The 55,807-nt window shown below is 68.6% G+C and carries 55 protein-coding genes, 2 tRNA genes and 1 other RNA gene (2 of these 58 cut by a window edge); 30 read left to right on the top strand and 28 right to left on the bottom strand.

Going from position 1 to position 55,807, the window contains the following annotated elements:
- The 3 genes from leuA to Ate02nite_RS49225 form a co-directional block, all read left to right on the top strand.
- Positions 1–1,438, top strand: partial view of a 2-isopropylmalate synthase gene (gene leuA / locus Ate02nite_RS39530; RefSeq protein WP_203813017.1) — the 3' portion only. The gene continues 287 nt to the left of window position 1, outside the view; only the last 1,438 of its 1,725 coding nucleotides appear in the window; its start codon lies off the left edge, out of view; the stop codon is at positions 1,436–1,438.
- Positions 1,439–1,536: 98 nt separating this feature from the next.
- Entirely contained in the window at positions 1,537–2,214 is a 678-nt protein-coding gene (locus Ate02nite_RS39525; protein WP_239148041.1) for an HNH endonuclease family protein, read from the top strand.
- The gene (locus Ate02nite_RS49225) at positions 2,214–2,732 is read left to right on the top strand and encodes a hypothetical protein (RefSeq protein ID WP_239148040.1); all 519 of its coding nucleotides are present in this window, start codon (positions 2,214–2,216) and stop codon (positions 2,730–2,732) included. The genes Ate02nite_RS39525 and Ate02nite_RS49225 overlap by 1 nt, the downstream gene beginning before the upstream one ends.
- A gap of 74 nt (positions 2,733–2,806) precedes the next feature.
- On the opposite strand, the gene Ate02nite_RS39515 is transcribed toward Ate02nite_RS49225, so the two are convergent.
- From Ate02nite_RS39515 to ffs, 9 genes are all read right to left on the bottom strand, one after another.
- On the bottom strand, positions 2,807–3,844 hold the full coding sequence (locus Ate02nite_RS39515) for an ABC transporter ATP-binding protein (RefSeq protein WP_203813016.1): 1,038 nt from the start codon (positions 3,842–3,844) through the stop codon (positions 2,807–2,809).
- 10 nt (positions 3,845–3,854) lie between these two features.
- Positions 3,855–4,907: an ABC transporter ATP-binding protein gene (locus Ate02nite_RS39510; protein ID WP_203813015.1), complete on the bottom strand. Its 1,053-nt coding sequence runs from the start codon at positions 4,905–4,907 to the stop codon at positions 3,855–3,857.
- Between the two features lie 10 nt (positions 4,908–4,917).
- Complete coding sequence (locus Ate02nite_RS39505; RefSeq protein ID WP_203813014.1) at positions 4,918–5,919, bottom strand: ABC transporter permease; 1,002 nt, start codon at positions 5,917–5,919, stop codon at positions 4,918–4,920.
- Between the two features lie 113 nt (positions 5,920–6,032).
- Positions 6,033–7,808 (bottom strand): ABC transporter substrate-binding protein, encoded by a 1,776-nt coding sequence (locus Ate02nite_RS39500; RefSeq protein ID WP_239148039.1) that lies wholly within the window; start codon positions 7,806–7,808, stop codon positions 6,033–6,035.
- 88 nt (positions 7,809–7,896) lie between these two features.
- Positions 7,897–8,901, bottom strand: coding sequence for an ABC transporter permease (locus Ate02nite_RS39495; protein WP_203813013.1), 1,005 nt, complete (start codon positions 8,899–8,901; stop codon positions 7,897–7,899).
- Positions 8,902–9,300: 399 nt separating this feature from the next.
- A complete protein-coding gene (recR, locus tag Ate02nite_RS39490; RefSeq protein ID WP_203813012.1) occupies positions 9,301–9,894 on the bottom strand; it encodes a recombination mediator RecR in 594 nt (197 codons plus the stop codon).
- 4 nt (positions 9,895–9,898) lie between these two features.
- Positions 9,899–10,210: a YbaB/EbfC family nucleoid-associated protein gene (locus Ate02nite_RS39485; protein ID WP_239148056.1), complete on the bottom strand. Its 312-nt coding sequence runs from the start codon at positions 10,208–10,210 to the stop codon at positions 9,899–9,901.
- Positions 10,211–10,489: 279 nt separating this feature from the next.
- Positions 10,490–14,227 carry a DNA polymerase III subunit gamma and tau gene (locus tag Ate02nite_RS39475; RefSeq protein ID WP_239148038.1) on the bottom strand — a complete coding sequence of 1,246 codons (3,738 nt, stop codon included), beginning with the start codon at positions 14,225–14,227 and terminating at the stop codon, positions 10,490–10,492.
- Positions 14,228–14,296: 69 nt separating this feature from the next.
- An RNA gene (gene ffs, locus Ate02nite_RS39470) (signal recognition particle sRNA small type) lies at positions 14,297–14,393 on the bottom strand.
- A gap of 81 nt (positions 14,394–14,474) precedes the next feature.
- Between ffs and Ate02nite_RS39465 the strand changes: the two genes are divergently transcribed.
- Together Ate02nite_RS39465 and Ate02nite_RS39460 are read left to right on the top strand one after the other, a co-directional pair.
- Positions 14,475–14,562 (top strand) — tRNA-Ser (locus tag Ate02nite_RS39465).
- A 147-nt stretch (positions 14,563–14,709) separates the two neighbouring features.
- Positions 14,710–14,925: a hypothetical protein gene (locus tag Ate02nite_RS39460; RefSeq protein ID WP_203813010.1), complete on the top strand. Its 216-nt coding sequence runs from the start codon at positions 14,710–14,712 to the stop codon at positions 14,923–14,925.
- A 79-nt stretch (positions 14,926–15,004) separates the two neighbouring features.
- On the opposite strand, the gene Ate02nite_RS39455 is transcribed toward Ate02nite_RS39460, so the two are convergent.
- The 3 genes from Ate02nite_RS39455 to Ate02nite_RS39445 all read right to left on the bottom strand — a co-directional run bounded on the left by Ate02nite_RS39455 (position 15,005) and on the right by Ate02nite_RS39445 (position 16,169).
- The gene (locus Ate02nite_RS39455) at positions 15,005–15,346 is read right to left on the bottom strand and encodes an STAS domain-containing protein (RefSeq protein ID WP_203813009.1); all 342 of its coding nucleotides are present in this window, start codon (positions 15,344–15,346) and stop codon (positions 15,005–15,007) included.
- Positions 15,347–15,513: 167 nt separating this feature from the next.
- Positions 15,514–15,723, bottom strand: a complete 210-nt coding sequence (locus Ate02nite_RS39450; protein ID WP_203813008.1) for a hypothetical protein — start codon at positions 15,721–15,723, stop codon at positions 15,514–15,516.
- A 356-nt stretch (positions 15,724–16,079) separates the two neighbouring features.
- Positions 16,080–16,169: transfer RNA gene (locus Ate02nite_RS39445), tRNA-Ser, on the bottom strand.
- Between the two features lie 119 nt (positions 16,170–16,288).
- Between Ate02nite_RS39445 and deoD the strand changes: the two genes are divergently transcribed.
- The gene (gene deoD / locus Ate02nite_RS39440; protein ID WP_203813007.1) at positions 16,289–17,005 is read left to right on the top strand and encodes a purine-nucleoside phosphorylase; all 717 of its coding nucleotides are present in this window, start codon (positions 16,289–16,291) and stop codon (positions 17,003–17,005) included.
- Positions 17,006–17,101: 96 nt separating this feature from the next.
- Here the strand turns inward: deoD and Ate02nite_RS39435 are convergent, their stop codons facing one another.
- From Ate02nite_RS39435 to Ate02nite_RS39420, 4 genes are all read right to left on the bottom strand, one after another.
- Positions 17,102–17,554: a nucleoside deaminase gene (locus Ate02nite_RS39435; protein WP_438871319.1), complete on the bottom strand. Its 453-nt coding sequence runs from the start codon at positions 17,552–17,554 to the stop codon at positions 17,102–17,104.
- Positions 17,551–18,084, bottom strand: coding sequence for a tRNA adenosine deaminase-associated protein (locus Ate02nite_RS39430; protein WP_203813006.1), 534 nt, complete (start codon positions 18,082–18,084; stop codon positions 17,551–17,553). Before Ate02nite_RS39430 ends, Ate02nite_RS39435 begins: the two co-directional genes overlap by 4 nt.
- A 92-nt stretch (positions 18,085–18,176) precedes the next feature.
- Positions 18,177–18,341 carry a hypothetical protein gene (locus Ate02nite_RS39425; RefSeq protein WP_203813005.1) on the bottom strand — a complete coding sequence of 55 codons (165 nt, stop codon included), beginning with the start codon at positions 18,339–18,341 and terminating at the stop codon, positions 18,177–18,179.
- A 103-nt stretch (positions 18,342–18,444) separates the two neighbouring features.
- Positions 18,445–18,756 carry a hypothetical protein gene (locus Ate02nite_RS39420; RefSeq protein ID WP_203813110.1) on the bottom strand — a complete coding sequence of 104 codons (312 nt, stop codon included), beginning with the start codon at positions 18,754–18,756 and terminating at the stop codon, positions 18,445–18,447.
- Positions 18,757–18,939: 183 nt separating this feature from the next.
- On the opposite strand from Ate02nite_RS39420, the gene Ate02nite_RS39415 reads away from it, so the two are divergent.
- Positions 18,940–19,677 carry a M23 family metallopeptidase gene (locus Ate02nite_RS39415; protein WP_203813004.1) on the top strand — a complete coding sequence of 246 codons (738 nt, stop codon included), beginning with the start codon at positions 18,940–18,942 and terminating at the stop codon, positions 19,675–19,677.
- Between the two features lie 69 nt (positions 19,678–19,746).
- Here the strand turns inward: Ate02nite_RS39415 and Ate02nite_RS39410 are convergent, their stop codons facing one another.
- The gene (locus Ate02nite_RS39410) at positions 19,747–20,883 is read right to left on the bottom strand and encodes an outer membrane protein assembly factor BamB family protein (RefSeq protein WP_239148037.1); all 1,137 of its coding nucleotides are present in this window, start codon (positions 20,881–20,883) and stop codon (positions 19,747–19,749) included.
- 121 nt (positions 20,884–21,004) lie between these two features.
- Between Ate02nite_RS39410 and Ate02nite_RS39405 the strand changes: the two genes are divergently transcribed.
- Together Ate02nite_RS39405 and Ate02nite_RS39400 are read left to right on the top strand one after the other, a co-directional pair.
- Complete coding sequence (locus tag Ate02nite_RS39405; RefSeq protein WP_203813003.1) at positions 21,005–21,952, top strand: prephenate dehydrogenase; 948 nt, start codon at positions 21,005–21,007, stop codon at positions 21,950–21,952.
- A gap of 34 nt (positions 21,953–21,986) precedes the next feature.
- The gene (locus tag Ate02nite_RS39400) at positions 21,987–22,556 is read left to right on the top strand and encodes a DinB family protein (protein WP_203813002.1); all 570 of its coding nucleotides are present in this window, start codon (positions 21,987–21,989) and stop codon (positions 22,554–22,556) included.
- On the opposite strand, the gene mtnA is transcribed toward Ate02nite_RS39400, so the two are convergent.
- Positions 22,553–23,515, bottom strand: coding sequence for an S-methyl-5-thioribose-1-phosphate isomerase (mtnA, locus tag Ate02nite_RS39395; RefSeq protein ID WP_203813001.1), 963 nt, complete (start codon positions 23,513–23,515; stop codon positions 22,553–22,555). The two genes, Ate02nite_RS39400 and mtnA, sit on opposite strands and share 4 nt — an antisense overlap.
- A gap of 30 nt (positions 23,516–23,545) precedes the next feature.
- On the opposite strand from mtnA, the gene Ate02nite_RS39390 reads away from it, so the two are divergent.
- From Ate02nite_RS39390 to Ate02nite_RS39345, 10 genes are all read left to right on the top strand, one after another.
- Positions 23,546–24,604, top strand: coding sequence for a PHP domain-containing protein (locus Ate02nite_RS39390; RefSeq protein ID WP_203813000.1), 1,059 nt, complete (start codon positions 23,546–23,548; stop codon positions 24,602–24,604).
- Positions 24,605–24,630: 26 nt separating this feature from the next.
- Complete coding sequence (locus Ate02nite_RS39385; protein ID WP_203812999.1) at positions 24,631–26,301, top strand: DUF885 domain-containing protein; 1,671 nt, start codon at positions 24,631–24,633, stop codon at positions 26,299–26,301.
- A 517-nt stretch (positions 26,302–26,818) separates the two neighbouring features.
- Entirely contained in the window at positions 26,819–27,898 is a 1,080-nt protein-coding gene (locus Ate02nite_RS39380; RefSeq protein WP_203812998.1) for a hypothetical protein, read from the top strand.
- Complete coding sequence (locus Ate02nite_RS39375; RefSeq protein WP_203812997.1) at positions 27,885–30,740, top strand: sensor histidine kinase; 2,856 nt, start codon at positions 27,885–27,887, stop codon at positions 30,738–30,740. The genes Ate02nite_RS39380 and Ate02nite_RS39375 overlap by 14 nt, the downstream gene beginning before the upstream one ends.
- On the top strand, positions 30,737–31,204 hold the full coding sequence (locus Ate02nite_RS39370; protein WP_203812996.1) for a roadblock/LC7 domain-containing protein: 468 nt from the start codon (positions 30,737–30,739) through the stop codon (positions 31,202–31,204). Before Ate02nite_RS39375 ends, Ate02nite_RS39370 begins: the two co-directional genes overlap by 4 nt.
- The gene (locus Ate02nite_RS39365) at positions 31,201–31,659 is read left to right on the top strand and encodes a DUF742 domain-containing protein (protein ID WP_203812995.1); all 459 of its coding nucleotides are present in this window, start codon (positions 31,201–31,203) and stop codon (positions 31,657–31,659) included. The genes Ate02nite_RS39370 and Ate02nite_RS39365 overlap by 4 nt, the downstream gene beginning before the upstream one ends.
- The gene (locus tag Ate02nite_RS39360) at positions 31,637–32,263 is read left to right on the top strand and encodes a GTP-binding protein (RefSeq protein WP_239148036.1); all 627 of its coding nucleotides are present in this window, start codon (positions 31,637–31,639) and stop codon (positions 32,261–32,263) included. Before Ate02nite_RS39365 ends, Ate02nite_RS39360 begins: the two co-directional genes overlap by 23 nt.
- Before the next feature lie 92 nt (positions 32,264–32,355).
- On the top strand, positions 32,356–33,138 hold the full coding sequence (locus Ate02nite_RS39355; RefSeq protein WP_203812994.1) for a hypothetical protein: 783 nt from the start codon (positions 32,356–32,358) through the stop codon (positions 33,136–33,138).
- Positions 33,139–33,343: 205 nt separating this feature from the next.
- Positions 33,344–34,372, top strand: coding sequence for a UDP-N-acetylglucosamine 2-epimerase (locus Ate02nite_RS39350; RefSeq protein ID WP_203812993.1), 1,029 nt, complete (start codon positions 33,344–33,346; stop codon positions 34,370–34,372).
- Positions 34,360–34,710, top strand: coding sequence for a hypothetical protein (locus Ate02nite_RS39345; RefSeq protein WP_203812992.1), 351 nt, complete (start codon positions 34,360–34,362; stop codon positions 34,708–34,710). The genes Ate02nite_RS39350 and Ate02nite_RS39345 overlap by 13 nt, the downstream gene beginning before the upstream one ends.
- 8 nt (positions 34,711–34,718) lie before the next feature.
- Here Ate02nite_RS39345 and Ate02nite_RS39340 read toward each other — a convergent pair whose 3' ends face one another.
- A complete protein-coding gene (locus Ate02nite_RS39340) occupies positions 34,719–35,462 on the bottom strand; it encodes a dienelactone hydrolase family protein (RefSeq protein WP_203812991.1) in 744 nt (247 codons plus the stop codon).
- A gap of 81 nt (positions 35,463–35,543) precedes the next feature.
- Between Ate02nite_RS39340 and Ate02nite_RS39335 the strand changes: the two genes are divergently transcribed.
- A complete protein-coding gene (locus Ate02nite_RS39335) occupies positions 35,544–36,101 on the top strand; it encodes a TetR/AcrR family transcriptional regulator (RefSeq protein WP_203812990.1) in 558 nt (185 codons plus the stop codon).
- 95 nt (positions 36,102–36,196) lie between these two features.
- Positions 36,197–37,642, top strand: a complete 1,446-nt coding sequence (locus Ate02nite_RS39330) for a cellulose binding domain-containing protein (protein WP_203812989.1) — start codon at positions 36,197–36,199, stop codon at positions 37,640–37,642.
- Between the two features lie 69 nt (positions 37,643–37,711).
- On the opposite strand, the gene Ate02nite_RS39325 is transcribed toward Ate02nite_RS39330, so the two are convergent.
- Positions 37,712–38,311 carry a TetR/AcrR family transcriptional regulator gene (locus Ate02nite_RS39325; RefSeq protein WP_203812988.1) on the bottom strand — a complete coding sequence of 200 codons (600 nt, stop codon included), beginning with the start codon at positions 38,309–38,311 and terminating at the stop codon, positions 37,712–37,714.
- 110 nt (positions 38,312–38,421) lie between these two features.
- Here Ate02nite_RS39325 and Ate02nite_RS39320 point away from each other — a divergent pair, with 110 nt between their 5' ends.
- The 3 genes from Ate02nite_RS39320 (at position 38,422) to Ate02nite_RS39310 (ending at position 42,643) form a co-directional block, all read left to right on the top strand.
- Positions 38,422–39,984 (top strand): MDR family MFS transporter, encoded by a 1,563-nt coding sequence (locus Ate02nite_RS39320; protein ID WP_239148035.1) that lies wholly within the window; start codon positions 38,422–38,424, stop codon positions 39,982–39,984.
- A 130-nt stretch (positions 39,985–40,114) separates the two neighbouring features.
- Positions 40,115–41,689: a tetratricopeptide repeat-containing diguanylate cyclase gene (locus Ate02nite_RS39315; RefSeq protein WP_203812987.1), complete on the top strand. Its 1,575-nt coding sequence runs from the start codon at positions 40,115–40,117 to the stop codon at positions 41,687–41,689.
- A 144-nt stretch (positions 41,690–41,833) separates the two neighbouring features.
- Positions 41,834–42,643 carry an SAM-dependent methyltransferase gene (locus tag Ate02nite_RS39310; protein WP_203812986.1) on the top strand — a complete coding sequence of 270 codons (810 nt, stop codon included), beginning with the start codon at positions 41,834–41,836 and terminating at the stop codon, positions 42,641–42,643.
- A 557-nt stretch (positions 42,644–43,200) separates the two neighbouring features.
- Here Ate02nite_RS39310 and Ate02nite_RS39305 read toward each other — a convergent pair.
- Complete coding sequence (locus Ate02nite_RS39305) at positions 43,201–43,455, bottom strand: hypothetical protein (RefSeq protein WP_203812985.1); 255 nt, start codon at positions 43,453–43,455, stop codon at positions 43,201–43,203.
- 263 nt (positions 43,456–43,718) lie between these two features.
- Here Ate02nite_RS39305 and Ate02nite_RS39300 point away from each other — a divergent pair, with 263 nt between their 5' ends.
- Entirely contained in the window at positions 43,719–43,952 is a 234-nt protein-coding gene (locus Ate02nite_RS39300; RefSeq protein ID WP_203812984.1) for a DUF397 domain-containing protein, read from the top strand.
- 68 nt (positions 43,953–44,020) lie between these two features.
- Here the strand turns inward: Ate02nite_RS39300 and Ate02nite_RS39295 are convergent, their stop codons facing one another.
- Positions 44,021–44,926 carry a Sco1979 family transcriptional regulator gene (locus Ate02nite_RS39295; RefSeq protein WP_203812983.1) on the bottom strand — a complete coding sequence of 302 codons (906 nt, stop codon included), beginning with the start codon at positions 44,924–44,926 and terminating at the stop codon, positions 44,021–44,023.
- A 305-nt stretch (positions 44,927–45,231) separates the two neighbouring features.
- Here Ate02nite_RS39295 and Ate02nite_RS39290 point away from each other — a divergent pair, with 305 nt between their 5' ends.
- Positions 45,232–45,498: a hypothetical protein gene (locus Ate02nite_RS39290; protein WP_239148034.1), complete on the top strand. Its 267-nt coding sequence runs from the start codon at positions 45,232–45,234 to the stop codon at positions 45,496–45,498.
- Positions 45,495–45,683, top strand: coding sequence for a hypothetical protein (locus Ate02nite_RS39285; RefSeq protein ID WP_203812982.1), 189 nt, complete (start codon positions 45,495–45,497; stop codon positions 45,681–45,683). The genes Ate02nite_RS39290 and Ate02nite_RS39285 overlap by 4 nt, the downstream gene beginning before the upstream one ends.
- Positions 45,684–45,868: 185 nt before the next feature.
- On the opposite strand, the gene Ate02nite_RS39280 is transcribed toward Ate02nite_RS39285, so the two are convergent.
- Together Ate02nite_RS39280 and Ate02nite_RS39275 are read right to left on the bottom strand one after the other, a co-directional pair.
- Positions 45,869–48,097, bottom strand: a complete 2,229-nt coding sequence (locus tag Ate02nite_RS39280; RefSeq protein WP_239148033.1) for an LLM class flavin-dependent oxidoreductase — start codon at positions 48,095–48,097, stop codon at positions 45,869–45,871.
- Between the two features lie 68 nt (positions 48,098–48,165).
- Positions 48,166–48,897: a potassium channel family protein gene (locus tag Ate02nite_RS39275; protein ID WP_203812981.1), complete on the bottom strand. Its 732-nt coding sequence runs from the start codon at positions 48,895–48,897 to the stop codon at positions 48,166–48,168.
- Positions 48,898–48,983: 86 nt separating this feature from the next.
- On the opposite strand from Ate02nite_RS39275, the gene Ate02nite_RS39270 reads away from it, so the two are divergent.
- Complete coding sequence (locus tag Ate02nite_RS39270; RefSeq protein WP_203812980.1) at positions 48,984–49,283, top strand: DUF3040 domain-containing protein; 300 nt, start codon at positions 48,984–48,986, stop codon at positions 49,281–49,283.
- Here the strand turns inward: Ate02nite_RS39270 and Ate02nite_RS39265 are convergent.
- Positions 49,280–50,119, bottom strand: coding sequence for a phosphoribosylaminoimidazolesuccinocarboxamide synthase (locus Ate02nite_RS39265; protein WP_203812979.1), 840 nt, complete (start codon positions 50,117–50,119; stop codon positions 49,280–49,282). The two genes, Ate02nite_RS39270 and Ate02nite_RS39265, sit on opposite strands and share 4 nt — an antisense overlap.
- 112 nt (positions 50,120–50,231) lie before the next feature.
- Here Ate02nite_RS39265 and Ate02nite_RS39260 point away from each other — a divergent pair, with 112 nt between their 5' ends.
- Together Ate02nite_RS39260 and Ate02nite_RS39255 are read left to right on the top strand one after the other, a co-directional pair.
- Positions 50,232–53,342, top strand: a complete 3,111-nt coding sequence (locus Ate02nite_RS39260) for a DUF3427 domain-containing protein (RefSeq protein ID WP_203812978.1) — start codon at positions 50,232–50,234, stop codon at positions 53,340–53,342.
- A 50-nt stretch (positions 53,343–53,392) separates the two neighbouring features.
- The gene (locus tag Ate02nite_RS39255) at positions 53,393–54,340 is read left to right on the top strand and encodes an SRA domain-containing endonuclease (protein WP_203812977.1); all 948 of its coding nucleotides are present in this window, start codon (positions 53,393–53,395) and stop codon (positions 54,338–54,340) included.
- Here Ate02nite_RS39255 and Ate02nite_RS39250 read toward each other — a convergent pair.
- The 3 genes from Ate02nite_RS39250 to Ate02nite_RS39240 all read right to left on the bottom strand — a co-directional run.
- Positions 54,334–54,639: a hypothetical protein gene (locus Ate02nite_RS39250; protein ID WP_203812976.1), complete on the bottom strand. Its 306-nt coding sequence runs from the start codon at positions 54,637–54,639 to the stop codon at positions 54,334–54,336. The genes Ate02nite_RS39255 and Ate02nite_RS39250 overlap by 7 nt on opposite strands.
- 208 nt (positions 54,640–54,847) lie before the next feature.
- The gene (locus tag Ate02nite_RS39245) at positions 54,848–54,991 is read right to left on the bottom strand and encodes a hypothetical protein (RefSeq protein WP_203812975.1); all 144 of its coding nucleotides are present in this window, start codon (positions 54,989–54,991) and stop codon (positions 54,848–54,850) included.
- Positions 54,992–55,162: 171 nt separating this feature from the next.
- A protein-coding gene (locus Ate02nite_RS39240) for a helix-turn-helix domain-containing protein (protein WP_203812974.1) crosses the window boundary here: on the bottom strand, positions 55,163–55,807 show its 3' portion. 492 nt of this gene lie beyond the right edge of the window; only the last 645 of its 1,137 coding nucleotides appear in the window; its start codon lies off the right edge, out of view; it ends in the stop codon at positions 55,163–55,165.

Genomic DNA, 55,807 nt, shown 5'->3' with positions numbered 1-55,807 from the left:
CCGCCAGCTGATCGAGCAGGACCTGATCCCGGACGACGTCACCGTCCAGGTGCTGACCCAGTGCCGGGAACACCTGATCGAGCGCACCTTCGAGTCGCTGCGCGGCGCCAAGCGGGCCATCGTGCACTTCTACAACTCGACCTCGGTGCTGCAGCGGCGGGTCGTGTTCGGCCTGGACAAGGACGGCATCACCGACATCGCCACCAGCGGCGCCCGGTTCTGCCAGAAGTACGCGGAGATCTACACCCCGGACACCGAGATCTTCTACGAGTACTCCCCTGAGTCCTACACGGGCACCGAGCTGGAGTACGCCCTGGAGGTCTGCTCGGCGGTCATCGACGTGATCGACCCGACCCCGGACCGTCCGCTGATCATCAACCTGCCGGCCACCGTCGAGATGGCCACCCCGAACGTCTACGCCGACTCGATCGAGTGGATGCATCGCAACCTGCCCCGCCGCGAGTCGGTGGTGCTGTCGCTGCACCCGCACAACGACCGCGGCACCGGCGTGGCCGCGGCCGAGCTGGGCCTGCTGGCCGGTGCCGACCGCATCGAGGGCTGCCTGTTCGGCAACGGCGAGCGCACCGGCAACGTCGACCTGGTCACCCTGGGTCTGAACATGTTCGCCCAGGGCATCGACCCCCAGATCAACTTCTCAAAGATCGACGAGATCAAGCGTACGGTCGAGTACTGCAACCAGCTGCCGGTGCACGAGCGGCACCCGTACGTGGGTGACCTGGTCTACACGTCGTTCTCCGGTTCGCACCAGGACGCGATCAACAAGGGCTTCGCCTGGCTGAAGTCGGACGCCGACGCGGCCGGGGTCGAGGTCGACGCGTTCACCTGGGGCGTCCCCTACCTGCCGATCGACCCGAAGGACGTGGGCCGCAGTTACGAGGCGGTCATCCGGGTCAACTCGCAGTCCGGCAAGGGCGGCGTGGCGTACATCATGAAAGAAGAGCACAAGCTGGAGCTGCCGCGGCGGCTGCAGATCGAGTTCTCCGGCGTGGTGCAGCACCACACCGACGAGGAGGGCGGCGAGGTCTCCCCGCAGCAGATGTGGGACATCTTCGCCGGCGAATACCTGGTCGAGCACCAGATCGCCAGCGCCTTCAAGATCGAGGGCTACAGCACCGCCACGGTCGACGGCAAGGTCGAGATCGACCTCGAGGTCTTCCACCGCGGCGTGCGGCGGCCGCTGGTCGGCGTCGGTAACGGCCCGATCGACGCGTTCGTGCAGGCCGTGACGCCGCTGGGCGTACAGGCCCGGGTGCTGGACTACCAGGAGCACGCGATGACCGCCGGCGAGAACGCCCAGGCCGCGGCGTACGTCGAGGTTGAGGTCGGCGACCGGACAGTGTGGGGCGTCGGCATCGACGCGAACATCGTGAGCGCCTCGATCAAGGCCGTGACCAGCGCGATCAACCGCGCACGCTGAGGACACGCCCGCGCGCCGCCGGTTGGCGGCGCGCGGGATGATCCACTCACGGGTGATCGACCCGGGCAGAACGGGCGTATCACTCCTATTCTGAAGCGGTGCCCCCTCACACTCCTCGATGGACCCTGTTCGTTGCCGCCGCCGCCCTGACCCTCGCCACCACCGCGTGCGACCAGGTCAAGATCGACGTCGGCCCCTTCCCGACCGATACCGCGACCACGTCCGCCCCCGATTCCGGGTCGAGCGGCGGTGGCGGCAACGCCGAAGCCCAGCTCGACAAGCTGAAGGTCGCCGTGGCCGGCAAGATGACGGGCTACAGCCGGGAGAAGTTCCCGCACTGGAGCAGCACCGGAAGCAACTGCGACACCCGCGACTCGGTGCTCAAGCGGGACGGCACCAAGGTGAAGTTCTCCGGCTGCAACGTGGTGGCCGGCACCTGGAAGAGCGTCTACGACGGCAAGACGATCACGTCGCCGACCCAGGTGGACATCGACCACGTGGTGCCGCTGGCCAACGCGTGGCGGTCCGGCGCCGCGGCGTGGACCACCGATCAGCGCAAGGCCTTCGCGAACGACCTGGACGATCCGCAGCTGGTGGCGGTGTCGGCATCGTCCAACCGGTCCAAGGGCGACCAGGACCCGTCCACCTGGAAGCCGACTGACACCAGCGCGTGGTGCGAGTATGCGCAAGACTGGATCGCGGTGAAGACCAAGTTCAAGCTCACGGTCACCACCAAGGAGAAGTCCGCCCTCGCTGACATGCTGGAGAAGTGCTGATGAGCGACCCAGCCACACCCACCGCGCCCGCCGCGTCCACCGCGCCGGCCGCACCCACCGCCGAGGCCGCGCCCGCCGCCCCGGCCGGCCCAGCGGCCGAGATCGCGTCGATCAGGCCGGCGGCCCCAGCTGCACCCGCCGCCGGAACCACGCCTGCCGGCCCGGCCGCGGCGGCTGCCGCGGCAGCGGCCTCCGCCGTCGACTCGGCCGCGGCTGCGACTCCGGTCGCGCCGGCTGCGACGGCTCCGGCCGCCGCGACACCGCCCGCGCCGGAGCTCAAGACCAACATCACCGCTGGTCAGGGCGGGGTGATGACCGACGAGGTCGGCGTCGTCACCGGCGATCTGACCCTGCAGACCGAGGTCAGCGGCAACGAGGTGACCGTGCGGGTGCAGTACCAGGAGGCCGACGAGTGGTACGCCGTCACCGGCGCCAAGGCCTCGGTGAAGGACCCGGCCGACGCCGCCGCGATCCACCAGGTCGTGGTCGGCATTTTGAACCGGCCCGAAGAAGGCTGAGTCCGGGGCGCTGCTCCGCCCGTACACACAAAGGAGCCGGCGGCGAAGGACGCCGCCGGCTCTCTTGGGGTTTGTCAGGCCGGGGTTGACGCCGGGCGGCGACCGGCCACGACCTCTTCCTCGACCACCGGGAAGTGGCACGCCGTCAGGTGCGACTGCGGGTCGTCGAGGCGGGTGACCAGCGGCGGTTCCTCCGTCGCGCAGATGTCCTGGGCCTTCCAGCAACGGGTGCGGAAGCGACATCCGGACGGCGGGTTGATCGGGCTGGGCACGTCGCCGGTGAGCAGCACGCGCTCGCGCTGGGCGCGATCGCGCCGGGCCGGGTCCGGCACCGGAACGGCCGACATCAGGGCGACCGTGTACGGGTGGCGCGGGTTCTTGTAGAGGTCGTCGCGTTCGGCGATCTCCACGACCTTGCCGAGGTACATGACCGCGACCCGGTTCGAGATGTGCCGGACCACCGACAGGTCGTGCGCGATGAACACGTAGGTCAGGTCGAACTCGCGCTGCAGGTCATCGAGCAGGTTGACGACCTGCGCCTGGATCGACACGTCGAGGGCCGACACCGGCTCGTCCGCGACGATCATCTTGGGCCGCAGGGCGAGCGCCCGGGCGATGCCGATGCGCTGCCGCTGACCACCGGAGAACTCGTGCGGGTAGCGGTTGTAGTGCTCGGGGTTGAGGCCGACCAGCTCGAGCAGCTCCTGCACGGCCTTCTTGGTGCCCTGCGGGGTGGGCATGTCCTGGATCTGCAGCGGCGCCGAGATGATCGAGCCGACCGTGTGCCGCGGGTTCAGCGACGAGTACGGGTCCTGGAAGATCATCTGGACGTCGCGGCGCAGCGGCCGCATCTGCGAGACGGACTTGTGGCTGATGTCCTGGCCGTCGAAGATGATCTTGCCAGCGGTCGGTTCCAGGATCCGGGTGAACAGCCGGCCGGCCGTCGACTTGCCGCAGCCGGACTCGCCCACCAGGCCCAGCGTCTCGCCGGCCCGCACCTGCAGGTCGATGCCGTCGACCGCACGCACGGCGCCGACCTGCCGCTTCAGCAGGCCCTTCGTGATCGGGAAGTGCTTCTCCAGCCCCGACACCTCGAGCAGGTTCTCGCTCATCGTTCTCTCCTCAGAGGTTCGGCAGCACTTCCTGCTGGAAGATCTTGGTGCGCTCTTCCGCAGGCAGGTGACAGGCGACCAGGTGCTCGCCGCCGGCGCCGGCCTCGCGCAGCACCGGCACGTCGGTGAAGGACCGGTTGCCGTTGCGGCCCGCGTAGGGGCAGCGCGGGTGGAAGGCGCAGCCGTCCGGCAGGTTGATCAGGCTGGGCGGGGTGCCCTTGACCGGGGTCAGGCGGTCGCGGACCTCGCGGTCCAGGCGGGGCATCGAACCAAGCAGACCCCAGGTGTACGGGTGCTGCGGGTTCTGGAACACGTCGAGGGCGGGGCCCTTCTCGATGATCTTTCCGCCGTACATGACCAGCACGTCGTCGGCGAGCTCGGCCACCACACCCAGGTCGTGGGTGATCATGATGACCGCCGAGCCGAACTCTTCCTGCAGGTCGCGGATGAGGTCGAGGATCTGCGCCTGCACGGTCACGTCGAGCGCCGTGGTGGGCTCGTCCGCGATCAGCAGCTGCGGGTCGTTGACCAGCGCCATCGCGATCATGGCGCGCTGCCGCATACCGCCGGAGAACTGGTGGGCGTAGTCGCTGAAGCGCCGCTCCGGCTGCGGGATGCCGACCCGGGCGAGCATGTCGATCGCCTTCTCCCGGGCGGTCTTCTTGTTCAGCCCGGGGTGGTGCACCCGGTAGGCCTCGACGATCTGCGACCCGACCGTGAAGTACGGGTGCATGGCGCTCAGCGGGTCCTGGAAGATCATCGCCATCTTGCCGCCGCGCAGCAGGCGGACCTTCTCGTCGGTGGCGGTGATCAGCTCTTCGTTGTCGAGCCAGATCTCGCCGGTGACCTTGGCGTTGCTGCGGGTGCGGTGCAGGCCGAGAACGCCCAGCGAGGTGACGCTCTTGCCGGAGCCGGACTCGCCCACGATGCCGAGGGTCTGGCCCTTCTCCAGGCTGAACGACGAGCCGGAGACCGCCTGGACGATGCCGTCGTCGGTCTCGAAGCGGATAGTGAGGTCTTTGACCTCGAGATATGGCCGCGGTGCGGCGGAGCCGATGGACATGCTGTCTCCCTCAGCCCAGCCGGACGCGCGGGTCGATGACGCCGTACAGCAGGTCGACGATGAGGTTCATGATGACGATGAAGAACGCGGCGAACAGGGTCACGCCCAGGATGGTCGGCAGGTCGTTCTGCCGGATGCCCTGGAGTGCCCAATAACCCAAGCCGCGCAGGTTGAAGACCGCCTCGGTGAGGATCGCGCCGCCGAGCAGGGCACCCACGTCGAGACCGAAGACGGTGACCAGCGGGGTGAGGCCGGAACGCAGACCGTGCTTACCGATGACGGTGCGCTCACGCAGGCCCTTGGCCCGGGCGGTACGGATGTAGTCCTCGCCGAGGGTCTCGAGCATGTTGGCCCGGGTGAGCCGGGCGTAGGTGGCGGCGAACAGGAACGCCAGCGTCACCCACGGCAGGATCAGGCCGGTGAACCACTTGATCGGGTTGTCGATGAACGGCGTGTATTCCGCGTTCGGCAACCACTTCAAGCCGTACACGAAGATGCTCAGCGCCAGCAGGCCGGTGAAGTAGATCGGCAATGACACGCCGGCCAGCGCCACTGTCATCACCCCTCGGTCCCAGATCGATCCGCGTCTCAGTGCGGAGATCACGCCGAACAGCACGCCCATCAGCACCCAGAGGACCGCGGCCCCGATGGCGAGCGAGATGGTGACCGGGAGGGCGTCGATCAGGATCGGCCACACCTCCTGGTTGGTCTTGAAGGTGTAACCGAGGCAGGGCGCCGAACAGTGCGTGATGTCCGGTCCGTTGGAGTAGTCGCGGCCCGCGACGATCCCCTTCAGGAACTTGCCGTACTGAACGATGATCGGGTCGTTGAGCCCGAGCTTCGTCCGGATGCCCTCGACCGCGACCGGGTCGGCCTGCTTGCCGACGTACAGCAGGGCCGGGTCGCTGCCGGTGGCCTTCGGCACCAGGAAGAAGACGCCGAAAGTCACGAGAGTGACCACGAGAAGTGTCACAACGGCATTGATGAGCCGCCGGATGAGGTATGCCAGCACGACTTTCGGCCGAAGTCCGGGCGGGCACCGAGTTCTCGCGAACCCGGCACCCGCCCGGCGGGGGCGGCCTTCACCTGCCCTTCGATTTACCCGTCGGTACTACAGCGAGCGGATTACTTGCCGTCGCTGACGCCGAGCGACGCGAAGTCCACCATGGCCAGGCCGGAGTGGAAGTACACGTTCGTCAGCCGCGGGTTGTAGTAGTTGAGCGCCTTGTCGAACACGAACGGCAGGAAGTAGTAGCCGTCCATGACCTTGACGTTCGCCGCCTGGTAGTCGGCCGCCGCAGCAGTGGCGTCCTTCTCAGCCAGACCCTTGGTGAACAGGTCGTTGATCGCCGGGTCGTTGATCTCGGGGAAGTTGAAGTTGCCGTTCTCCGCGATGAACGAGCCCATGGCCAGCGGGGCGAGGTATCCATAACCGGTGGGGAAGTCAGCACCCCAGCCGGCGATGATGATGCCGTAACCCTTCTTGTGCACGTTGTTCGGCGAGCCGGCAACGGTGGCGATCTGCGAGCCGTCGTACTGCTCGATCGCCGCGTTGATGCCCACGGTCTTCAGCGCCGCCTGCAGGGCGGTCGCGGTCGCGATCTCGGCCGGCTTGTTGTTCCGGACCGCGATCTTGGTGTCGAAGCCGGTCGGCTTGCCACAAGCGGTCAGCGCCGCCTTGGCCTTGTCGACCTGCGGCTTGCCCTGAGCGCGACCGTACGGGTCGTAGCTCTTGTCGGCACCGAGGATGTTCGGGGGCAGCATGTTGGTCGCGATGTCGCCACCGGCCACCGGGCCGCCACGGGCGGTCTGCAGCGTGGTCGGGTCGGACGCGTAGATGACCGCCTTGCGGCACTCGATGTTGTCGAACGGAGCGACCTTGGAAACGATCGCGGCGTACCGGATGAAGCCGTTGTTCGGGTTCGCGGCGTTCGCCTTGAGCTTCTCGTCGGTCAGGATCTGGGTGCGGGCCTGGGTCTGCACACCGGACTGGCTCGCGTCCATGTCGGCGGTGCCGGCGATCAGGCGGGCGTCCATGTCCTCAGCGTTCGTGGTGATCGTGAGGGTGATCTTGTCCGGGAGCGCCTTGCGGTTCGGGTCGGTCGAGGCGTCCCAGTTGGTGTTGCGCACCAGGGTCGCGCCCTTGCCCGGCTGAATGCTCTCGAACTTGTAGGGGCCCGAGGAGGCGGGGGCCAGGCCGTACTTCGCGCCGGTGTCCCGCTTCTGCGGAACCGGAGCGCCGCCCGGCAGGGCCAGCTCGTACGGGAAGTTCGCGTTCGCGGCCTTCAGGTGGAAGACGATGGTCGAGTCGTCCGGCGTCTCGACGGTCTTCAGACCCAGCTTGTTCGGGTCGGTGTCCTTGTACGGGCCCTTGTAGCCCTGGCCCTGGTCCAGCTCCTCGATCAGGTACAGCGGGCCGCCGGGGACGACGTCCTGCGCGAAGATGCGCTCGATGCCGTACTTGACGTCCTTCGAGGTGATCGCGGTGCCATCGTCGAACTTCAGACCACTCTTCAGCTTGAAGGTGTAGGTCTTGCCGTCCGCGCTGACCTCGGGAGCGGCCGAGGCCAGGTCCGGGGTCAGGATAAGGCCGTCAGCGCCGACCTTCGGCGTGTAGGTCATCAGGGTCCGGCTGTAGAGCCGGTTCATGTTGATCGTCCAGGCGTAGTACGAGATCGCCGGGTCGAACGAGTCAGCGTCCTGGGGGCTCCACAGGTTGAGGGTGCCGCCCTTCTTGTCGCTGACGTTGACGACCTTCGTCGACGACGCGTTGAAAGCCGCGCCAGTGTCCGAAGAGCTTGTGTTGCTGTTGTCGTCATCGGAACCGCCACCGCATGCGGCGGTCAGCCCCAATGTGAGTGCGGCCGCTGCGGCCACCATCACCTTCGTCTTGCCTGCCACCAGTACTCCTACCTCCTAGAACGGCGACCTGCGGGAGTCGCCGAGACTCATGCGATGAAACGGTGTTGCTGGGCGGGCCTTCGGATGCTTACCGGGCTTTGGGGTCCAGGGCATCGCGCAGACCGTCGCCGAACAGGTTGAACGACAGCACGGTGATGAAGATCATCGCGCCTGGGATGATCATGAACATCGGGTCGTACCGATAGAACTGGAGCGCGTCCGAGAGCATGCCACCCCAGGACGGGAAGGGCGGCGGGATGCCGACGCCGAGGAAGCTCAGCGCCGCCTCGGTGAGGATGTTGGTCGGGATGATCAAGGTCGTGTAGACCAGGATCGGCGCCGCGAGGTTGGGCAGCATCTCGCGGAACAGGATCCGCGGCGACCGCGCGCCGAGACTCCGCGAGGCTTCCACGAACTCGCGCTCGCGCAGCGACAACGTCTGACCACGAACGATCCGGCCGATGTACGGCCAGCCGAAGAAGCCGATCACGCAGATCAGCACGATCGAGCGCGCCCATCTGGCGTTCAGCCCGAACATCGTCTGCGGCAGCACCGACACCAGCGCGATCGAGAACAGCAGCTGCGGGAAGGCCAGCAGGAAGTCCATGATCCGGCTGATGATCGAGTCGACCCAGCCGCCCACGAAGCCGGCGGTCATGCCGAACAGCACGCCCAGGATCGTCGACAGGAACGCGGACAGGAACGCGACGGTCAGCGTGGTCTGCGCGCCGTAGACGATGCGGCTGAAGATGTCTCGGCCGTTGACCGGTTCCACCCCGAGGAGGTAATCGCCCGAGATGCCACCCAGCTTGCCGAGCGGCAGGCCGAGGGTCGGGTCGATCTTGTCGTTGTGGTACTCGTCGAACGGGTGCCCGAACAGCTTGATCAGCAACGGGGCGAGGATCGCGATCAGGATCAGGACGAGGATGACGATGCCGCCGCCGACCGCGACGCGGTCTTTCTTCAGCCGTCGCCAGGCGATCTGCTTGAGCGACCGACCGGCGATCGCTTTCTCGCTTGGATCTCGCTCCTGAGCCGCGTCGGCGGTGGGCGTCGTCTCGTCATGGAGCGACGTCTCCGGGCCAAGCGACATCTAGCGCCGGTCCTCTCCCGGTGACCGGCGCAAAGCGGGCAGCTCACAGCCCAGCAGCGCGCCACTGAGAGGCGGGCCGTAGGCGATGGCTCCCGCAGCGTCCGGCAACCGATCGGTTGTCTCGTGCCTCGAGTGCCGACCCTCGTCGCAGCGGTCATATGAGCCCGCGCCACGAAGGCACTCGACGGCGGGGGTGCCGCCATCGCAAGGAACATTCACCTAATGCGGTGCCTCGGTCAAGTTCACGGACCGCACACGGTCAGTTCCGTGTCTCCCTCGTGATGTGGCTGTGACCTATGGCACCGACCAAACGGAAACTACCGCGTCAGATGGCTCGGATCTAGCTAATCCGGACTAAATCTCATGCGTGGCGTTACAGGCAGGTTACCGATGGTTGATCTAAATAGCTCTACGTCCCTCGAATGCACGACCCAGAGTGATCTCATCGGCGTACTCGAGGTCGCCGCCCACCGGAAGACCACTTGCCAAACGGGTGACTGAGATCCCCATCGGTTTGATCATCAAACCGAGATAGGTAGCCGTGGCCTCACCCTCAGTATTCGGGTCTGTGGCGAGAATCAACTCCTTGACCTCGCCGGTGCCGACCCGCTGAAGCAGCTCGCGGATGCGTAGGTTGTCCGGTCCGATGCCCTCAAGCGGATTGATCGCCCCGCCGAGAACGTGATAGCGCCCCCGGAACTCACCGGTCCGTTCGACCGCCACCACGTCCTTGGGCTCCTCCACCACGCAGAGCACCTCGTTGGTGCGGCGGGGGTCCCGGCAGACCCGGCACTGCTCCGACTCGGCCACGTTGAAGCAGGTCGTGCAGAAGCGAACCAGCTCCTTCACCTTGCGCAGCGCGGTGGCGAGCCGGTTGACATCGGCCGGGTCGGCCGAGAGGACGTGGAAGGCGATCCGCTGGGCGCTCTTCGGGCCCACGCCCGGGAGACGGCCCAGCTCGTCGATCAGGTCCTGGATAGCGCCTTCGTACACCGGGTCAGAACCCCGGAATGCCCAGGCCGCCACCGAGACCACCGGTGGCCGGGCCCATCTTGGCCTCGGTCAGTTCCCGCTGCGCCTCGGCGGCGTTGCGGATCGCGGCGAGCACCAGGTCTTCGAGCGACTCGATGTCGTCCGGGTCGACGGCCGCGGGGTCGATGCGCACGGACTTGACCTCGCCCAGCCCGGTCATGACCACGCTGACCAGCCCGCCGCCGGCGCTGCCGGTCAGCTCGGCGGCAGCCAGCTCGGCCTGAGCCTGAGCCACCTGCTGCTGCATCTTCTGCGCCTGCTTCATGATCTGCTGCATGTTCGGCTGTCCACCGGGCCGCATTGCCACCGCTCCTCGAACTAGAAGTCACCGGGTTTCCGGCCATGCCGATACCCACCCGGTGCCCAACGCCAATCGCCGCCCAGCGTAGCCGCCCCACCCGCCCCACCGACCACACGCCACCCACCGGCCAGGCGGTAAGCCATCGCCCCAGCTGGCGCCTCAGCCAGTGCCTCAGCCGCCACCCCAGCCAGTGCCTCAGCCGCCGCCTCAGCTGGTGCCTCAGCCGCCGCCCCAGCCGGCGCCTCAGCTGGCGCCTCAGCTCTCGCCGATCTTCTCCGCGCCGAGCAGTTCCTGGAGGAGTCGGAGGGCCTGTTGTTCGCCGCTTTCCCGGGCGGTCTTCTCGTCGATCACTTCGTCCGACGGCTCATCACCCGGATCGAAGCCCTCGAACCCAGCCGGCCCACCCGCCGGCGGCGCACCGTCATAGTCCGGGTCGTAGGGGGCTTCCTCGGTGGGCGAGCCATCGGCCCAGGCACGGTTCCCGCCCGGCGCCGCCGGGGCCCCGGCTGGACGTGCCGCAGCCGCTTGCCGCGCCGCGGCGAGAGCGGCCCGCGCGGCCCCCGCCCCGCCACCGGGCCCGGCGTTACGCCCACCCCGCCCGGCCGGCGGAGTGTCAGCGGCAGCCGGAGGCACGAAGGTCCCGGCCGCCGGTGATGCAACGTTTGAAGCAGCGGTCCCAGCCGCCAGCGCTGCGGCACGCGCCGCAGCGACGCCAGGCCCAGCGGCCGGGGCCCCTGGGGGGACGGCGTTCGGTGTAGAAGTCCCGGCCTCGGGGACGGCGGCGTGCGAAGCGCCGGCCCCGGAGGGCGAGGATGCGGTGCGCGATGCGCCAGCCTCAGAAGCAGGGGATCCAGCGCGCGACGCGCCAGCCTCAGAAGCCGGGGATCCGGCGCGCGGCGCGCCAGCCTCAGAAGCCGGGGATCCGGCCCGCGACGCCCCGGTCTCAGAAGCTGGGGATCCGGCGCCAGCCTCAGAAGCCGGAGACGCGGTACGCGACGCGCCGGCCTCGGAAGCCGGGGACGCGGCGTGCGGCGGGACGGTGCCGGCAGCTGAAGAGACTGCATGGGGCGCGACGGTGGCTTCGGCGGTCGAGGACGCGGCGCGAGGTGCCGGATCGCCGCTGTCGCCGACAGCGGTCGGCCGGTCGATCGCCACCGTGTCGGCCAGGCCCGCAGTCGGCTCGCTCGAGTAACCGTTGGCGCTGGGCGCGGGGTTCGCTGACGCGGCGCCGGACGCATCCGGGCGCGCGGCGGCGACGCTGGGCGAGTCGTCCGCTTCGATGTTGCTGCCCGCGGCGGCACCGGTCGTCGGCGACGGGCGCGAATCAGTGACCGGCGGGGGTCCACCGACCTGCCGGACCTCCGGCCAGTCCTCCTCGTCGTCCACCGCTTCCGGGGCGGCCGGTGCCGTCGGGCCGCCTGGTTTGGCCGGTTCCGGCCACTCGTCGTCGCCGGCCGAGGACGACTCGGCCTCCTGGCGACGGGTCTGCGGCGGCCGGGCCGCCGCGGCCTGCGACTGCTGCGCTCCGGAGGCCGCCCGCGGCGGGGCCGAGACCTGAGCGGCCGGCTCACGCGCGGAGTCGTTGCGGGACGGCGCGCGACCGCCGTTCGTCGGCACCTCACGGCGCTCGGCGACCCGGGCCGCCGGCACCCCACCACCCCCGGTGCCGACCTCGCAGCGGATCTGCCAGCGACCACCGAGGGTCTCGTAGAGCGCGTCGGTGATCAGCGAGAAGAACCGGCTGATCCGGTCGACGAAGTTCTGGTGCTGGAACACCAGCACCACGGTGTCGCCGTCGAGAGCCCGAACCACGGCGCTCGCGGCCATCGGCCCGGCGATCTTGCCATTCGGCTGCCGCTTGATGGCCGTGATGATCTCCGGCCACACCTCGCGCACGGTTTCCACCGTGACCTGACCGGGAAGGTCAGCAACGGCCGCGGCCCCCGGCTCCTCAGGCGCATCCGGCAGAAGACCGGCCGGCTGACCAGACCTAGCCGGCGTCGGTGCGGCCGACGCCACGGGGACGTCTGGCGCCACCGGCGCCGCTGCCGACGGCGCGGGCGCGGCCGGCGCCGCTGCCGGTCCAGGCGCTGCGGCCTGCGCCGCTGCCGGTGCTGCGGCCTGCGCCACTGCCGGTGCTGCGGCCTGCGCCGCTGCCGGTGCAGATGCTGCGGCCTGCGATGGTGCTGCGGCCTGCGCCGGTGCGGCCGAGGCCACCGGTGCCGATTCGACCACTGCTGCCGCTACCGGCTCGGCGGATCGCGTCGGCGAGTCGGACGGACTCGCTACTGGCTCGACCGGATGCGCTGGCGAATCCCCGACCGGCGCAAGCTTCGGCGCGACCGGGGGAACGGCCGCCGCCGACCGGTCCTGCTCGGGAACCGGTTCATAGTCCGGCTCGTCGTCCCAAGGCGGCTCGTCGTCGTAATACTCCGGGCCCGGCGCGGGCACGGACGCCGCCGGCGCGGCGGGCGCGCCCGAAACCGGCGCGGCGGGCGCAGAAGCCACGGCGGCGGGCGCAGAAGCCGGGGCAGCGGGTGACACCGGCCGCGGAGCGACCGCTTCCGGAGCCGGCTGGGCCGCACCAGGCGAAGCCGCCGGCGAAGCCGCCGGCGAAGAAGAAGCAGGCCGCCGATTGGCCGTGGCCGAAGCCGACTTCTTTCCGGCAGCCGCAGCCGCGGCCAGCGCAGCCGCCTTCGCCCCGCCCCCGCCCCCGCCGACGACGGCGGCGGCGGCGGCGGGTGGCGCAGAGGCCGGAGCGGCGGAAGCCACGACCGGTGCGGTGGACGCGGCGGGGGCGGGCTCATCCCGTACGGCTGGAATCTCTCCGCCCAGCGTGAGTCGCCGCTCCATGCGCTCCAGGCGCTGCAGCAGCGAGCCCGTCGAGTCTTCCGCCCCGGGCAGCAGCATGCGTGCCGTGACCAGCTCGAGCAGCAGCCGCGGCGCGGTCGTGCCGCGCATCTCCACCAGGCCGTTGTGCACGATGTCGGCGCAGCGCGACAGCGTCGCCGGGCCGAGCCGGCCGGCCTGCGCGGTCATCGCCTCGAGTTGGTCGGCCGGGCCGTCGATCAAGCCCTTGGTCACCGCGTCGGGCACCTGCTGCAGGATGATCAGGTCGCGGAAGCGTTCGAGCAGGTCGGAGGCGAAGCGGCGCGGGTCGTGGCCGGCCTCGGCGACCCGGTCGATTGTCTGGTAGGCGGCGGCACCGTCGCCGGCGGCCAGGGCGTCGCACATCTCGTCGATCAGGGCGACGTCGGTGACGCCGAGCAGGGCGACCGCGCGGCTGTAGCTGACCCCGTCGGGGCCGGCCCCGGCGATCAGCTGGTCGAGCACCGAGAGGGTGTCTCGCGCCGACCCGCCGCCGGCCCGCACCACGAGCGGGAGCACGGCCGGCTCGACGTGCACGCCCTCGGCCTCGGTGAGCTGCTGCAGGTAGGGCCGCAGAACCGCCGGCGGAATCAGCCGGAAGGGGTAGTGGTGGGTGCGGGAGCGGATGGTGCCGAGCACCTTTTCCGGTTCCGTCGTGGCGAAGATGAACTTCACGTATTCCGGGGGCTCTTCGACGAGCTTGAGCAGCGCGTTGAAGCCGGCCGACGAGACCATGTGCGCCTCGTCGATGACGTAGATCTTGTAGCGGCTGTTGGCGGGCGCGAAGAACGCCTTTTCCCGCAGCTCACGAGCGTCGTCGACACCACCGTGCGAGGCCGCGTCGATCTCGATGACGTCGATCGAGCCGGCACCGTCGTTCATCAGCGAGCGGCAGGACAGGCACACGCCGCACGGTTCTGGCGTGGGGCCCTGTTCGCAGTTGAGCGAGCGGGCCAGGATGCGCGCGCTGGACGTCTTGCCGCAGCCACGTGGCCCGGAGAACAGGTAGGCGTGGTGCAGCCGGCCACTGCGCAGAGCCTGCGACAACGGCTCGGTGACGTGCTCCTGCCCGATGACCTCGGCGAAAGTCCGTGGACGGTACTTGCGGTACAGAGCGAGTGACACTCCTACCCCTCCTCAACGACCGGGCCATTGTCCGTCGGGGGTACGACAAGAACCAACGAGGGGGTGGAAACGAAGGACCCCCCGTGCACCCGTCAGAGCCCGCTTATCCTTGCTGCCTTCCGGCCCTGGGGAGGTTCACGAGATACACGCCGCACGAGGGGCTGCCCGGAAGCCTACCGAACCCGGTTTCGTTCCGTGCGCCGACCCGCACGCAACCCCGGCCCCGGAAGTCTGTATTCTGGCCGACGGAGGATTCGCCTAGTGGCCTAGGGCGCACGCTTGGAAAGCGTGTTGGGGGAAACCCCTCACGAGTTCGAATCTCGTATCCTCCGCCAGCAACAACACGAAGGCCGGACACGTTGCGTCCGGCCTTTTTGCTGCGCCGGCTCAGCCGGCACGCGACATGACCGCCGTATCACCGGATCGGCGACCATCGCCACCAGCGAGTAGCACCCTGAACCCACCGTTGGCAGGATCTATGCATGAAGATTCGCGTCAGCCTGCCTGAGGAGGATGTCAGGTTCCCCGACGAGCAGGGGCCAAGCCGTTCGGCCGTCCTCCACGAGGCTGTCAGCCTTCTGCGCGACCGGCAGCTTGCCAGGCAATACGCGGAGGCGTTCAGCGAGTGGGATGACTCGCCCGATGCGGAGCTCTGGGATGCCACCACCTTCGACGGCCTCCCTCGCACGGCAGGGTGACATCGGGCAGTTGGCGGTCCTAAATTGCCGCGACGCGACGGGCCGGACCCGGCGGGTCCGGCCTTCGTTGCATGGGGTTTCAGAGCTGGGCGGCGGCGATCGCGTCGTCCACCTCGGGGAAGATCGCGAAGTATTTGCTGAGTCCGACGGTTTCCAAGAGCCGTACCAGGAACGGGTTGGCCCCCGCGAAGCTGAGCCAACCGCCACGCGCGGTGATCACCTGTTTACTGGTGATGAAGGCGCTCAGGCCGACCGAGTCGCAGAATTTCAGTTCGGTCAGGTCGACCACGATCCGGGGAACCGGGCGCTCCAGCAGGTCGGCCAGGGTGGTGCGGAGATTCACTGAGGTTTCGGCGTCCAGTTCACCTTTGAGATGCAGCACCGCGACGTCGCAACGGTGGTCGGTGACAGTGGCCTTCATGGGAGAAAAGCTAGATCCACCGAAGTGATTGCCACCGGACAATCGGTCCGATTTGCGCAGAGTGCAGCGGAAACACGAACGGGTCAGACCCCGAGGGGTCCGACCCGTTCAGAAAAATTCGGCTGGCCGATGGTGTCATGCGAGCGGCGCAGCCGGCCCAAGGCGCTCTAGATCTCGCGCCACTGCCAGCGTGGACCACGCCACGCGTCTGCCAGGATCAAGGCGGAGGCCTTGCCCGGACACTGTTGCACCTTCGACTTGCCCTGCGGCCCGCCCATCTGAGCTTCGACTTCCCACAGATCGCCGTCGGTGCGGACGTAGACGTCACGGCGTGCGATCCGGACGTCACCATTCCACCAGTGATGCTCAACTCTCACATGTCAAATCTAGGACAGATTTCAGGCATCGGCGTAGGGCAATCTTGTGAAAACTTCTCGCCAGCCGGTTGGAGCGCATTGTCTGATCCGGTGGTTTTTGGCCCGGTGACTTGCGCAACAGTGAAGGTCGCAGGGCCGTCCACTCTTCGTCACGCCAGGTAATCGGTCCAGCTCGGGACCAAGGCCTCTGGACGCCGAAACGATTGCGTTACGTGCAGGACATCTGATCATGGCGAACACCCGAACGGTGGAGCCCGAACCGGGACGTACGGCGGAATGATCTTGGATCACCGAGCGTGATCCCGAATTGGTCACAAAAGAGCCCGGCGACTCCGTTTAGGAGTCGCCGGGCTCAGTGGCGGTGGTGAAGGGATTTGAACCCTTGGAGGGCTTGCACCCTCACACGCTTTCGAGGCGTGCTCCTTAGGCCGCTCGGACACACCACCGCGAAGTAGGTTACAGGAGTCTCGCGTGGGTCCGCCGCCGGGTTACCCCATTACCGAGGGCGGCTGCTCTGGCCTGGCAGGATCGGGCCCATGACCAACCGAGCAGAGGAGCACGAAGCATGAGCGTGCACATCGGCGGGCAGCCGGGCGACATCGCCGAGCGGGTTCTGCTCCCGGGCGACCCGATGCGGGCGAAGTGGATCGCGGAAAACTTCCTGCAGGACGCCAAGTGCTACACCCAGGTCCGCGGGATGCTCGGCTTCACCGGCACCTATCAGGGCGTTCGGGTGTCCGTGCAGGGTTCCGGCATGGGCATGCCGTCGGCGTCGATCTACACCCACGAACTGATCAACGAGTACGGCGTGAAGTCCGTCATCCGGATCGGCTCCTGCGGCGCGCTGGCGATGGACCTGCAGCTGGGCGACGTGATCGCGGCGATCGGCTCGGCGACCGACTCGAACATGAACCGGTCCCGCTTCGACGGCCTGATCGACTACGCGCCGGTGGCCAACTTCGAGCTGCTGCGCACCGCCGTCGAGGTGGCCGAGCGCCAGGGCACCAGCCTGCGGGTGGGTCCGATCCTGGCGGCCGACGCGTTCTACACCGACCGCCCCGACCTCTACGACTCGCTGGCCGATTACGGCGTGCTCGCGGTCGAGATGGAATCCGCCGCGATCTACACGATCGCCGCCCGCTACCGCGCCAAGGCGCTGACCATCCTCACCGTGAGCGATCACATCAAGACCGGCGAGAAGATGGACTCGGCCCAGCGTGAGCAGGGCTTCGGCGACATGGTGCGGATCGGTCTGGAGACCGCGATCGCCGACGCGGCCTGAGCTTGCTGCCGCGGCGTCACTCTTGGCGACGCCGCGGCACCCTCTATCCGTACGCGTGACACCTTCCACAACCGCAGCGAACCCGAACCGGGAAGCTCATCGGAAGAAGTCGCGCACCAGAGCGGCACACTCCGCCTCGAGCACCCCGGAGTAGACCTCCGGCCGGTGATTGAGCCGGCGGTCCCGCACCACGTCCCACAGCGACCCCACGGCGCCGGTCTTGGGCTCCCACGCCCCGAACACGAGCGTGGACACCCGCGCCAGCACCAGCGCCCCGGCACACATCGTGCAGGGCTCCAGCGTCACCACCAGGGTGCAGCCGTCGAGCCGCCAGCTACCGACAAGCGTGGCCGCCCGCCGCAGCGCAACGATCTCGGCGTGCCCGGTCGGATCCCCGGTCGCCTCCCGCTCGTTGCCGGCGGCGGCCAGTTCCTGCCCCTCGGCGTCGTAGACGACCGCCCCCACCGGCACGTCGTCCGGAAACGACGACGCGACCTCGATCGCCCGCCGCATCCAGGCCTCGTGCCGGGGTTGAGGGGCCAGGCTCACGCCTCGCGCAGCTCTTCCATCTCGTCACCGCACCCGATCTTCTGGCAGAGCTCGGCGGTGACGTCGGACGGCAGCATGCCCTCCTTGCCACACAGGCCGAGCAGCCGGCTCGAGCTGATCCCGAGGTCGCCGAGCAGCTCGGCGTCCCCGACCGGGTCGGCGTCGGGATCGGCCGACGGGCGGTCGTCCTCCTCGTCGTCCTCCTCCTCGTCCTCGTCCGGCGACGAGGTCAGCTCGTCGATCTCCAGGGCCGGTGCCTCGATCTCACCGAGCAGCACCGAGCCGATCCGGGACTCCTCGGCGAACGCCGAATCGGAGCCGAACACCCGCAGGTCTTCGCCCTCATCGAGGCGAAGGATCGCGAGGTACTGGTCGTCGCTCTCGACGAAGAGCAACGCCAGATCGGCGTCCGGCTCGACGTCGCGAAGCGCGTCCACCACTTCGTCGATGTCGGCGAGGCCGGTCAGGTCCAGCTCGGACGCCGTCCACCCGTTCTTGCCACGGCCGATAGCGGCAGCGAAAGTCGACAAGATTTCCCCCCACGCGACTTTTGTCTTCAGCGAGTGACGGTAGCGGGAAGAACACCGGGCGCGGCGCGCCACGCCCCCAAATGGGTATGAAGTCAGTTGGCCAGGCGACGTCGACTGGCGATCAGCTCGCGGAGACGGGCCCCGCGAAGACGCTGCGGCTGGGCGGACTCCCGGGCTTTCGCGTCGGCGAGGGCGGCGAGCAACTCCAGACGGCGACGGCGACGATCGGGGTCGAGCCGTGGCGGTGAGGGGGCCATGAAGCCGAGACTGCCGACCGGCCGGACGTCCGTCAAGGCCAAGTTCGGACCGCGACGATCACGGCACGTCCGGTGGCCGGCAAATGGGGCTAACCGGCGCTGTTCACCAGAGCGGCCAGTCGTACGTGGTGATCCACCGGTTGGCGACGAAAGCCATGGCTATCGATAGTCCGAGACCGCTGGCGAGCGCGACCCCGACGGCGACACCCCGGTCGCCGCGGAGGGTGAGAACGAACGCCACGATCCACGCGGTGATCGCCGCCACAATCGTCCACCACGCGTACGTCGCGAGGTCGTGGGCGAGGCTGCCGAACAGCCCGAGCCACAGCAGGGTCGAGCCGAGCCCGGCCATCACCCCGGCCGCGCCGATCGGGTGCGGCTCCCGGAACACCGGCCGGGACGGGCCGGGGAACAGGCCGGACGGCGGACGACCGAGCGCCGGCGGCGGGAATCCGGGCGGCGGCGGATAGGCCGGCGCCGGCCAGGCTGGGTGCCGCTCGCTCACGGGTTTACCTCCGTCTGCGCTGGTCGGTCACCGCCAGCCTAATCCCGCCCGCACGGGACGGCGGTGCGCGGCGACTTCTGCCACCATGGCCGGATGCGTCTGCCCCGTACCCTCGCCGGACTGACCGCTGCGGTGCTGTGCCTGACCGCCTGCGGCGGGACTCCCGGCGGCACCTCGGCGGCCGCCACACCCCAGTTCGTGACCCCGGCCGCCGAGTCATCGCCGGAGACCCTGGTGGCAACTCTGCCGTCGTCCGCAGCGGCGCCGAGCGCGTCGGCAAAGCCGAGCCCGACCCCCAGCAAAAGCGCCACCACGGCCGTCAAGGTGAAGTACGTCTTCCCGGTCAAGGCGTCGAACGTGGCGTTCCACCCGACCCACTCGAAGTACCCGGCGACCGACATCTTCGCCGACTGCGGCGAGACGGTGGTGGCCACGACCAGCGGCGTCGTGCTCGAGGTGAGCCTCAAGGACCTCTACGTGGAGGGTTCGCCGGACGGGCCGAACAACGGCGGCATGTCGGTGTCGCTGCTCGGCGACGACGGCGTCCGCTACTACGGCTCGCATCTCAGCAAGGTCAACACCAACATCAAGGCGGGCGTACGCGTCACGGCCGGCCAGCAACTCGGCAAGGTCGGCAAGACCGGCAACTCGAGCGGCGTCTGCCACCTGCACTACGGCATCTCGCCGCCGTGCGCCAAGGTCGGCGACTGGAAGGTGCGGCGCGGCGTGGTCTGGCCGGCCACCTTCCTCACCTCGTGGCGCAAGAGCGGGCAGAAGAGCCCGGTCGCCACCGTGAAGAGCTGGAAGAGCGCACACAACTGCAAGGCGTAAACGTCGAAGTGGGCGCGGGGCCGCACCCTCGCCCAAGAGATGCGGCCCCGCGCTGCCGGGAGAAAGGTCTCAGCTGAACTGGGCGAACCTCTTCTGGGTTCGGCCGTCCACGGTGGTGAACGCGCCGCCCATCGCGACGCTGTCCAGTTCGGGGTTGCTGGCCAGGGCGAGGACGCCCTCGACGCCGTTCGCGTCGGCGGTCCAGTCGAGCAGCCGGCCGTCGGCCACCGCGAGCGCGGCCAGCTTGACCCGGTTGTCGGCGCCGTCGACGCAACTGCCCTGGGTGCCGGTGCGGGCGGTGCTGCAGGCCCGGTCGAAGTGGCCACCGGCGTAGACCACGTCGTCGAGCACGGTGATGGCCTGCGCGTTCCCGTCGAACGTCGACGACCACCGCAGTTGCCCGCCCGGGGTGTACGCGCTGACCCGGCCGCCGTGCCCGCCGTGCGCCGAGTAGACGCCGGTCGAGGTGACCGCGAGGGCGTACGTGATGACCGGGGGTTGGGGTTTGAAGCCCGGAATCACGGCGGCTGTCGTCGGGTCGAACGCGACCAGACGGTCGTACCCAGAAAGGCCGTTGACCTTGTGGAATTTTCCGCCGGCATAGATCCGGCCGCCGCCGGCCGCGACGGTCTCGACCTGATCGTCGGCGGTGGGCCGCCATCTCGCGTCGAGCAGACCGGTGGTCAGGTTGAAGGCGGCGAGCTTGCCGCGCGGCTGGCCGTCCACCGCGGTGATCGCACCGCCCAGGTAGAGCCGGTTGCCGGCGGCCGCGGGCGCGTAGGGCCGGCCGCTGATCGCGTGCTTGAAGGTGGCGTGCAGCGCGCCGCTGAACGCGTCGACCCGGGCCAGGCTGTCCCGCGGATGCCCGCTGACCGTGCCGAAGTCCCCGGCGAAGTAGATCGATCCGCCGTTGACCACGAGCGCCTTGACCCGGCCGTCGGCGGCGGGCGCCCAGGACAGCAGGTGGCCGGTGCGGGCGTCGATGGCGGCGAGGTGGCCGCGGGCCACCGACCGGCCCCGGACGATCGCGGCGGTGAAGTCCCCGCCCAGGTAGACGACGTTGCCGCCGTAGGCGACGGTGAGGACGGCTCCGTTGAAGCTGGGCATCGAGTCGGAGGACTGCGCCAGGGCGGGCGCCGGCGCGGCGGCGAGGGCGAGCGCCGCGGCAGCCAGTCCGATCGTGAGTGTTTTCCCCGGGTAAGTCACGTTATTACCGTATTCCCCGGAGAAAGCCGCAGACGGTCGCGAAACGGACAGACCCGCAGGTGAGACGGCCGATGCCCGCCTGTCCGAACGGCTGATCTTGAGCGCGTGGGAGAGTTCCCTGGTGAACGTGGCCGTCATCGGACTGGGACTCATCGGCGGGTCACTGCTGCAGGCGCTGGAAGCGGCCGGGCATGCGGTGACCGGGTACGACGCGGACCCGGCCACGCGCGAGCTCGCGGAGAAGGACGGCCGGAACGTGGCCGGCTCGGTCGCCGAGGCGGCCGCGGGCGCCGAGATAGTCGCCCTCGCCGTACCCCTGCCGGTCCTGCCCGGGGTGATCGCCGAGCTGGCCGGTTACGACGGCCTGATCACCGATGTGACCTCGGTGAAGGGGCCGGTGCGGGCGCTGGGGATCCGGCGGTTCGTCGGCGGGCATCCGATGGCCGGCAAGGAGACGTCCGGCTATGCGGCGGCCGACCCGGCGCTGTTCGACGGGTGCGCCTGGGTGCTCTGCCTCGAGCCCGGCGAGACCGATCTGGACGACTGGCTCACCGCCGCCGCGCTGTTCACCGCACTGGGTGCGCGGGTCGTGCCGGCCACCGCGGCCGAGCACGACCGGGCCGTCGCCGAAATCAGCCACGTGCCGCACCTGCTCGCGGCCGCGCTCGCCCGGCGCCTGGTGGGCAACCCGCTGGCCGCCGCGCTGGGCGCCGGATCGTTCCGGGACGGCACCCGGGTGGCCGGCACCCGGGCCGAGTTGATCGCCGCGATGTGCGGCGGCAACGCGACCGCCACCCGCGAGGTGCTGACCGCCGTCATCGACGATCTGCGGCAGCGGCTCGACGAGCTGTCCGCCGCCGATCCGGTCGAGGCCCTGATCCCGGCCCTGCGCGAGGCCGGGGACGCTCGGCGGGCCTGGCCGCCGAAGCCCGGCGCGGCCGCCGAGGAGCCGGCCGGGGCCGAGGAACTGCTCGCGCTCGGACGGGCCGGCGGCTGGGTCACCGCGGTTTCGGAAAGTCGGGTCACCGTCCGGACAATGCGGCCAGAAAGTGACCGCATTACTCCCTAGGGTCGACGTAACAGCCGAAACCCAAGGAGATGACATGCCCGCTCAGGTCGGTCCGGTCAACACCGAGCAGGAGGGTCTGCTCGGCTACCTCGCCCAGATGCGCTTCGTGATCCGCCTGACGGCGTACGGGCTCAGTGCGGAGCAATTGCGAGCCACGCCCACCGCAAGCCCGCTCAGCGTCGGTGGCCTGATCAAACACGCCGCCTCCACCGAGGAGGGCTGGCTGTCGGTCATCCGGCGCGAGCCGCAGGAAGCGGATTACGCCCGGTACGAGGAGAACTTCAAGCTCGCCGACGGCGAGACGATCGAGGACGTGTTCGCGCGCTATGACCGGGTCGCCGAGCAGACCGAGAAGACGGTCACCGAGCTGGGCGATCTGAACTTCGAGATGCCGACCGACGGCGCGCCGTGGAACCGCCCGGACGTCACCCACTGGAACGTGCGGTGGATCCTGCTGCACCTGATCCAGGAGACCGCCCGGCATGCCGGGCACGCCGACATCATCCGCGAATCCATCGACGGCGCCACGGCGTACCCGTTGATGGCGGCGGCCGAAGGCTGGCCGGCCACCCCGTGGCTCAAGCCCTGGGAAAAGGAGAGCTAGGGGCGGTTGCCCTTGTCGAGGCGGATCACCCGGCGGTCGGTGACGATCGCGGTGACCAGGTCGCGCGGCGTGACGTCGAACGCCGGGTTGACCGCCTCGGACCAGGGCGTCACCTCGGCCGAACCGCGGTCCTCGATCGGCACCACGTCGCCGCTCGGGGTGTCCAGGTCGACCGTCGACTCGGGCGCGACGACCACGAACGGCAGGCCGGCCCGGCGGGCGCCGAGCGCGTGCGAGTACGTGCCGATCTTGTTGATCACGTCGCCGTTCGCACAGATCCGGTCGGCTCCGAGGATCACGGCGTCCACCTCGCCGCGGGCCATCAGGAACGGGCCGGCCGAGTCGACCGCGACCCGGTGCTCGATCCCCCACTGGCCCAACTCCCACGCGGTGAGCCGGGCGCCCTGCAGCAGCGGCCGGGTCTCGCTGGCGATCACCCCGCCGAGCTCGCCCCGGTGGTGCAGCTCGCGCACCACGCCCAGGGCCGTGCCGAGGACCACGGCGGCCAGCCCGCCGGTGTTGCAGTGGGTCAGCAACCGGGGTCGCCGGCCGCAGAGTTCGAGCATCAGGTCGGCGCCGCGCTTGGCCATCGCCTCGGAGGCGGCGATCTCCTCGTCGCGCACCCGGCAGGCCTCGGCCAGCACCGCGGCCGGCCCGGCCGGCAACAGGGCCGCCGCGCGCCGGACCCCGCGGGCCAGGTTGACCGCGGTGGGCCGGGCATGTTCGAGGCGCTCGACCGCCGCGGCCAGCGCCGCCGGGTCGTCGGCATGCACCTGGGCGGCCAGCGCCACCCCGAACGCGCCGGCCACGCCGAGCGCCGGTGCGCCCCGGACCGCCAGCGACTGAATCGCCGTCACCAGGGCCGGCACGGTGTGCAGGCGCAGGATCCGGAGCTCCTTGGGAAGCACTGTCTGATCGATGATCTCGACGGCCCCGTCCACCCAATCGATCGTCTGCACGGCCCGAGCGTAGCCGTCTAACCTGGCCGCATGGCATCTCGTGATCCGGTCGACGACCTTCGCCGCATCGCCTTCCACCTGGAGCGGGCCAACGAGGCGACCTATCGGGTGCGGGCGTTCCGGTCGGCCGCCGCCACCGTCGCCGCGCTGCCGGCCGACGAGCTGGCGGCCCGGGTCGCGGCCGGCACGCTGTCCGAGCTGTCCGGGGTCGGCGACGTCACCGCCCGCTGCATCGCCGAGTCGCTGGCCGGCGAGGAACCGGTCTACCTGCGCCGGGTGGCGTCGACCGCGGGCACCGACCTGACCGCGGCCGCGGCCGCGCTGCGGGACGCACTGCGCGGTGACTGCCACTCGCACACCGACGCCTCCGACGGCGGCTCGCCGATCGAGGAGATGGCCCTCGCCGCGGTCGAGCTGGGCCACGAATACCTGGTGATCACCGACCACTCGCCGACGCTGAAGGTGGCCAACGGGCTGAGCCCGGCCCGGCTGCGCCGCCAGCTCGATCAGGTGGCCCGGCTCAACGACGCGCTGCCCGACGGGTTCCGCATCCTCACCGGCATCGAGGTCGACATTCTCGAGGACGGCTCGCTCGACCAGGAGGACGAGCTGCTGGCCCGGCTCGACGTGGTGGTCGGCTCGGTGCACAGCAAGCTGCGCGACGAGTCACCCCGGATGACCAAGCGGATGCTGGCCGCGATCGCGAACCCGCACCTGGACATCCTCGGCCACATGACCGGCCGCAAGGTCCCGGCCGGCGGCGAGGGCGACAAGGGACACCGGGCCGGCCGCACCCGCCCGCCGAGCACGTTCGACCTGCCGAAGGTGCTCGCCGCGGTGGTCGAGCACGGCAAGGCCATCGAGATCAACTCCCGGCCGGACCGGCTCGACCCGCCGAAGCGGATGCTCACCGTCGCGGTCGAGGCCGGCTGCCTGTTCAGCATCGATACCGACGCGCACGCCCCCGGCCAGCTCGATTGGCTGGGCAACGGCTGCGAGCGGGCCGCGCTGTGCGGGGTGCCGGCCGAGCGGGTGGTGAACACCTGGTCGCTCGATCGACTCCTGGAATGGACTGCGGGACACAATTGAGTTGTCCCGTCCCGTAAGGTCCATTCGTGGGACGAATTGACGACCTCGCTGACCGTTACGTCGAGGACTGGGCCGAGCTCAACCCGACCGGGGCGACCTATGTCGGCATCGCCGGTCATGACGACAAGACCGACGACCTATCTCCAGAGGGCTTCGAGGCCCAGGCCGAGCTGACTCGGCGCACCATCAACGAGCTCGATGTGGTCGAGCCCGAGCACGAGTCCGAGCAGGTGGCCAAGGACGCCATGCTGGAACGGCTCGGTCTCGAGCTGGCCACCTACGACGCCGGGCACTCGAAGAGCGCGATCAGCGTGATCACCAGCGGCCTGCACGGGCTGCGCGGGGTCTTCGACGTGATGGCCACCGAGGGCGACGAGGCGGTCGCCAACATCGCGGCCCGGCTCAACTCGTTCGCCGGCGCCGTCGAGCAGTACAAGACGACGCTGCGCGAAGAGGTCGAGGCCGGCCGGGTCAGCGCCCGCGCGCAGCTGCTGGCGGTCGCCGAGCAGTGCGACGCGTGGACCGACCCGACCCGCGACGACTTCTTCCACGGCCTGGTCCGCCGGCTCGACGCGAGCGGCGCGCTCGCGACCGAGCTGGAGCGGGGGGCCACCGCGGCCACCGCCGCCACCGTCGGCTTCGGCACGTTCCTGCGCGAGGAGCTGGCGCCGCGCGGGCGGGAGAAAGAGGCGGCCGGCCTCGAGCGGTACGAATTGGCGTCGCAATACTTCCTGGGCGCCAAGGTCGACCTGCAGGAGACGTACCTCTGGGGTTTCGACGAGCTGGCCCGCCTCGAGCGGGAGATGGACGTCTGCGCGGTCGCCATCGGCGGCTCGGGCACCTCGGTGCCCGAGGCGGTCGCGACCCTGGACGCCGACCCGGCCCGCAACATCCCGGGTAAGGAAGCGTTCCGCGACTGGATGCAGGCGCTCGCCGACAAGGCGATCTCCGAGCTGAACGGCACCCACTTCGACATCGAGCCGCCGGCTCGCAAGATCGAGTGCTGCCTGACCCCGACCAGCGACGGCGGCATCTACTACACCGGCCCGAGCGAGGACTTCTCCCGTCCCGGCCGGATGTGGTGGGCGGTCCCCGAGGGGATCACCGAGTTCTCCACCTGGCGCGAGGTCACCACGGTCTACCACGAGGGCGTGCCCGGCCATCACCTGCAGGTCAGCCAGACCCTGCTGCGCGCCGACCTGCTCAACCGCTGGCAGCGGCTGCTCTGCTGGTGCTCGGGCCACGGCGAGGGCTGGGCGCTGTACGCCGAGCGCCTGATGGACGATCTCGGCTACCTGGAAGACCCGGGCGACCGGCTCGGCATGCTCGACGGCCAGGCGCTGCGGGCGGCCCGGGTGATCGTCGACATCGGCATGCACCTGGAGCTGGAGATCCCGCGGGACAACCCGTTCGGCTTCCACCCGGGCGAGCGCTGGACCCCGGAGCTGGGCTGGGAGTTCCTGCGGGCGCACACTCGGATGTCCGACGAGGTGCTGCGCTTCGAGTGGAAGCGTTACCTGGGCTGGCCGGGGCAGGCGCCGTCGTACAAGGTGGGCGAGCGGATCTGGTTGCAGGCGCGTGAGGAGACGAAGCAGCGCAAGGGTGCTGATTTCGACCTCAAGACCTTCCACCGGGACGCGCTCAACCTCGGCTCGCTGGGCCTCGACCCGTTGCGTAAGGCACTCGGGCGCCTCTGATCAAAATGATCAAATCGGGCTTTTCTGCGGATCACTCCGGAGAAAAGCCCGATTTGTCGTTCGGCCCGCATTACCTAATGCCATTCTTAAGCACTCTGCAACCGATTGACTACACGCCGTAAATAGCTCGGCCGAAGCATAATCGTTATGTATTGCGAATCTCGTATCTTTTCGCGCGCCCTTAGGGCCGTTACCATCCTCGCGGTGGTTGATCGCGTGCCGGACGCACTCTGTGCTGGGATTTCATCCTCAGCGCAACAGAGCTGGAACACGCGTCGCATCCACTGGTAGCCACTGCCGTATCCACCGATCAGCCGAGCCAATACTGACCCTTGGCAAGGGGTTAGTTGAGGATTTCTCGGATAGATTGGCCCGGATCCGTGCGCTTATCCGGCTACGGACAGTAGTCGTCACAACGGCTCATCGCGTGTTGCATGGCGGAGGAACGAAAGCAATGAACAGCCGGCGAACCCGTTTACGCTCCGCTCTCGCGGTGATCTTGACGGTTTTGGTACTTGTGCCGACCGCCGTCCTCTTCGGACGGGTCTGGCAGCAGAATTCGGACCTGCGGGCGCAGACCGACCTCGAGCGAGAGGGCGTGCAGTACATCACCGCCCTCGCACCGCTGGTCAGCGCGCTCGCCGAGTCGCAGTCCTCGGCGCTGCAGGGGGTCACCGCCCCGCCCGACTCGCTCGCCACCGCCGTCTCCCGGGTCTCGGCCCTGGACAGCAGCCTGGGCGACGACCTCAAGACTAAGGAACGTTGGGCGGATCTGCAGGACAAGATCGCCAAGCTGCCCAAGGCCACCGGCGGCCCGCTCGGCATCCTGCAGGCGCACACCGAGGCGACCGACCTCGCGCTCGCGCTCTACAGCGCCGTACGCCGCAACTCGGAACTGGCCCGCGACCCGGACAGTGACGTTTCCAACCTGCAGCAGGCCGTCGCCATCGACATGCCGACCACGGTGATCCTGGTGAGCCGGATGGCCGACTACGCGCAGGCCCTGCAGACCGCGACCGGCACCACCCAGGCCACCCTCGCGATCCAGTTCGGCCAGGAGGTGCTCGCCGTACAGGACTCGGTGAACTCGCTGACCGAGAGCCTGCAGAACGCGGTCGACAACACCAAGAGCTCGACCCTGAGCGGCGGCCTGGTCACCACGCTCGACTCCTTCCGCCGGGGTGTCGAGTCGATGACCCGTGGCGCCAACCCGGGTGGCACCCCCAACGTCGCGACCATGTCGACCGCGCAGACCGCGCTGCAGACCGCGCTCAACGCGCTGGCCGGCGTGACGCTCAAGGAGATGGACAAGCTCCTCGCCGACCGGGCCGACTCGCTGAGCTACCGGCGGGTCGAAGCCCTGCTGGCCGCCGCGGTGGCCGTGCTGCTGGTGATCGGCGCGCTGGTGCTGCCGGTGCTCAGCCGCCGCCGGGAGGAGAGCGAGCCGGTCACCACCGGCTACACCGGCCCCGGCGAGTCGACCCGCGACATCGCGGCCGGCCGGCCGGCCGCGCCTTACGGCGGCCAGTACGACCTGACCCCCGCATACGGCGACAACGACCCGACACGGCGGGAGCGTTCCGGTGCTGTTCGGTAAATTCCGAATTCTGGGCAAGCTTGCCCTTCTCGTCCTCGTGCCACTGCTCGGCGTCGTGGCGCTGAGCGTGCCGATCATCGTCACGCGTATCAACGACGCGCAGAACGCGCAGAACATCACCAACACCGTCCAGCTCGGCACCCGGGTCAGTACCGCCGTGCAGGAGCTTCAGGAGGAGCGACTCCTCTCGATCGGCTTCCTGTTCGGCCTGATCCAGCAACCCGAACTGGCCGTGCAGCGGGCCAAGGCCACCGACGCGGTGGCCCGGATCGCGGACGGTGGCGACCAGCCGATCAGCAAGGACCTGCGCCGCGCCCTGCGCAACATGTCCAAGCTGGACAACACCCGGCTGAACGTGAGCAACCGCGCGATCCGCCCGGACACCCTGATCACCGAGTACACCGACGTGATCACGCCGATGATCGACGGGCTCGCCCTCACCGAGGGCGCCGACCTGACCACCAGCGTCGGCCGGCAGCTCCTGGCACTCGACCAGGCACTGCGCACCGACGACATGATCAGTCAGGCGTCCGGCTTCCTGACCACCGCGACGATCACCAAGAACACCGGCTTCGTCACGCTGTTCTACGGCAAGCTGGTGCAGCTCCAGCAGGTGATCGCGAGCGCCGAGGCGTTCTTCACCGACGCGCAGTACAAGCTGTACCTCGGTGCCCAGGACGCGTTCTCGGCCCGGGTCGGCACCGACTTCCTCGCCGAGGCCGCGACCAACCCGGCCACCGCGGTCAACCAGCTGCAGATCCGGACGCTGTTCCCGTCGCTGCGCTCGGTGCTCGTTCTCGGTGGCTTCGTGGAGAAGCGGGTCGCCGCGGACGTCAACGACATCGCGACGAACAACCGCAACGCGGCCCTCCGGGACGCCTTCCTCATCGGTGGCGGCTCGCTGCTCCTGCTGCTCCTGGTGATCGCGCTGAGCATCTTCATGGCCCGCGCGGTCGCCCGGCCGCTGCGCCGCCTCACCGGCTCCGCCGACCGGATCGCCCGCGCCGCCGAGGCCGAGCTCGAACGGGTCGCCGACGACGAGACGGAATCGGTACGGCCGATCCGACTCGACCCGGTCGACGTCGAGGCCCAGGACGAGATCGGCGACCTGGCCCGCGCGTTCGACCGGGTGCAGACCACCGCCGCCCGGCTGGTGGAACGCCAGGTGCTCGGCCGCCGCAACGTCGCCCAGATGTTCGGCCACGTCGGCCGGCGCACCCAGAACCTGGTCGGCCGCCAGCTCGCCCTGATCGACAACCTGGAGCGCAAGGAAGCCGACAGCGACCGGCTCCGCGACCTCTACCGGCTCGACCACATGTCCAGCCGGCTGGGCCGGAACGCGTCCTCGCTGGTCGTGCTCTCCGGCGGGGCCGGCGCGGACGAGCACATGGCACCGCTGCCGCTCTCCGACGTCGTCCGGCTCGCCCTCGGTGAGATCGAGGACTACACCCGCGTCGACGTGGAGGTCCCCGAGGAGATCGTGGTCGTGCCGGCCGTCCTGGCCGACCTGACGCTGCTGCTCGCCGAGCTGATGGAGAACGCCACCGCGTTCTCCCCGCCGCACACCCGGGTGCTGATCTCGGCCGCCGAGATGCGCGGCGGTGCCCGCCTCGCGATCATCGACAACGGCCTGGGCATGACGCCCGAGCGGATGGCCGAGGAGAACTCCCGGCTCACCCGCCGTGAGCGTCTGGACCTGGTGCCCACCGAGGTGCTCGGCCTGTTCGTGGTCGGCCGGCTCGCCCGCCGGCACGGCATCGAGGTGACCCTGACCGACACCCCCGACGGCGGTGTCACCGTCTGGGTCGACCTGACCCCGGCGCACCTGATCTCCCGGGTGCAGAGCAGCACGTCGATGCCCTCGCCGTTCGGTCCGGCCCCGGTGCCGAACTACCAGACGGCCGAGTTCTCCCAGGTCATCGCCGGTTCGGCCGCGCGCGCCTCGGTGCCCGGCAGTCAGTTGCCGTTCGACCCGAACGTGCTCGAGCGGGCCACCCGCACGCTCGAGACCGGCCACTCCTGGAACGCCTTCGCGGCACCCGCCCGGGAGGCCGCTCCGGCTTACGAGGCGGAGCCGGTCTACGACGCCGAGCCCGTCTGGGCGCCGGCCCAGGTCTACCAGCAGCCGGTTGCCCCGCAGCCGCCTTACGACCTGGGTGCCCCGGTGGCCGGCCGGGTTCCGGCTTCGCTGCCGGAGCTGCCCGCCGCCGGTCCGTCGGCGTGGACCCAGGCCCCGGTCGAGGCACCGCAGCCGACCTGGAACAATGTGCCGGCCGAGGCCCCGCCGCTGATCCCGCAGCAGCGCACGGGCGAGCAGAACCCGTACGAATATCAGGCGTACGCCGCTCCGCAGTACACCGAGCCGCACCCGTACGCCCAGCCCGAATACGCTCAGCCTGAGCCGTACGCCCAGCCTCAGCCCTACGCTCAGCCCGAGCCGGCCTATCAACCGCCGGCCGAGGAGCGGCCGCTCCGGCGCCGGGTTCCCGGCAGCCAGCTGCCGGCCGAGTCGGCCTCGGCGCTGCCCACCGCACCGCCGTCGCAGAACGACGCGGTGGCCGCGCGGGCCGCTTTCGACGACTTCGAGGCCGGTGTGAACCGGGCTCAGTGGGACGTCGCCGAGACCGAGATGACGGCACCCCCGTCAGCCGGTCACGCACCACTCGCCCGCCGGGTTCCGGGGGCCACTTTGCCGCGGGAGGCGCAGAACACGCCGCCCCCGCCTGCTCCGGCACCTCCGCTCGATCCGGATGCCGCACGAGCACTCATGGAGCAGTTCGAGTACGGAGTCGCACTCGCACTGAATGAAACTCAGCCACAACACGAGGGACAACCGCGATGACATCCCCCTACACGGAAACCGGCAACGGTCAGAGCTACGGCCAGCCCCAGCTGAGCGCCGAGGCGAAGACCTTCAACTGGCTGCTGGACTCGTTCACCTCCGGTACCGCGGGTGTGATCGAAGCCATCGCGGTCTCCTCCGATGGCCTGCTCATGGCGATGTCCGCGATCAAGGACCGGCCCAACGCCGAGCGCCTGGCCGCGGTCGTCTCCGGCCTGACCAGCCTGTCCGGCGGCGCCGCGAGCTGGTACCGGCTGGGTGCGCTGAACCGGGTCATCATCGACATGCAGGACGGTTACCTGCTGGTCACCGCGATCAGCGCCGGCTCGGTGCTCGGCGTCATCGCGGACCGGACGGCCAACCTCGGCACCCTCGCCTACGAGATGACGTTGTTCGCGACGCGCGCCGGTGGCGCGCTGAGCCCGCGTCTGATCGCTGAGCTGAAAAACGCCGTTCAGCAATGACCTATCCGGACCCCGACGACCCGGCGCGACCGGCTCGACCGAGCGTCCGGCCCTTCCTGCAGTCTGGCCCGCACACGGCCGGCGGTTACCGTCCCGCACCCGGGAACGAACCGCCGGTCGATGAGCAGACCACGACACTGCGCCCGTTCGTCATCACGTCCGGGCGCACCGACGGCACCGATCCCGAGATCGGGATGGAAACCCAGGTGACCGTTACCCACGCCGCCGTTCCTGTGCGGCTGTCGCCGGAGATGCGCGCCATCGTTGCGCTCTGCGGCGACCCACTGTCCGTGGCGGAGATCTCCGCCCGGCTGCGCCTGCACCTGGGCGTGACCCGCATCCTCGTCGGCGACCTGCGCGCCGCCGGCCAGCTGGACGTCCATGTGCTGGACAACGACTCCCCCGACCCTGAGACCATCATGCGAGTGATCCGTGGACTTCGTGCAATCACCTGACCCCATCCGCGGCACCGCCCGGGTGGGTAACGACCAGCCGAAGAAGGCTCCGGTCCCGGTGAAAATCATCGTGGCCGGCGGTTTCGGTGTCGGAAAGACGACAACCGTGGGCGCCATCTCAGAGATCGCCCCACTGACCACCGAGGCCGAGATGACTTCGGCCTCGGTCGGCATCGACAACCCGGGCCAGGCCGTCACGAAGACCACGACGACCATCGCGATGGACTTCGGCGTGCTCACCATCGACCAGACGCTGAAGCTCTACATCTTCGGTACGCCCGGCCAGCCGCGGTTCGCGTTCATGTGGGACGACCTGATCAAGGGCGCGCTCGGTGCGCTGGTCGTGGTGGACACCAACCGGATCGACGACTGCTATCCGGCGGTCGACTACTTCGAGCGGGCCGGTCTGCCGTTCGTGGTCGGAGTGAACACCTTCAATGGCCAGATGAACTACAACCTCGAAGAGGTTCGGTGGGCGCTGGCCGTCCGGGAGGACGTTCCAGTCCTCTCCTTCGATGCCCGGTTCCGCTCTTCCGTGCGGGACGCCCTGCTTGTAGTCCTCGACCAGGCGCTTGACAAGGCCATACGTGCGAAGTCCACGTAGGGTGTCGGTCAGGTCGCACAGATCGAGGTTTTCAAATCGGCCTTCCAGCGGGCAGAGTGGTGGTGGACTACCCGCACAGGAAGGACGGTGACGTGCGAGGCGGATTGGACGATGCGCTCGACAAGCTCGCGCGCCGTGATGAGCTGCGCCGACGAGCGTCCGGAGACACTTCCGGTCCATCGCCGGCAGTTTCTGAGCTGGTCGAAGCGATCGCCGCCGTCGTGGCCCGTCACCCGGAGCTGGGGGTGACCGTCGGCGCCGAGGGGGGCGGCGAGCCGGTCCTGCTGCATTTCTTCTTCGCCGAGGGCCAGGTGCAGGTGTCCGCCGACACCGCGGTCGCTCCGGCCGAGCCGGCCCCGACCGCCCGGCACGCCGATTTCGTCGTCGACGTGGACGAGCCGGTGGTCGAGCAGCAGCAGCACTACTACGCCACGCACGACGACCAGGACCGCTACGGCTATTACCCCGAGTCGGACACCGCCGAGCGACGTTACGGGTCGTTCGACCAGCCGCCGGCCGAGTCGTACTACAACGCCGCCCACGACGTCGGTGAAGACTCTCGCGACCTGGGTGCCCGCATGCGCGACCTGGGCATGGCCGCGCGCGGCCCGGCCCCGGAATACCCGCCGCACCCGTTCGCGGCCACCCCGCCGCCACCGGTGCCGACGTCGGCGCAGGAGTCCACCCGCCGCATCCACGCCTCCGAGATCCCGCATCAGCCGCAGCCGCAGCGTGCCGCCGGCATGCCGACGCCGCTGCCCAAGCCGATCCCGCTGAAGGTGGAACGGCCGGAGGAGACCGAGATGGCCGCCCGTCGGCTGGCCGCTCTGCTGCGGGATGATCCGTCGCTGCTGAACCAGCCGCCGCCGGCCTAAAGGAAATGACGCTCCGTGGTGTCGCCATCGCCGGTCGACACCACGCTGAGTAGACCCCAGATGCCCGATCTTGGCCGTTTATGGCCGGCCTGAGATGTCTGGGTTGGGCCGTTCGGCCACATAAAGTAATGACAGCTTGATTCACACTCCGTGACTGCATAGCGTTCCAGCCGCCCCTGCTGTGCTGGTTCCGGAGAGAGAATTCATGTCGCTGCCCGAAGTCCACCTCGCCAGTGGCACGTGTGCCGAAGCCACCCGCCTGGCCCCGGTCGCCGCCGCTATCCGAGCCCAGGGCCTGCTCAACCCGGTCCTGGTCGCCTCCGGCACCGATGTTTCCCGCGCCCACATCTCGATGGGCATGGCCTCGGATCTGACCCTGCCGACGCCGGCCGACCAGGCCACCGCGATCCGCCACTACGACCAGCTGTGGGCCGAGCGCACCCCGGCCGCCGTGCTGGTGCGCGGCGACAACCTGGCGGCCGCGCTGGCCGCGTACTGGCGGCGCATCCCGGTGCTGCACCTGGACGCCGGACGGCGCTCCGGCACGCCCGAGGCCGACCACATGGACGCCGACCGCCGGCTGCTCGCCCAGGTCGCGACCGTGCACCTGGCGGCGGCGCCGCTGGCCGCGATGAACCTGCTCGACGAGTCGGTGGTGGCCGGCGACATCCTGCTGACCGGTGGCACCGCGGTCGACGCGGCCCGGATGCTGACCGCCCGGCTGCGCGCGGCCGGCACCCCACGGCCTAACCGGGTGCTCCTGGTCGGCGTGGACGACGCGTACGACCGGCCGGTCCGGGAGGCCATGCTCGACCTGGCCGTCCGCTTCCCCGACCTGGACGTGATCGGCGCCCGGACGTCCACGCACGAGCGGGCCCGGCTGGTCGCGGCGGCCGACCTGGTGCTCGCCGACGACTTCGACCTGGCCGAGGAAGCCCTGGCCGCCGGGGTGCCGGTGCTGGTGCCGGGCGAGGGACGCGAACTGTCCGAGGCCCTGCATCTGGGCAGCGCCCGGCTGGTCGAGCCGAACGCCGAGACCCTGGTGCGCGAGCTCGGGCAGCTGCTGGACAGCCGGCTGCGGCGCGACTCGATGCGCGCGCTCGGCACCCCGTACGGCGACGGGCTCGCCGCCGGCCGCATCGCGCAAGCCACCGCCGCCCTGCTCGGCCAGGGCCAGTTTCCCGACCCGATGCCCGCCCGGAAGCAGACCGAGGAGCCCACATGGATGTCGTAGGTTTCTGGACCAGGTCGTGGATCAGTGACGACGGAACCGCCGTGCGCAAGCTGCTCGCGCCGGACGTCGAGGTGGAGTGGAACCTCGACGCCCCGGTCGACGACGAGGAGCTGATGCAGGTACAGCACCGCATCGCGGCCTTCGCCGACTCGGTCACGGTAACCGGCCAGACGGTCGCCGAGGACGGCGCCGCGGTCGTCTACGACCTGACGGCACCGTTCGGCACGGCCCGGATGATCGAGTTCCTGGCCGTCGTGGAAGGCCGGATCACCGAGGTACGCCAGGTGTACGACGTGACCTCGACCGACCGCTACTTCCCCGGGCTCTACGCGAACTAGAAGCGCAACTAGGCGCGTTCCAGAAGAGCGAACAGCTCGGTCCAGTGCCGCAGCTCGGACGGCTGGTGGTACATCGCGGTGTCGCTCATCGTGTAGCCGTGCGGGGCGTCCTCGTACAGCTCCGAGCGGTAGGTGACGCCGGCCTCGTCGAGGGCCGCCTCGAGCGCCTTGATCTGGTCGGGCGTCATCGAGCCGTCGTTGTCGGCGTGCCCGAAGTACACCTCGCCGGTGATCGAGCCGACCGCCAGGTGCGGGCTGTCCTCGGCGTCGGTGACCACGCCGCCGGCGTGGAAGCTACCCAGCGCCTTGATCCGGTCGGGGTGCGCCGCGATGGCCCGCAGCCCGTTGCGCCCGCCCATGCAGTAACCGACAAGCACCACCGGCTCGTCGGAGACGCCCGGCTGGGCGGCGAAGAAGTCGAGGTACGAGCCGGTGTCGGCGGCGACCCGCTCGGCGGTGAGCGCCTGCATCATCGGCCCGAGCCGGCCGAAGGCGGCGCCCCGCTTCTCCGGGTCGGCCAGCTCCTCCGGGGTGATCAGCGGTCCGCTCGCGTTGCGGTAGAAGAGGTTCGGCACCAGCACGGCGTAGCCGCGCTCGGCGATCCGCTCGGCCATCTCGGCGAGCCGGGGCCGCAGGCCGAACGCGTCCATGAAGAACAGGACGCCGGGGAACGGTCCGTCGCCATCCGGCTGGACGAGGTACGCCTCGGCGGTGCCGTCCGCGGTCGGGACCTGCACGGTAGTGGTCTGCATCTGCGCCTCCTGCTTTTGATCAAGGGAAACGTAGCACCCAACCGGGGATCGATCCCCAGTCTCGTCGGTACCCTGTCCGACATGCCCCATCGTTTGCGCGCGGACGCGGAACGCAACCGCACGGCGCTGCTCAGCGCCGCTCGGGAGATCTTCGGCGAGCAGGGCCTGGACGCGTCGCTCGACGAGATCGCCCGCCGGGCCGGCGTCGGCAACGCCACCCTGTACCGCCGCTTTCCCACCCGCCGCGACCTGATCGCCGAGGTCTTCGCCGGCCAGATGAACGAGTATGTCGAATTGGCCGACCACGCCATGCAGGAGCCCGAGCCGTGGGCCGCGTTCGCCGGTTACCTCACCCGGCTCTTCGAACTGCAGGCCACCGACCGGGGTCTGTCCGAGCTGCTGGTCAGCACCAGCTTCGACGACGACGCGCGTCTTTCCGACCTGCGCGTGGCCGCGCAACGCGGCGCCTCCGAGGTGATCGCCCGGGCGGTCGGCGCCGGCGTGCTGCGCCCCGACTTCACCCGCCGCGACCTGAGCATCCTGATGCGCGCCAACGCCGGCGTGATCCAGCGTTCCCCCGAGCCGGACGCCTGGAAGCGCCAGCTGGCACTACTCCTCGACGGCCTGGCCGCACGGTAAGTCATTTAAGGATGTTTAAGGTCTGAACAAGGTCCTTTAACGACCCACCGGCCAAGAATCGACTCCGTCGTCACCACCTGCGATCGGAGTCACCCATGCAACGCAGCCGTCTGCGTCTCGCCATCTATGCCTCGGCGGCCGTCCTCGCCGTCGGCGGTGGCGTCGGCGCGGCCGTCGCGGCCACCAACCCGTCCACCACGGCCGCGGGCGTCCTCACCGCCACCTTCACCAAGGACAGCGACTGGGGTTCGGGCTACCAGGCGAAATACACGATCAAAAACGCTACGGGTACGGCGGTGAACGGCTGGCAGGTCGCCTTCGGACTGCCGTCGACCGCGAAGCTGGGCAGCTTCTGGGATGCCGCGGTCACCGTCTCGGGCAGCACCGCCACCGCGAAGAACCCGAGCTGGGCCACCACCATCCCGGCCGGCGGCACCGCCGAGTTCGGCTTCATCGTGGCCGGCAGCGGTAACCCGACCACCTGCACGATCAACGGCGCGTCCTGCGCCGGCGGGGCGACCACGGCGCCGACCACCGCCCCGACCACGAAGCCCACCACGGCGGCGCCGACCACCGCTCCGACGACAGCCCCGACGACGAAGGCGCCGACCACGGCTCCCACCACCGTTCCGCCGACGACCACGCCGCCCACTGGCGGGGGAAGCGTGCTCGTCGCCCCGTACGTCGATATGGGTCTTCTCTCCAACGGCTCGACCACGCTCGCCCAGCTGGGCACCAGCGGCAACGTCAAGTCGTTCAGCCTGGCCTTCGTGACCAGCGTCGGCTGCAAGGCGAGTTGGTTCAACGCGTTCGACCCGCGGCAGAAGCAGTTCGCCGACCAGATCGCCGCGATCCGCGCGGCCGGCGGCGACGTGAAGGTGTCGTTCGGCGGTGCTACCGGCATCGAGCTGGCCCAGGCCTGCACCAGCGTCGCCACCCTGCAGGCCGAGTACCAGGCGGTCGTGACGGCCTACAACCTCAAGTACATCGACCTGGACATCGAGGGCGCGGCGGTGGCCGACCCGACCACGATCGCCCGGCGCTCGACCGCGCTGGCCGCCCTGCAGAAGGCCAACCCGGGCCTGAAGATCTCGCTGACCCTGCCGGTGCTGCCCGAGGGCCTCACCGTCGACGGCGTCAACGTGGTCAAGTCGGCCAAGGACGCCGGCGTGAACCTGGACCTGGTCAACATCATGGCGATGGACTACGGCCGCTCCGCCCAGGACTACGGCGACCTCGCGATCCAGGCCGTCAAGTCCACCAAGGACCAGATCAAGCAGCTGTACGGGAACAGCGACGCCGCCGCCTTCAAGATGGTCGGGGTCACGCCGATGCTGGGCGTGAACGACGACCAGGGCAAGTTCCTGCAGAGCGACGCCCGGGACCTGATCGCCTTCGCGAACGCCAACCACCTCGGCTTCGTCTCCTACTGGGAGGCGAACCGGGACAAGAACGCCTGCCAGGGTGCGCTGTTCCAGTGCACCAACGTGACGCAGACGCCGTTCGAGTTCAGCAAGATTTTCGCCGGCTTCACCGGCTAGGGCTTTCCTCTCATCCCCAAAAGGTAAGAAAGCGCGGCTCCGGGTCCCCCAAACCCGGAGCCGCGCTCGTTACGCCAGTCCGCGGCCCGCGGTGGCCAGGGCCTCTTCCGCGACATCCCACAGCGCGGTGCCGGCCGGGGCGTCGAGCCACAGGTTCAGCGAGACCCGCAGGGCCAGGAGAAAGGTGGCGGCGGTCATTCTCGCCCGTACGCCTCGGGGGTCTTCTTCTTTCAATCGGCGCGTGACCTCCGCGGCCAGATCTCGCTCCGCCGCGGCGAAGGTTTGCATCTGGGCGGCCAGAACCGTCGGGTGCGTGCGCAGCAACCGGCTCTGCGCCACCGTGCGCGGGTCGAGGTCGCCGACCTCGTGGTTGAAGCCGGCGGCGGCCGCGGTGAGCGCCTGCCACGGCGTCTCGTCGGACGGCCGGGCGCGCACGGCGTCGACAAGCCGCTGGATCCGCTGGAAGTCGCCGTACATCAGCGCTTCCTCTTTGCTCCCGAAGTAGTTCGAGAACGTGCGCCGGGAAACCCCGGCGTCGTCGGCGATCGCCTCGACCGTGATCCGGTCCAGGCCGTGCTCCATCGCGAGCCGGACCGCCGACTCATGCAGGGCCTGCCGGGTGGCGGCCTTTTTGCGCTCACGGAGCCCCGGCTCCGCCGTCGTGCTCATGCCCTGAGCGTACCGGCGTGTGACTTGCTTCTCAATGGGAAAGATTGCGCAATGAGAAGCGTCCTCCGATAGTTGTATCTGACAACTACTCGTCCGCTGGAGGCTGCTTGATGAGCGCCAAGCCCATGACTCACCGCCAGATCATGGAGGCACTCTCCGGCCTCCTGCTGGTGCTCTTCGTCGCGATGGCCAGCTCGACCATCGTTTCCACCGCCCTGCCCACGATCATCGGGGCGCTCGACGGCAGCCAGACCCAGTACACCTGGGTGGTCACCGCCAGCCTGCTCACCGCCACCGCGTCCACCCCGATCTGGGGCAAGCTCGCCGACCTGTTCAGCAAGAAGCTGCTGGTCCAGATCTCGATCGTGGTGTTCGTGGTCGGCTCGATGGTCGCCGGCCTCGCCCAGACCGCCCCGCAGCTCATCGCCGCCCGCGCGTTCCAGGGCCTCGGCATGGGCGGCGTGCAGGCGCTGGTCCAGATCGCGATCGCCGCGATGATCCCGCCCCGCGAGCGCGGCCGGTACAACGGCTACCTCGGCGGCGTGATGGCGGTGGCCACGGTCGGCGGCCCGCTGCTCGGCGGCGTCATCGTCGACACCGCCTGGCTCGGCTGGCGCTGGTGCTTCTACATCGGCGTGCCGATCGCCATCATCGCCCTGGTCGTGCTGCAGAAGACGCTGAACCTCGCGGTCATCCGCCGGGAGAACGTCAAGGTCGACTACCTCGGCGCCACCCTCATCGCGGCCGGTGTCAGCACCCTGCTGATCTGGGTGTCGTTCGTGGACAGCTCATTCGCTTGGCTCTCTTGGCAGACGTACGCCATGGTCGGTCTTGGTCTTGTTCTTCTGGCCCTGGCCGTCTGGGTGGAGTCCCGGGTCGCCGAGCCGGTCGTCCCGCTGGACATCGTCAAGAAGCGCGGCACCGCCCTGGCGATCATCGCGAGCCTCTCGGTCGGCATGGCCATGTTCGGCGGCGCGGTCTTCCTCGGTCAGTACTTCCAGATCGGCCGCGGCTACAGCCCCACCGAGGCGGGTCTGCTCACCATCCCGATGATGGCCGGCGTGCTGGTCTCCTCGACCATCTCCGGCCGCCTGATCAGCAAGACCGGCAGGATCAAGCCGTACATCGTGGCCGGCACGATCGTGCTTGTCGCCGGCTTCGCCGGCCTGTCGATGCTCGACCACGAAACCCCGCTCTGGTACGTCGGTATCTCGATGGCCCTGGTCGGCATCGGGGTGGGCATGTCGATGCAGAACCTGGTCCTGTCGGTGCAGAACACGGTGTCGCTGAAGGACATCGGCGCGGCCAGCTCGACGATCGCGTTCTTCCGTTCGCTGGGCGGCACGATCGGCGTCTCGGTGCTGGGCGCGGTCCTGGCCCACCGGGTCACCGACAACCTGACCCACGAGCTGGCGGCCGCCGGCATGTCGTCGAGCGGCAGCGCCGCCTCGTCGAGCAGCCTGAACCTCTCAGTCCTGCCGGACGCGATCCAGCACCTGGTCCGCGCGGCCTACGGCGACGCGACCGGGCACATCTTCCTGATCTCGGCGGCCGTCGCCGTGGTCGGCGTGGTGGCCGCCGCGTTCATGAAGCCCACCGACCTGCGCTCAACGGTCGACCTGGGCGCGCCCTCGTTGAATGAGGAGAGCAAGGAGCCGGCCCTCGCCCGCTGATCCGCTTCCTCCAGCGGCGCCCCCTTCCCAGGGGGCGCCGCTGTTTGCTGGATCACGCACTCACTCCTGGGATCTTGCGCTTACCCAGAGCTAGCCTTTGGGAACGGAGCGCTTATCGAAGGGTGGGATCTTGGACGACCGACTGTCTGCGGCCCTGCTCGAACTCGAAGACGAAATCAACTGGGACGCCGCCGCCATGCTCGAGCAAGCCGTCGACCTTGAGCGGCAGGCCCGCGAGATCGGCGACGAGTTGCTCGTCGCCCGGGCCCGGCTCAGCCAGGCCAACCTGCACATGCGGGCCGGCGACCTGGCCGGCGCGGCCGCACGCATCTGGAAGGTCCACCAGTGGGCCGTCGAGCACGAGGCCCGGCAGCTCACCGCCCGCACCCACCTGGTCTGGGCCAATATCCACCGGCACCTCGGCGACGCCGCCCAGTGCCTGGAGCACTCGGTGCTCAGCGTCGAGCTGCTCGACGACACCGCCACCGATCACATGCGGATCTGGCACCGGGCCAAGCTGGCCGACGCGCTCAGCCTGGCCGGGTCGATGGACGCGGCCCGCCTGCGCTACCGGCAGGCCGCCGATCTCGCCCGCCGGCTGAAGCGTCCCGATCTGCAGCTGGCGGTCCTGAACAACTTCGCGTACGCCGAGTTGGCGGCCGGCCAGCACGAACGCGCCCAGCAGGTCGCGGCCCGGCTGCAGCGGCACGCCGCCGAGCACGGCTTCGAGCTGGACGCCGCGCTGCTCGACACGATCGGCGCCATCCAGATCGAGAACGGCCAGTTCGCCGACGCCGAGCGCACCCTGATGAGCTGCCTCGACCAGCATCACGACGGCAGCCAGGACGACGCCGACGCGCTGCCCGAATACCTGCTCACCCTGGCCCGGGCCCAGCGCGGCCTGATGGCGTACGCCCGGGCCCAGCGCAGCCTCAACGCCTCCCGGCGCCTCTGCGCCGAGCGCGAGCTCGGCCATGTCCTGGTCCGACTGCATCAGGAGCAGGCCGAGCTGTACGCGGCGCGGGGCGAGTTCGCCGAGGCGTTCGCGGCGCACAAGGAGTTCTTCGCCGCGCACATCAAGCAGCACTCGATCCAGCGGGAGGCGCAGGCCCGCACCCGGCAGGCGATGTTCGAGACCACCGAGGCCCGCCAGGAGGCCGAACGGTTCCGCGAGCAGGCCCGTCGCGACCCGTTGACCGGCCTGCGCAATCGGCGCTTCCTCAACGAGCAGCTGCCCGGCCTGATCGAGACCGATCCCGAGCTGACCGTGGCGATGGTCGATCTCGACCACTACAAGCGCATCAACGACCGGCTCTCGCACGAGGTCGGCGACCTGGTGCTGGTGCGGGTGGCCCGGCTGCTGGAGCGGTGGCTGGCCGAGACCGCGCCGGGCGGTTTCGTGGTGCGGATGGGCGGCGAGGAGTTCCTGCTGGCGCTGCCCGGAACGCCGGTCGACCGGGCGACCGGGGTGCTCGACGATCTCCGGAGGGCGGTGCGGGGCCACGACTGGCAACCACTCACCGCCGGTCTTCCGGTTACGGTGAGCATCGGCGTCGCCGGCTTGGGCGACACCCCGAACCCCACTCAGGCCGCCCTGCTGTCCATTGCGGACAGTCATCTGTACGCCGCCAAGCACGGCGGACGCGACCGCGTCGTCTCGTCGATGACCGATTCTGGTCGGACACGCCGAGCCCCCGCGGCGTGAGCTGCGGTTCCTCTCCGTAGTTATCGGATGCGCATCATAGGCGGCCTTCCACAGTCGGAGCGGCTACCCTTACGCCACTGACGGACATCGACCCACGCGGGGGTTGAGCGAGGGTCGCCGTTAGGGGCTAGGAGGGTCGGGGTCGTGCACCAGGGCAACGAGGTCGCGCCGCCGGGGGTCAACATCAACGTGCCCCATTCGGCCCGCATCTACGACTACTGGCTCGGCGGCAAGGACAACTTCGCGGTCGATCGGGCGGTCGGCGAGGCGATGATCCAGGCGATCCCCGGCATGCGCTACATGGCCGGCGAAAACCGCAAGTTCGTCCACCGGGTGGCCCGTGATCTGGTCGCCAAGGAGGGCATCCGGCAGTTCCTGGACATCGGCACCGGCATTCCGACCCGGCCCAACCTGCACGAGATCGCCCAGCAACTCGAGCCGTCGGCGCGGGTGGTCTATGTGGACAATGACCCGATCGTGCTGGTGCACGCGCGCGCCCTGATGGTCAGCAAGCCGGAGGGCCGCAGTGAGTACATTTCGGCCGACCTCCGCGATGCAGCCTCCATCCTTGAGGACAAGGTCCTGCGCGACACGCTGCGGTCCGACGAGCCGGTCGGCCTCACCCTGATCGCCATCCTGATGCTGCTGTCCGACAGCGACGACCCGTGGACGCTTGTCGGCGCGCTGCGCGACGCGATGCCGTCCGGCAGTTGCCTGGCGATCACCCATCCGACCGCCGATTTCGCACCCGACGAGGTCAACCAGGCGGTCGACGCCGCGACCGGCGCCGGCATGACGCTGGTGGCCCGTTCGCAGGAGGCGGTGCGGCGCTTCTTCGGCGACTGGGAACTGCTCGACCCGGGTCTGGTGCCGGTGTCGAGCTGGCGCCCGGACGCCCCGGTGGAGAACCCCGAGGCGGCCTACTACTGGGCCGGAGTGGCTCGCAAGCCCTGACTTTTTGCGGGGGTCAGAGGCGAGCGGGCCCCTGACCCCCTTTATGTGGGGTAAGGCTGTCCGCCGCCGCACCTCGCCGGCCGACCCCTCGTCGGCGTGGTGCAACTGCGGGGTGGACCGGTCGAGCGGCCTGGCACGGGGGAACCGGACCGCCCGACCGGCGTCGGGGATGGCGTCCTATTCGGAGCGCCTCGCGGGTGTTACGGCGTTACACCCGCAATCGCGGTCGCTTGCGTGCCAGCGGGGCCGGTAGTCGCTCCGCACGAATGAAAACCTGACGGCGGCCGGCACTGTGGCCGGCCGCATCGAGCTCCTCAGCCTCGGCCTCGAGCCACGTGGTGCCGTCGCGCACGACCGAGCCTGCCCACTCGATGTGCACGATGCGTAACCGAAGGCTGCCAGAACCATGACGATAGTCCGACTCGGCGAACTCCTGCGCGGGCCAGCGCGGCTGCCGCGGCAGGAGCCGGCCACCGCGGAAGATCAGGGCCGTCGGCACGGGGACCGGAGGGCCGGGAAGGTGCCCGGCACGTCGGCTCCGCGCGCAACGGACGAGGTCACTCGCGCGCGTCGGAATCATCCTCCTCGGCCGGCGGCCGGCGCTCGGCCACCGCAGCATCGGGGCGGGTCAGGGCATACCTGACACCACCAAAACGGTGCGTCACGGCGACGGCACGAGTTGTCGCCGCCGCCATGTCGTCAGTCAGCGGCTCGTCGCGGAAGACGAGCGCCGGGTTTCCCCTCCGAGGTGTTTCCACTCCTTCGGGGTCACCGTGATCAGCATGCTCGGGACCGATATTGGGAATCGACATCTTCCGCACCTCTCGCTTGGACGCCCCCGCCAGGGAGCCTCGCGCCGAGGCCGCAGACGCCGTTTCCGCGACCGACCCGTCACTCAAAGATGTCACCCTAAGTGACACCCCTTGGAGTGTGTACGTGCGTTATCATGCTCACAATCACGTGAGTACGCAAGGCCAAATGCACGTGCATTTGCACAACGTGTGATGCGGCCGTAGCCACGAGAGAGCACCGCCTCCGGACGATCCCCGACCGGAGCAAACCAAGGGAGTTTCAAATGAACGCGGTTAACGGCATCCCGGCCGGCCAGTTGGACGGTGTCACCTGGCAGAAGAGCCGGCGGAGCAACCCCAGCGGCAACTGCGTCGAGGCCGCGCTGCTGCCTTCCGGCGAGGTCGCCTTCCGCAACTCGCGGGACCCCGAGGGCCCGGCCCTCATCTACACGCCGGCCGAGATCGAGGCCTTCCTCGGCGGGGTTCGCGACGGGGACTTCGACAACCTGCTCGCCTAGGCCACGCAGTGCTCCATAAACGACTCAGGCCCGCCGGTTGGCGGGCCTGAGTGCTGTCTGGAGTGAAGTCAGGCCGGGCGGCCGACCTCGTGGAGCAGCTTGCCGAGGATCTCCGGCGTGTGGTTGGGCGGCTCGGCGTCGATACAGACCCGCTCCATCGCCATGGCGTACTGGTCGACGTCTTCGCGCTTGTCCAGGTAGATCGCGCTGGTCAGCTGCTCGACATAGACCACGTCGGGGAGTTCCGGCTCCGGGAAGCGCAGGATCGCGAACGGCCCGCCCGCGGCGGCGTGGCCACCCGCGTGGAACGGAATGATCTGCAACCGGACGTTCGGCTTCTTGGCCGCCTCGATCAGGAACTCGATCTGCGCCCGCATCACGTCGATGCCACCGATCGGGCGACGCAGCACGGCCTCGTCGATGACCGCCCACAGCTGGGGAGCGTCGGGCCGGTCGAGGATCTGCTGCCGCTGGCGGCGCAGCTCGACCCGGCGGTCCATCTCCTCCGGGGTGACGCCGGCGTGGCCGAGCATGATGACGGCCCGCGCGTAGTCCGGAGTCTGCAGCAGACCGGGGACGAACTGCACCTCATAGGTGCGCAGCAGCGAGGCCGCCGCCTCCAGGCCCAGGTAGGACTGGAACCAGCCGGGCAGGATGTCGCTGAACTGCTGCCACCAACCCGGGTTGTTGGCCTGCCGGGCCAGCACGAGCAGAGCCTCGCGCTCGTCGTTGTCGTTGACCCCGTAAAGAGTCAACAGGTCGGCGACGTCGCGCTCCTTGAAGCTGACCCGCCCGAGCTCCATGCGGCTGATCTTCGAACCCGAGGCTCGGATCTCCCACCCGGCATCTTCTCGGGTGATCGCCTTGGCTTCCCGCAAGCGGCGGAGCTGGGCGCCGAGCAGGATGCGCAGCACTGTGGGGCCGCTGCCCGGTGCCTCCTCCTGCGAACCCGCGCTCACTGAACTCCTCGTCATCGCTGTCTTGAGGGCTGCCGGCCGCAGTCCCTACGCATCCTAAAGGGGAGATCGTCCACAACGAAACAGCACCAGCTTATCTCCGGAGGGTGACGCCCGGAGCATCCGCTGGATGCAAATGCACGTGCAGACGGCCTTGCGAATGCCTTTGTTCGCGAGGATGATAGCTGACACAACCGCACTATCTGCTGACACAGCGTGCTGGGAGGGCCACATCGATGTCCACGACACCGACATCCCCACCTCCGTCAAACGCGTCGTCATCCACGCCGACCGTTGCTCCCCCGCAGCGTGACCCGGCTGATGTGGCACCCGCTGACAGTTATCACCCGTCCGACCGCGTCTGGGTCTACCGCGATGGTTGGCGGGCCGGCGTGATCGAGGCGGCCTCGCCGCGAGCCGTGACCGTGACCTACCGACCGGGCGCCCACCGCGGCACCGGGGTCGACACGTTCACCGCTCCCTACGTGACCGCGCGCATGTCGGATGACCCGCTCGACCGCCGCGATCGCAGCACTGTCGGCCGCCGGATCACTCCGGCCGGTCTTCCGGTGCGAGGTTCGGCCGCATGACCGGAGCGGTGACCGTCGCGGCCATCGTTGGTCTGCTCAGTCTTCTCGGTGGCGTGGCCCTGGGGTGGTATTTGCGTCGCACCAACGACTGGTGCTCCTCCTGCGGAGATCAGCTGGCGTGCGAGGGCTGCGGATCAGGCGCCGCCTGGCCCAAGCGCCCGATGACCTCTTCCAGCCCGCACTGACCTTCCTCGTTCTTAGAGCCTTCCTCTTTCTCAGAGCCGACGCGTTCGCGTCGGCTCTTCGTCGTCGTAACCGCCCGTAGCCACGGCCGGGGGCCATCTAACGGGTGAATGTTTGTCGACGAGCAACACCTTTGCGGTTACTGAGCGTGAGTTTTTAGGGGTGCGGCGGCCCGGTCGGACAGGGGCTAATCACCCAAAGGGTCGATATTGAAGTTGTCGCGGAAGACGTTCGCCGGGTCGTGCTTCTTCTTGAGGGCCCGCAACCTGGCCAAAGTCGCAGGTGGCCACGCCTCTGCGATCCGCTCGGGGCTCTGGTCGGTCTCGAACGAAAGGTACAAACCGCGGAAGTGGCCGGCCAGTGCACCCCAGGCAGCGTCCAATCTCGACCGTGATGCACCGAATGCGACCACTGAGAAGTTCGCTGCCCGATGCGAATACGCCGTGGCGTCCTCGGCCACATCGGCGACCGCGCCGCCCACCGACCGGATCTGGAAGAAGTACGCGGTACCCGTGTTGACCAGGGCCGCGGCTGCCGCACAGAACTCCGGCGTCAGGTGATCGATCAGCCCCGACCGGGCCACCGGGTCGCCCTGGCCGTCGTGCGGGGCGTCCGGCACGTTCATCACGCCCGCGTACGGAACCAGCTGCACCTGCTGGTCGAGCAACGGCGCGATCTGGGCGACGGGGGTGAGCCGATCGATGATGGTGTCCGGAATGGAGGAGTCGACCACCCCGTACACCTGGGCCAGCGACTGACCGCGGCGCGGCGCGCCCACGATGAGGTTGGCGGTCAGGTCGCGCGGGGCCGCCTCCATCGCGAAGCCGAACCGCTCGAGCAGCCCCGCGGTGTCCGACGCATCGAAGACGAACTGCCCGAATCCGACGTTCTCCACCGCGTCCACCTGGAACTCGAACGCGGTGACGATCCCGAAGTTCGCGCCGGCACCCCGGACCGCCCAGAACAGGTCCGGGTGCTCGGCCTCGCTGACGTGCACTCGCGAGCCGTCGGCCAGCACCAGGTCGGCGGCGCGCAGGTGGTCGATGGTGAGCCCGTGCTCCCGGGCCAGCCAGCCGATGCCGCCGGCCGTGGCCAGTCCGCCGACGCCGACGCCGCCGTAGTCGCCGCTCGACAGGGCCCAGCCATGCGGGGCGAGCGCTGCCGCCACATCCTTCCAACGGGCGCCGGCTTCCACCCGTACCATCCGATCCTCTTTTGAAATAACGGAAATATCGCGCATCGCGGAAAGGTCGATCACGATGCCGCCGTCGTTGGTGGACCGTCCGCTGATGCCGTGGCCGCCGCTGCGCACCGCGAGCGGCACCTTCTGCTCCCGGGCGAAGGCCAGCGCGGTCACCACGTCGTCCACGCTGGTCGCCTTGATCACCAGGCCGGGCGAACCACCCCGCATATAGGTGGACCGGACCTTGGCGTACCCGAAGTCGCCAGGCTCAACTGCCGTCAGCGAACCGGGGAGCGCCTCATAGTCGATGCCCTCGCGGCGGGCGGCCAGCGCGGCCGCGCTGCGCACCGGCCCGGCCGTTGTTCCTCGGGAAGCCCGCGCGCGGGCGACCTCCGCGCGCACCGCCGGGATCACCTCGGTGGCGAATTGCTGCAGCTCGAGCGGGTCGTCGCTGCCGAGAATGAGGGTGCCCACCCCGTCTTCGAGGATCAGCGGGAGCAGCTCGTCCACCCACTGCGCCGGCTCTTTCCCCGGATCACCGGAGATGTTCAGCAGCCGCCGGATCTCCCGCGGATCCCGGCCGGCCTTCTCCGCCGCCTCGTCGATCACGGCGTTGCCGCGACCCAGGTCACCGGGCTTCAGATAGCCGAGCGAGGGCAGCCAGCCGTCCGCCTTCGCGCCGATCAGCCGCAGCATCCGCGGCTTGTAGGCGCCCAGCCAGATCGGCACCTCATGCGCCGGCGCCGGACCACGCTTGGCCCCCTTGAGCTGGTAATAGTCGCCGTCGAACCGCAGCTGGGCACGGGTGTCGGCCCGCCAGATCTCCCGGATCACGTCGATCGCCTCGCTGAGCTGATCGACCGACTCGGCCGGCGTACGCCGCGGAAACCCCATCGCCTCCATCGCGTCCCAGAACGCCCCCGCGCCGAGCCCCAGCGCAAGCCGCCCCCCGGACAGCAGGTCGAGCGAGGCAGCCGCCCGGGCCAGCACCGGAGCCGGCCGCATCGGCACGTTGAGCACGTTGCCGGAGATCGCGATCGTCGACGTCTGCGCCGCCACCCAGGTCAGCAGCGTCCAGGTGTCCAGAAACCCCGGCTGGTAGGGGTGGTCCTGAAAGGTGACCAGGTCGAAGCCGAGCTGCTCACTGAGCTGCGCCCGCTCGACGGCCGCCTGCGGCGGGTCGTTTGTCGGCGTGATGAACGTCCCGAACTCGATCGGGTGGCCATAATCCACGTTCTTGAGCCTAGGACTCCTTGATTGCCGCCAGCCTGCGTCCCGCAACACATGTTGTCCGCGATGTGTCATGGCTCTCTTTTGAGTGCTTCGACCTCTGCCTTCAGCTCGCGGATCTCATTTATGAGGAGGGCCACGTCAGCGCGGGTCGCGGTACCGGAGGGACGCTCGGTGTCCGAGATGCGATCGACGATCCAGGAGGCCAGCGAGCCGGTGGTGAACCCGATCAACCCCAGTCCGCCGATCATCAGGGTCCCCGCGACCAGCCGCCCCTCCACGGTCATCGGATAGAGATCGCCATAGCCCACGGTCGTGATCGTGCAGACCGCCCACCACAGAGCTTCCGGATAGGAGTGGATGCGGCTGTCCGCCCGCCCCTGCTCCGCGTCCAGGACCGCCAGGGCAGCCATCAGGACAATAAGGGAGGTGGCCGAGATGACGTAGATCGCCAGCCGCCCCCGAGTCCACGACACGGCATGCCGGTTCAGCACCCGCAGGGCATTGAGCAGACGCAACGCCCGCAGAGGCCGCAGAACAGGCAGGATCAAGACCGCCAGATCAAACCAGTGGGTACGCACGAAGCGCGCCTTGTGCCCCGCCAGCCTCAGCCGAATCAGATATTCCACGCAGAACACGGCCCAGATCGCCACGTCGGCCAGTTGGCAGACCTGCTGCCAGCCCGCGCTGAGCCCCGGATCGAGCACCGGCCACGCATAAACCCCGATGAAGAGCAAAGACAGGCCGGTCAAGGGGTACGCGGTGGCGCGTTCCCAAGACCGCAGACGTTCCTCGGAGCTCATGATCTGATTCTGGTTCGGCAGATGGCGCACGTCGGCGTTTTTCTGGGTCAGGCGCCGGGAACCATGGCCCGTGGAGGTGGTTCCCCGTGCTGGAGCCGACCGAGAAGGCAAAATTCGACACCTTGGTGACCCGCCTGCGCGCGGACGACCCCGTCTTCACCCAGCGAATCGACCGCCTTGCCCGCCCGCGAGGCCGGCTGTACGCAACCCTTGCGATTCTGCTGTGGACTTCGGCCCCGCTGTGCATAGTCTTCGGCGGCTGGACCGGCTTGCTCTTGGCCGCGGTCGGCGTGGCTTACGGCTTACATCTGATGACAAAGCGAGGCGGCATCACGAGCGAGACCGTATGGCCGTCCCCGCGCCGCCGCCCCGGAGTTTCCAACTAACTCCACTTATCCCCGGTCAGCCGCTCGTAGACCTCGACGTAGCGGTTCCGAGTCGCCTCGACGACGTCGTCGGGGATTTCCGGCCCCGGAGCAGTGCGGTCCCATCCCGTGAGCGTGCTGGACCAGTCCCGCAGGAACTGCTTGTCCAGGTAGCGCTGGGTGCCACCCGGCTTCCACTCATCGGCCGCCCAGAACCGAGACGAGTCCGGGGTGAGGAGTTCGTCGCCCAGCTTGAGCGTGCCATCCTTCGCGTAACCAAGCTCGATCTTGGTGTCGGCGATAATGATCCCCTTCGCGGCCGCCACCTCTTGCCCGCGCCGGTAGACCTCAAGGGTGACCTTGCGCAGCTCCTGGGCGGCGTCATCGCCAACCTTCTGCTGCACGTCGGCGAAGGTCATGAACTCGTCGTGGCCCTCACCCACCGGGGCCTTGGTGGTCGGGGTGTAGATGGGCTCGGAGAGCTTGGAGCCCTCGATCAGCCCAGGCGGAAGCGCAACACCGGAGACGGCGCCATCACGCTCATACTCCTTGAGCCCAGAGCCGGCGAGGTAGCCCCGAGCGATGCACTCAACCATGACCATCTCAAGCCGCTCACAGCGAATGGCCCGCCCTTGCCACTCGGCCGGCACGTCGGTGCTGGAGATGACGTGGTTAGGGATGACGTCAGCAAGCTGCTCAAACCACCAGAGCGAAAGCTGAGTGAGGATCTTCCCCTTGTCCGGGATGGCGGTAGGCAGGATGACGTCGTAGATCGAGATCCGGTCCGAGGTGACGAGAAGGAGGTCAGCGCCATCGGCGTAGACGTCCCGAACCTTCCCCGAGTGCAACAGCTCCACGTGATCCCCTCCGCGCTACCCGTCCGTTGTGCCGACCTCACGCTATCCGACCTCGAAGAACCAGACCCGAAAGGCCCACCAGGCGATAACGGTCATACGGCAGACTGGCCGCGTGAGTGACGAGCTTGCCGCCGGGCTTTACGAGACCGTTCTAACTGAGGCGCTTGAGGCACAACTCGCCGGAATTGACGCTCAACTGGTTGAACGGATGGCGCTGCGCAACGCCGATGCGCCGGACCGGATAGCTCAGCTTCTCGCTCGACAGGTGTTCCGAGCCCTCGAAGCCGTTCCACTCGACGAACGGGCCACCGTCGGCGTTGAGGTCGCCCACCTTTTGATGGACCAACTGCACGAACGGCTTCCGAAGGTCAACGTCGCGACCGAACGGCCGGCCGCCTCCGCCGAGGTACTGAGCGCCATCGGCACGATGCAACCGGACGGCAAAACCCGCTTTCCCGAGCGTCCGCTCATCCCGCTACTGGACACGACGTTGCTGACCAATGCACGAGGCGAGCCTCGGGTCGGCAGTCAGGTACTTCGGGAGATCGAGTCCGCCGACGAGATCGACCTGGTCATCGCCTTCATTCGCCGGAGCGGGTTGAAGCGAGGGCTCGGCGATGCGCTGCGTCGGCACACCGAGCAGGGAAAACAGCTGCGGATCTACACCACCACCTACACGGGATCGACCGAAGCCACCGCCCTCGACGAGTTGGCCGGCATGGGCGCCGATGTGCGGGTCTCCTACGACACGTCGATTAACCGGCTGCATGCCAAGGCCTGGCTCTTTCACCGGCACAGCTCGTTCAGCACCGCCTACGTGGGTTCGTCGAACCTCACCTACTCGGCGCAGACCGATGGGTCGGAGTGGAACGTGCGCCTCTCGGCTGCACGGAACCCCGATGTCATCGCCCGCATCAAGGCCGCCTTCGAGACGTTCGAGGCCAGCGAGGAGTTCAAGAGGTACGACAAGGCGCAGTTCGAGGAGGCAATAGCTCGCCTGCGTCGTCCCGATCAGCCCGATCGGGCCATGCTCAGCCCGACCGAACTAGAGCTAAAGCCGTTTCAGGAGCGCCTGCTCGAACTGATCGAAGTGTCGCGAGCCCAGGGCCATCACCGGAACCTGCTCGTTTCGGCGACCGGAACCGGCAAAACCGTAATGGCCGCCATCGACTACGACCGACTGAGGAAAAGGCTGCCGCGAGCACGCCTGCTCTTCATCGCGCACCGCAAGGAAATCCTGCAGGCCAGCATGGCTACCTACCGACAGGCCATGCGGGATTACGCCTTCGGTGAGCTCTGGGTGGATGGCGAGCGCCCCAAAGACTTCGAGCACGTCTTCGCCTCCATCCACAGCCTCAAGAACAACGTCGAGCGAATCGCGCCAGACCACTTCGACGTCATCGTCATCGACGAGTTCCACCACGCGGCCGCACCCTCATACGAGGCCGTCTTGACCAAGTTGGCGCCGCGCGAGCTGTTGGGCTTGACCGCCACGCCGGAGCGCGCTGATGGACTGCCGATCCTGCACTGGTTCGGTGATCGCATCGCCGCCGAGCTGCGCTTGTGGGACGCGATCGAGCAGCATCGGCTGTCCCCCTTCGAGTACTACGGCATCCACGACGGCATCGATCTGAGCGAAGTTCCGTGGCGTCGTGGCCAGGGCTACGACGTCGACGCCCTGACCGAGAAGTACACCGGCAACGACGGATGGGTGCGCCTCGTCTACCAGAAGCTGGTAGATCACGTCGACGACGTCGCCACCATCAAGTGCCTCGGCTTCTGCGTCAGCGTCGCGCATGCCCACTACATGGCTGCTCAGTTTCAGCAGCTAGGAGTCAAGGCGGTCGCGGTCTCGGGTAAGTCCTCGGACGCTGAGCGAGCGGGCGCGCTCACCGACCTGGCCGCTGGCCGCGTCCAGGTGGTCTTTTCGGTCGACCTGTTCAACGAGGGTGTTGATGTCCCCGCCGTGGACATGCTGCTCATGCTCCGCCCAACCGAGAGCGCCACGCTCTTCCTCCAGCAGTTGGGTCGGGGTCTACGGCAGTCCCGCGACAAGATGATCTGCACGGTGCTCGACTTCGTCGGAATGCACCGGCGCGAGTTCCGCTTCGACCGGCGCTATCGTGCGCTGCTCGGCGGCAGCCGCCTCGACCTGGAGAAGGCGATCAAGGAGGGCTTCCCGTTCCTTCCGGCTGGCTGCCACATGGAACTCGACCGAGTCGCCCAGGACATCGTCCTCCGCAGCATCCGAGAGGCCGTGCCCTCGACCTGGCCGGCCAAGGTGAGAGAACTCCGCGAACTCATTGCCACCCGCGGCCCGGTCTCGCTGGCCGAATATCTGCGCGAGACCGGCTTGGAGATCGCGGACGTTTACAACGCCAACCACACCTGGTCGGAGATGCTCGAGCAGGCCAACGCATCGGTCGAACCGGCTGGCCCGTTCGAGCAATCACTGCGCCGGGCTATTGGTCGCTTGCAGCACGTCGACGACCGCCAACGGCTGGACAGCTACCTGGCTCTGTTAACCAAGGCCGGCCAGCCGAACGCTGCCGCGATGACCACGACGGACCGTCGCCTGCTGCATATGCTCATCGCCAACCTGGGCAACCAGATCTTGACCAAGAAGAACGAGCTACAAGACGCCACTCTCCAGCAGGCAGCCGACATTGTCTGGCGACACCCGCAGGTGTTAGCGGAGCTTCGTGACCTGATGAACGCCCTGTATGACTCGCCCAACCACGTGCAGCACGCCGTCACCGACGAAATCCCGCTGCAAGTGCACGGCCGCTACACCCGACTCGAGATGCTGGCCGCCGTTGGCGAGGCGGACCGAGCAAAGACGCGGGAGTGGCGGGAGGGCGTACTCGACGCCTCGACAATCGGGGCAGATCTGCTCGCCTTCACGCTCGACAAGACCAGCGGCGACTTCTCGCCGACCACGCGCTACCGCGACTACGCAATCAGCCCCGACCTAATCCACTGGGAAAGCCAGTCGACCACCTCGGCCGACAGTCCCACCGGGCAGCGCTATCAGCATCACGCGGCCAGGGAGCGAAAGATTCTGCTCTTCGCCCGAGAGAGCACCGAGGACCGCGCGTTCTGGTTCCTCGGCCCAGCCACGTATGTGAGTCACGAAGGCGAGCGCCCGATGGCGGTGAAGTGGCGCCTGGAAACGCCGCTCTCCGGCGACCTGTTTGCGGCCTTCGCGGCCGCTGTCGCATAGACGGCTGACCATAGTGCCAGCTCATTCATGCCTTGCGCTGCCCTCTTGTCATGGGACTGCAGGGCCGCCAGATCATCATGGCCGGCATGGTCACCTACATACCGAACAAGATCTACAACCGGGGCGAAATCCACGCCGCGGCAAAGGATGCGGGTGGCCCACCGGGCAACGACACGGCCGGGATCACGGTCGTCGGGGATGATCAATGCGTCTTTTGGAATCCGTTCCGTCCGCTATATGCGAATCGCTGGATCGAGGAGCCCGACGAGTTCATCTACTCGGGCGAGGGCAGCGTCGGTCCCATGCAATACGTCAGAGGAAACCTTCAACTACGAGACTGCCATGACTCCGGCCGGCCCGTCCTCGTCTTTTACAAGGTGCAAAGGACCGGATCTCACTGGTTACATCTGGGCAGCTTCACCGTCGCCGACATCTATACCGACCTGAGCCTAGACACGAAAAAGGTCCTTCGCCAGGACATCAGGTTCCACTTCCTTAGAAACGCAAATGATGTAATTTCGCCGCCTTTGCCGAAGATCGCACCGGCCGCGCCACCGGCACCTCGCACCGAGGCCGAGCTTTGGGAGCTGGCATCCACTCACACCGCCGCGGCTGATGGCAAAAGAAAGCGGGAAACCATAACGAGTCGCAATCGGCGCGTGTCAAATCCGGCTCTGACGGCCTATGTGGTCCAACGCGCCATCGACAACGGCGGCGCCTGCGAGTCCTGCGGAGTAGTGCCAGATTGGACCGACGTTTTCGGCAGACCTCATTTTCAGGCACACCATATTGATCCAGACATCGATCGAGTGGACTGGATTGGTGCCATTTGCGGGACTTGCCACGATCGCCTCCACCATGGCAGAGACCGGGAGCAGCGCGCGCAAAGCTTGCGGGAGACCGTCAGAGCGAGGCAACTCGCGATCGGCAGGGAGGTCACGGAACCCGATCGAGGCCATGGTGCTGTCGGCAGCGAGCGCGCGACAAGCCATCAGTAACCAAACGCATAGGAACTGCCAATCAGCGACGCGTCGCTGCAGGCAGTGACGGTCACGTCATACCAGGAATTGCCATGCGTCCGGCCGGTGCCGGTAAACGAGTAGATGTGGTCGTACTCCCAGGCATCCATCGCGTCCGCATCTCCCTCATCGGGTGGAGCCGGGATGACTACATTGGTGACCTGAGTGGGGATCAGCAAGCCACCCTCGTAGCGATTCTCGATCGCCAGACTGACCGTGATGAAGCGACCGGCCTCGGCGGGTGGCTCGTGCATCGAGGGCGTCACGAGCGCGTCCAACCCAGGAACCGGTCCCAGGCTCCCGACAGCGGGCCAGGGCCAGCGTCCATCGCGAAGTCCTCAAGGTAAGTCCACATCAGCATCGCGAGGGCTACCTTGTCGGCGACGTGCTCGTCGACCAAAGCCCTGCGCGCCTGATCGCATGGCCAGTCCGTGATGCAGGACTTGCATTCCCAGGTCGGCCTTGCCGGTAGGTGGTCGACGTCGCTCACCGCTCGGCCCGGGCCTGTTCAATGATTCGGCGGACCGCTGCAGCGTGCTCGGCCGCCGAGAGGCTCGGTGCCTCGCGAGCCATTCGGGCCAGCCGGCGCCGTTCCAGAATCTGGCTCAGGACGGGGATCGTTCGCAGCATCGTTCCTCCTCAGAAGCGGACCGAGGTAGGCGGCCGCAGGACGGCCGAAAGCCCTGCGCATCAACGACTGCTGCCGCCACTACGGAAAGTAGTGACGGGAACTCGGCGTAGGAACGGACGCTACGTCCTATTTTCGGGCGTACGCGATCTTCTGAAGTAGGACGTCTTGTCCTACTCGACGCCCAGGCGTCGGGCCAGACTCTTGATCGCGATCGTCGGCTTGCGGGTGCTCAGCAACTCGCCCACCACGGTTCGGGGAAAGACCTGGTAACGCATCCAGCGCGGTGCCATCCGCTCGATGTCGAGCAGGATCCGCTCTGCCTCGGTGGCGTGACCGAGGGCAACGTGCGCGTGCGCAAGGTCGGTCTGATGCCGGGCTCGGGCCGCGAGCGGCAGGCCGGTATCTGCGGGCATATCCCTTGCGGCGTCCAAGGCACCCACGTAGTCACCGGCTACCACCGCGACGTCGACGCGCTGCATCACGACCTGGCTCACGCCGAATGCTGTCTGGTAGTCGTTGCGATCTTCACCGAGACGGACTGCCGCTCCGTGCGCCACCTGGAGCAGGTCCCGTGCCTCGTCTTCATTTCCGGAGCGCGCTGCTGCGGTCGCTCCGGTAACGAGCAAATTCCCCCACATGCTGATGGCAGCCTTCGGCGCCCGTCGGCGTGGCTCAATTTCGTCGGCTTCACGGATCGCGATGACCGCGGCGTCAGCCGCCCGAGCCTGGTTGAGCAGCACCCACGAATGCGTGCCGGTGAGCGCTGCACGCAGAAGCGGATCCTCCGCAGCAGCGAGACCCTGCGCGGCCGCGAC

The organism is Paractinoplanes tereljensis (genome assembly GCF_016862435.1).
GTDB classification, from domain to species: domain Bacteria; phylum Actinomycetota; class Actinomycetes; order Mycobacteriales; family Micromonosporaceae; genus Actinoplanes; species Actinoplanes tereljensis.
The sequence above is the reverse complement of the archived record's forward strand: the minus strand, read 5'-3'. Positions and strand labels throughout refer to the sequence as shown.

What these genes read in the sequence shown, in the direction of transcription:
- Ate02nite_RS49225 (WP_239148040.1), top strand. Translation starts at nt 2,214, where the DNA reads ATGAGCGACCCAGCCACACCCACCGCGCCCGCCGCGTCCACCGCGCCG.
- Ate02nite_RS39515 (WP_203813016.1), bottom strand. Translation starts at nt 3,844, where the DNA reads ATGAGCGAGAACCTGCTCGAGGTGTCGGGGCTGGAGAAGCACTTCCCG.
- Ate02nite_RS39510 (WP_203813015.1), bottom strand. Translation starts at nt 4,907, where the DNA reads ATGTCCATCGGCTCCGCCGCACCGCGGCCATATCTCGAGGTCAAAGAC.
- Ate02nite_RS39495 (WP_203813013.1), bottom strand. Translation starts at nt 8,901, where the DNA reads ATGTCGCTTGGCCCGGAGACGTCGCTCCATGACGAGACGACGCCCACC.
- Ate02nite_RS39485 (WP_239148056.1), bottom strand. Translation starts at nt 10,210, where the DNA reads ATGCAGCAGATCATGAAGCAGGCGCAGAAGATGCAGCAGCAGGTGGCT.
- Ate02nite_RS39460 (WP_203813010.1), top strand. Translation starts at nt 14,710, where the DNA reads ATGAAGATTCGCGTCAGCCTGCCTGAGGAGGATGTCAGGTTCCCCGAC.
- Ate02nite_RS39455 (WP_203813009.1), bottom strand. Translation starts at nt 15,346, where the DNA reads ATGAAGGCCACTGTCACCGACCACCGTTGCGACGTCGCGGTGCTGCAT.
- deoD (WP_203813007.1), top strand. Translation starts at nt 16,289, where the DNA reads ATGAGCGTGCACATCGGCGGGCAGCCGGGCGACATCGCCGAGCGGGTT.
- Ate02nite_RS39425 (WP_203813005.1), bottom strand. Translation starts at nt 18,341, where the DNA reads ATGGCCCCCTCACCGCCACGGCTCGACCCCGATCGTCGCCGTCGCCGT.
- Ate02nite_RS39415 (WP_203813004.1), top strand. Translation starts at nt 18,940, where the DNA reads ATGCGTCTGCCCCGTACCCTCGCCGGACTGACCGCTGCGGTGCTGTGC.
- Ate02nite_RS39400 (WP_203813002.1), top strand. Translation starts at nt 21,987, where the DNA reads ATGCCCGCTCAGGTCGGTCCGGTCAACACCGAGCAGGAGGGTCTGCTC.
- Ate02nite_RS39390 (WP_203813000.1), top strand. Translation starts at nt 23,546, where the DNA reads ATGGCATCTCGTGATCCGGTCGACGACCTTCGCCGCATCGCCTTCCAC.
- Ate02nite_RS39370 (WP_203812996.1), top strand. Translation starts at nt 30,737, where the DNA reads ATGACATCCCCCTACACGGAAACCGGCAACGGTCAGAGCTACGGCCAG.
- Ate02nite_RS39365 (WP_203812995.1), top strand. Translation starts at nt 31,201, where the DNA reads ATGACCTATCCGGACCCCGACGACCCGGCGCGACCGGCTCGACCGAGC.
- Ate02nite_RS39350 (WP_203812993.1), top strand. Translation starts at nt 33,344, where the DNA reads ATGTCGCTGCCCGAAGTCCACCTCGCCAGTGGCACGTGTGCCGAAGCC.
- Ate02nite_RS39345 (WP_203812992.1), top strand. Translation starts at nt 34,360, where the DNA reads ATGGATGTCGTAGGTTTCTGGACCAGGTCGTGGATCAGTGACGACGGA.
- Ate02nite_RS39340 (WP_203812991.1), bottom strand. Translation starts at nt 35,462, where the DNA reads ATGCAGACCACTACCGTGCAGGTCCCGACCGCGGACGGCACCGCCGAG.
- Ate02nite_RS39335 (WP_203812990.1), top strand. Translation starts at nt 35,544, where the DNA reads ATGCCCCATCGTTTGCGCGCGGACGCGGAACGCAACCGCACGGCGCTG.
- Ate02nite_RS39330 (WP_203812989.1), top strand. Translation starts at nt 36,197, where the DNA reads ATGCAACGCAGCCGTCTGCGTCTCGCCATCTATGCCTCGGCGGCCGTC.
- Ate02nite_RS39325 (WP_203812988.1), bottom strand. Translation starts at nt 38,311, where the DNA reads ATGAGCACGACGGCGGAGCCGGGGCTCCGTGAGCGCAAAAAGGCCGCC.
- Ate02nite_RS39320 (WP_239148035.1), top strand. Translation starts at nt 38,422, where the DNA reads ATGAGCGCCAAGCCCATGACTCACCGCCAGATCATGGAGGCACTCTCC.
- Ate02nite_RS39305 (WP_203812985.1), bottom strand. Translation starts at nt 43,455, where the DNA reads ATGTCGATTCCCAATATCGGTCCCGAGCATGCTGATCACGGTGACCCC.
- Ate02nite_RS39300 (WP_203812984.1), top strand. Translation starts at nt 43,719, where the DNA reads ATGAACGCGGTTAACGGCATCCCGGCCGGCCAGTTGGACGGTGTCACC.
- Ate02nite_RS39295 (WP_203812983.1), bottom strand. Translation starts at nt 44,926, where the DNA reads ATGACGAGGAGTTCAGTGAGCGCGGGTTCGCAGGAGGAGGCACCGGGC.
- Ate02nite_RS39285 (WP_203812982.1), top strand. Translation starts at nt 45,495, where the DNA reads ATGACCGGAGCGGTGACCGTCGCGGCCATCGTTGGTCTGCTCAGTCTT.
- Ate02nite_RS39275 (WP_203812981.1), bottom strand. Translation starts at nt 48,897, where the DNA reads ATGAGCTCCGAGGAACGTCTGCGGTCTTGGGAACGCGCCACCGCGTAC.
- Ate02nite_RS39255 (WP_203812977.1), top strand. Translation starts at nt 53,393, where the DNA reads ATGGGACTGCAGGGCCGCCAGATCATCATGGCCGGCATGGTCACCTAC.
- Ate02nite_RS39245 (WP_203812975.1), bottom strand. Translation starts at nt 54,991, where the DNA reads ATGCTGCGAACGATCCCCGTCCTGAGCCAGATTCTGGAACGGCGCCGG.